Raw genomic sequence first — 57,671 nt, 5'->3', positions numbered from 1 at the left:
CAATCTGCGTGAACTCGGGCTGGCGGTCGGCGCGCAGGTCTTCGTCGCGGAAGCACTTCACAATCTGGAAGTAGCGGTCGAAGCCCGACACCATGAGCAGCTGCTTAAACGTTTGGGGCGACTGCGGCAGGGCGTAAAACTCGCCGGGGTTCATGCGCGAGGGCACCACGAAATCGCGGGCGCCTTCGGGCGTGCTTTTGATGAGCACGGGCGTTTCGACTTCAATGAAGTCCTGGCCGTCGAGGTAGCGGCGCACGGCCTGGGCCATGCGGTGGCGCAGCATCAGGTTGTTGCGCACGGGCGTGCGGCGCAGGTCGAGGTAGCGGTATTTCATGCGCAGCTCGTCGCCGCCGTCGGTCTCGTCTTCGATGAGGAAAGGCGGCAGCTTGGCAGGGTTCAGCACGTCGAGCTGCTCGACGCGGATTTCAATGTCGCCAGTCGCGATGTGTGCGTTTTTGGAGTAGCGTTCGGCCACTTTGCCAGTCACGCTGACCACGAATTCGCGACCTAGGGTCCGGGCTACTTCGCGCACGGCTTCGCTCTCCACGCCTTCTTCGAGGGCCAGCTGGGTGATGCCGTAGCGGTCGCGCAGGTCAATCCAAAGGATGCCGCCTTTGTCGCGGGTGCGCTGCACCCAGCCCACTAGCGTAACGGTTTGACCGACATTTTCTTGGCGAAGCTCGCCGTTGGTGTGACTTCTCAACATGGACCGCAGATTTAACGGATTTAACGGATTACGCAGATACGCCTGCTAAAGCAGGCTGGCTATGCGTTGCTGGGCGGGCCCTTTTGGGAACCAGGCCAAATTGGGACAAAGTTAGTTCTGGTTAGCAGGCCGAAACTGCTTGGTTTGGTATGAAGTATGTAAAAGAAGGATTAGCGCCACCGATGCGCCACATCTTTTTTCTTCCTTTCGACATGAAATTTCTCTCTTCGCTGGCCCTGGCGGCCGCTTTGCTTACGGCCGGCGCGGCTCAGGCTCAGACCAAGGTCAAGACCAAAAACAAGTACGAGAACGGGGCCGAGATTAAAACTAAAGGCCAAGCGCCGGGCGTAACGCTCGACGGCCCCATCAAACGCGTAGAGACGCTCTCGGGCATTGACATCTTCCCCAAGCCTAACTCTAACAGCGTGATGCTGAGCTTCACGCAGCAGTTTACCAAGCCCGGCACGCTGGTGATGACCGACTACAAGAACAAGGTCGTGTATCAGGAAGCCCTCGACCCGCAGAACAATACCGGCGAGCCAGTGGACCTAGGACACATTCAGGCGGGTACGTACCTGGTAGAGGCCAAAACGGGCAACTACGTGTACTGGAAGAAGGTCCGGATTAAGTACCCCACGCGCCAGCAGTAGTCCGCGTACTACGCTTTGTCTGTCATGCTGCACGAAGTGAAGCCTCCTGGCAGAGTACGTTAGATACAGCTAGCGTACCCTGCCAGGAGGCTTCACTTCGTGCAGCATGACAGCCTTTTTTAGTGCATATCCGAACCCAAATCCGTCTGCCCTATTTTTGCCCCACTTATGAAAGTTCTCGTTCTCCTTTGCTCGCTGCTCGCCCTCACCAGCTTCGCTCCCAAGCCCAAGCTCACGTCGGTAAAGGTGGTGCCGGGCCTCTCGGTGGGCGTGCCACAGGGCTTCACGCCGCTGCCCGATGAAGGCATTGCGGTCAAGTTTCCGTCGCCGCGCAAGCCGCTGGCCGTGTACAGCAGCCCCAATGGCCGGGTAGATTACAGCGTGGCCGTGCGGCCTACCATGTTCGGGCCTGACTATACTGTACTACTAGCCATGTATAAAGCCAGCATTCAGCGCCTGTATACGAAGGTGGAATTCTTGACTCAGGAAGTGCGCAAAGTGAACGGCCGCGAGTTTGTAGCCCTGGAGTTTATTTCGACGCTCAGCGACAACCGCCGCAGCAACGCCATGTCGGCGCTCAAGAAGTACGAGTACATTCAGTACACCGTGCAGGGCGAGCAACTGTACATCTTCTCGTTTTCAGCCCCGGCCGAGGAACAGAACCAGTGGCGGCCCGTGGCGCAAGCCGTGCAGAGCGATATCAGTCTGAAGTAGTGCTCACCGACGAATACTTCATGCGCCAGGCACTCGCCGAAGCCCGCCAGGCTTTGGCAGAGGGCGAAATTCCCATCGGCGCGGTGGTGGTGCTCGACAACACGATTATCGGCCGGGGCCACAACCAGACCGAGCGTCTGCGCGACGTAACGGCCCACGCCGAAATGCTGGCCTTGTCGGCCGCCGCCAATTTTGTGGGCAATAAGTACCTAGGGGCGTGCTCACTATACGTCACCATTGAGCCATGCGTGATGTGCGCAGGCGCCAGCGCCTGGGCGCAGGTGCGCCAGCTTATTTACGGGGCCGACGAGCCTAAGGTGGGCTACCGGCGGCACAGCCCCAGCCTGCTGCACCCGCGCACGCAGGTGCGCGGCGGGCTGCTGGCCGAAGAGTGCGCCGCGCTCATGCAGGCGTTTTTTAAAGAGAAGCGGGGCTAGGCTACTTTTGGGAGCCCAGCGGGCAGCCGTAACCCCGGCGGCCCGTTGGGGGTTATACCTGTGCCACCCCATTTTTTCACTTTAAAACACCAGTATCATGGCTTTTGAACTGCCCAAGTTGCCTTACGGCTACGACGCGCTCGAACCTACGTTTGACGCCCAGACCCAGGAAATCCACCACACTAAGCACCACCAGGCCTACGTCACCAACCTCAACGCCGCCGTTGCGGGCACCGAGTTTGAAGGCCAGAGCCTGGAGGACATCATGCAGAATATCGCCAAGGCCACGCCGGCCATCCGTAACAACGGCGGTGGCCATTGGAACCACTCGCTGTGGTGGACCATCCTTTCGCCCAACGGCGGTGGCCAGCCCACCGGCGAAGTAGCTACTAAAATCACCGAGGCGTTCGGCTCGTTCGATAAGTTCAAGGAGGAGTTCACCAAAGCCGCCACCACGCGCTTTGGCTCGGGCTGGGCGTGGCTGTGCAAGCAGGCCGATGGCTCGCTGCAAATCTGCTCGACCCCGAACCAAGACAACCCGCTGATGCCCGACTCGGGCTGCAAAGGCACGCCCATCCTGGGCCTCGACGTGTGGGAGCACGCCTACTACCTCAAGTACCAAAACAAGCGCCCCGACTACATCGCGGCCTTCTTCAACCTCATCAACTGGGAAGAGGTGAACAAGCGCTACGCCGCCGCCTAGGCTGCTGCGCCCCGCTTTTTAGAAGCCCACCGGCCCCGCGCCGGTGGGCTTTTTGCTGGCCCCTAGGTAGCAAAAAGCTTCATACAGAGCCCACAGGCACTTTGGGCGCGGGCCGGGGCGTAGTGTTTCTGATAGGTTAACTTGTATCTTTAACACTAAAAGCTACTTCCTACCCTTTTACTTGTGCCCGCATGAGCATCAAGCTGCGTCTTACTATTCTGAGCTTCCTCCAGTTTTTTATCTGGGGCGCGTGGCTGATTACGATTGGGGCCTACTGGTTTCAGACCAAGCAGTGGTCGGGCGCCCAGTTTGGCGCCATTTTCTCGACCATGGGCATCGCGTCCATCTTCATGCCCTCGCTCATGGGCATCGTGGCCGATAAGTGGGTGAACGCCGAAAAACTCTACGGCGTGCTGCACCTACTGGGTGGTATTACGCTCTGCACCATCCCTTTCGTCACGGACCCCGGCGTGTTCTTCTGGGTCATCCTGCTGAACATGATTTTTTACATGCCTACGCTGGCGCTCTCCATTGCCGTGTCGTACTCGGCCCTGAAAAGCCAGGGCCTCGACGTGGTGAAAGACTACCCTCCTATCCGGGTCTGGGGCACTATCGGCTTCATCGCGGCCATGTGGACAGTCACGTTCCTAGGTTTCGAAAAGTCGGCCAACCAGTTCTACGTGGCCGCCGCCGCCGCACTGCTGCTGGGTTTCTATTCCTTCACGCTGCCCGCCTGCCCCCCGCCCTCCAAAGGCTCGTCGAGCCGCTCGCTGGTCGATGCGCTGGGCCTCAAGTCATTCGCCCTGCTACGCGACCGTAAGCTGGCCACGTTTTTTGTGTTCGCGCTGCTCCTAGGGGCTGCTTTGCAGCTCACCAATGCCTACGGCGACACCTTCCTGCACGATTTTGACAAAGTGCCCGCTTATCGCGACACGCTGTCGGTGCAGCACCCGGCCTTTATTATGTCGATTTCGCAGATTTCGGAAACGCTCTTCATTCTGGCCATTCCGTTCTTTTTGCGGCGCTTCGGCATCAAACAGGTGATGCTGTTTAGCATGATTGCCTGGGTGCTACGCTTCGGCCTGCTGGCCTACAGCAACCCTTCCGATGGCTTGTGGATGATTGTTATGTCGTGCATCGTGTACGGCATGGCCTTCGACTTTTTCAATATCTCGGGCTCGCTGTTTGTCGAAACCCAGACCCAGCCCAGCATCCGGGCCAGCGCCCAGGGCTTGTTTATGATGATGACCAATGGCTTCGGCGCCGTCCTAGGTAGCTCTATCAGCGGCCTGGTCATTCAGAACTACTTTACCGATGCCGCTGGCAACAAGGACTGGCAGGGCATCTGGCTAGCTTTCGCGGCCTACGCGCTCGTCATCGCGGTGCTGTTCGTATTCATTTTCAAGCACAAGCACGAGCCGCAGGAGCTGGAAAGCAAGTATTCCGAGCCGGCCGTAGCCGCGTAGCCAGGCGCCCTTTTTAGTTATTATGACGCCTACCCTGCCCCCGCTGGTCAAGCCCGACTTATCAAAATGCTTTGGCCCCAATGGCGCCTTCCAGCCAACTAGCTGGTTTTACGCGGTGTTCGGCGAATTGCCGCGCCGCGAAATATACCAGTTGTCTACGGCCGAATCGCGCAAAGCCGTCCTGCAATCATTAGCCGAGAGCTATGATATCGAGCAAATAACGATTTATCAATCCGTATTCATCGAGGAAGTAGGCAAGGAACCCGAATGGCAGTACTACGCGCTGTCGCCCGCGGCCCACACGTTGCTCGCGTTCAACATTGCCGGTAGTTACGGCGACCAGGGCGCCGTGCTTTACTTCTCGCCTAACACCGACGTGGCGGTGCTGACGCAGTTGCGGGCCGCGCTCACGGCGCAGCTCGAGAACGGGCAGGCCGAGCGCCAGCGCATTCAGGTGCTGCGCTTGATGGGAAGCGACCTCGCTTTCTCGCCCCTGCCCCTCAAAATCCCAGAAATCGACCTAGGCACTAACTACAACGACGACCTGCTGCCCGTGCACGAGGCCATCGTGAAGCGCCTGCAAAAGCCCGACGACAAGGGCCTAGTAATCTTGCACGGCCCGCCCGGCACCGGCAAAACCAGCTACATCCGCCACCTCTGCGGCCTCACGGATAAGCCCAAGCTCTTCATTCCGCCCAACCTAGCGCTACGCATCGCTGACCCCGACTTCATTAATCTGCTTCACGATAACACCAACTCCATCCTGCTCATCGAGGATGCCGAGGAGCTACTAACCAAGCGCGATGCCACTGGCAGCAACGCCGTGAGCAACCTGCTCAACCTGAGCGACGGCCTGCTATCGGACGGGTTCCACATTCAGATTATTTGTACCTTCAACGCTGACCTAGCCCGCATCGACAAGGCGCTACTGCGTAAAGGTCGCCTTATCGCCTCCTACGCCTTTGAGACGCTGGCGCAGCCCAAGGCGCAAGCCCTAGCCACTTCCCTAGGTCAAGCTACGCCTATCACCGAAGCTATGACGCTGGCCGACATCTACAACCGCGAAGATGCAGCCTTCGTGAGCGAGCCCAAGGGGCCAGGCCGCATCGGCTTCGGCCGGACCTAAAGAACTCATCAAGTACAAAATCAGCACAAAAAAAGTCTGCTTCCAGTCCAAAGAAAAAGCCGCTCTGCACAACGCAGAGCGGCTTTTCTCATGAAAAAACGAAGACCATACAGTAGTCAGCCTGCCGTAGGCAGGCGTATCTGCGCAATCCGTTACATCAGTTAAATCTGCGATTTAAAGTAGAACTCGCCTTCGATTTGGGCGTTCTCGTCCGAGTCCGAGCCGTGCACGGCGTTGGCTTCGATGCTCTTGGCGTACTTCTTCCGGATGGTGCCTTCCTCGGCGTTGGCCGGGTTGGTGGCACCAATGAGGGTGCGGAAGTCGGCTACGGCGTTGTCTTTCTCCAGGATGGCAGCCACGATGGGGCCGCTCGACATGTACTTAACAAGGTCGTTGTAGAAAGGACGCTCTTTGTGCACGGCGTAAAATTCACCGGCGCGCTCGGGCGTCAGGGTCACTTTTTGAAGCTCCACGATGCGGAAGCCACCTTGCTCAATCATGCTCAGGATGCCACCGATGTGGTTGTCGGCCACGGCATCGGGCTTAATCATGGTGAAGGTGCGGTTGGTTGCCATTATTTTTTTCGGGGGAAATAGGGGGTTGGGGCCGCAAAGGTAGCCGGAGGAGGCCGCTTATTTGCTTCGGCGAGAACCTTACGGCGGGCGCTGCTTGTTGAAAGCCAATTCGTGCCGACCTTTGTCGCCCCATTTTGCGCTGCATACATCCAATCCGCTTTTTAGTACTTGTCAGGCTGTTCACCTAGTCGATGTCCACTTCCGTATCCGAATTAAAGGCCTTGCTGGCTGAGCCCAAGCAGGTGTTCATCACGACCCACCACAAGCCTGACGCCGATGCCCTGGGCTCGTCGCTGGCCTGGGCCAGCTACCTCAAGAAAAAAGGCCACTCCGTGACGGTGGTTACGCCCTCCGATTACCCCGCTTTCCTCAACTGGATGCAGGGCAACGACGAGGTAGTCGTGTACGAGCCGCGCCACAACGACCGCCAAGTGCGCGACCTTGTGAATCGTGCCGAGGTTATTTTTTGCCTCGACTTCAACTGCCTGGGCCGCATCAATGAGCTGGGTACTTACGTGGGCCAGGCCGCGGGCACCAAGGTGCTCATCGACCACCACCAGCGCCCCGAGAACTTCGCCGACATCAGCTTCTCGAACCCCAAGGCGGCCGCCACGGCCGAGCAGATTTTCGAGATTATCCGCGACCTAGGCGACCAGGAGCTGGTGGACCAAGGCATGGGCGAGGCGCTTTACGCGGGCATCATGACCGATACGGGCTCGTTTCGGCACCCCAGCACCTCGCGCAACGTGCACCTCATCATTGCCGAATTGCTGAATGCGCACATCGACCTGGCCTCGGTGCACCGCCGCATCTACGACTCGCACTCCGAGATTCGGCTGCGCTTCCTAGGGTACATCCTGAAGGACAAGCTAATGGTGAACCGCGAGTTTAATACCGCTTACATCGCCGTGACGCAACAGGAACTGCGCGATTACGACAGCAAAACCGGCGACACCGAAGGGTTGGTCAATTATGCACTCAGCATCGAGGGCATCGTGTTTGCGGCGATTTTTATCGACCGGGGCTCGGCGGTAAAGATTTCCTTCCGCTCGGTGGGCGATTTTTCGGCGGCCGAGTTTTCGCGCAATCATTTCGACGGCGGCGGGCACCACAACGCCTCGGGCGGCGTGAGCTACGTCTCGCTCGATGCTACCGTAGAGCGCTTTCTGGGGCTGCTGCCCCAGTACCAAGCCCAACTGGCGAGCACGCCGGCCGTGCCCGTGGCGGTTGCGCCGCCTGTGGCCTAACTTTGGCCTCGTATCTGTCTTCCTAATAATTTTCTGTTTTCATGCAGTTTTCTTTCCAGCCCCGCGGGGCCCGGCAGTTGGCCCTGGCGGCCGGCGCGCTCAGCCTGGCCTCTTTCCTTGCCTCGTGCGATAAAAGCGGGGGCGACTTCGACAAGACCAAGTCGGGCATTGAGTACAAGATTTTCAAGAACGTAGGCGGTAAGTACGAGCGCCGCACCGACGTGAAGGGCGAAGACCCCACGTACAAGGACCGGGTAGGCAAGTTCATGACGGCCTACCTCTACTACCGCACCGGCAAGGACTCGGTACTCGAAGACACGCGCAAGAAGTTTGCGGGCTCGGCCGTGCCCATGCCCATGATGGAAGTGAAGCGCAAAGGCATGCCGGACGAGGCATTCGCCCTCTTGCAGCCCGGCGACAGCGCCGTGTTCCGCTTCAATGCCGACTCGCTGTTCAAGCCCCAGGGCCGCCCGGTACCCGGCTTCCTCAAGAAGAGCGGTAACGTGATTGTGATTAACGTGAAGACCGACAAGCTCATCAGCCGCGAGGAAGAGCAGGCGCTGGAGCAGACCTTGCAACAGAAGATGATGGCCGAGCAGCAGAAGCAAATGCAGGCCTACGCCGAGACGCAGAACAAGAAAGACGAGGTAACCCTGCAGGACTATCTCAAGAAAAACAACCTGACCAACGCCAAGAAAACAGCGGGTGGCGTGTACTACGTCATTACGCAGCCTGGCACGGGCCCGGTGCCCAAGCCCGGCCAGCTGGTGAGCGTGCAGTACCGCGGCACGCTGCTCGACGGCAAAGAGTTTGACTCGTCGCTCAAGAACGGCGGCAAGCCTTTCGTGTACCCGGTGGGTCGCGGCCAGGTTATTCCGGGTTGGGATGAGGGCGTGGCCCTGCTCAACAAGGGCGCCAAGGCTACGCTGCTCATTCCATCGTCGCTGGCCTATGGCGAGCGCGGCTCGGGCCCGGCCATTCCGGCCAACTCGCCCCTGCGCTTCGACGTGGAGCTGGTGGACGTGAAGGACGCCCCCGCGGCTCCGGCTGGCGGCATGGCGCCCACCGGCCCGCCCCAGTAAGCCTTAGCTAAGTAGTATCTGCCGCCGCGCCCCACGGGGTGCGGCGGTTTTGTTTTCCCTTCTTACCAATGGGGTTGCGAGTGGTGCCTGGGCGTTGCGCCGGGGCACCACTTTTGCTGAACGGCCGCAGCGCCTAGGTAGTCATTTTCCCTTATCCTTCTTATGCAGCGTTACCTTTTATTGCTGGGCGCCGTGCTGCTAGCCCAGTTTGCCACGGCCCAAACTACGCCGGCTCCCGGCTTTGCGACCCTGCCGGGCAGCACCACGCAATACCAGTTATTTCGGCGCGATGCGGCGGGCCGCTACGCCCCTAGGGCGCTGGCGCCGGCCGGCGATGCGCCCTACGCCAGCCGCGCCGGGCAGGTGCTGCTAGGCTACATAGAGTACCGCACCGACCGCGACTCGGTGCTGATGTCCTCGCGCAAGCTGCGGCCCGAGCCCGTGCCCGTGGGCCTAGCGCCCACTCCCAAGCGCGGCTCGATTGAGGAGGCGATGGGCCTACTACTGCCCGGCGACAGCGCCGTATTCCGCTTCAACGCTGACACGGCCTTCGCCCAGATGCGGCAGCCGGTGCCACCCTTCATCAAGAGCGCCGGCAACGCCCTGCGCCTGACCGTAGCGGCCAAGGAGCTGGTGACGATGGAGCAGATGCAAGCCCGCCAGCAAGCCATGATGGCCGAGCAGCAGCGCACCGCCAAAACCCGCGCCGTGAAGCAAGTAGCGGAAGACGACGCCAAAATTCAGGCCTACCTCAAGGGGAAGCAGCTGACCGCGCAAGCTAAGAAAACGGCGGGTGGCACTTGGTACGTCATCACCAAGCGCGGCACGGGCGTGGTACCCAAGCCGGGCCAAACGGTGAGCGTGAAATACCGCGGCACCGTCCTGGAAACGGGCAAGGAGTTTGACTCGACGGCCAAGCACGGCGACACGCCGTTTGACTTCGTGCTGGGTCAAGGCCAGGTGATTCAGGGCTGGGACCAGGGCATCGCGGCGCTGCCCAAGGGCAGCAAGGCCACGCTCTATATTCCATCGGCCCTAGGCTACGGCGAGCGCGGCGCGGGTGGCGACATTCCGCCTAATGCCAACTTGAGCTTCGACGTGGAGCTAGTAGATGTAAAGGGCGTGGCCACGCCGCAGGCCACTCCAGCAGCGAAGGCTGCGACTAAAGCTCCGGTGAAAAAGGCGGCAACTGGCGCCAAGAAAGCACCAGCCAAAAAGGCGCCGGTGAAAAAGAAATAACGCTTGCACGGAGTTGACCCTACTCAGCATCGCACGTGGTACCTAGGGCACTAAAAAGCCGCTTCCTATTGCAGGAAGCGGCTTTTTTATTTCTAATGATTTTGATTTTAGCCGGCCAGCACTTCGCTCAGGATGTCGAGCGACTTGACCTCGCCCAGGCCCTCAACGTGGAGCTGGTAGTAGCGAATGAGCACCGTGAGCAGCTCGCGCCGCACCTGGCCGTTGGGGATGCTGGCGGTGGCCGGCGCGTGCAGCAGCTCATCGAAGTGCTGCTCGAACTCACGTAGGCGCACCGTGGCGATGCCGTGGCCCTGGCCGGGACCTAGGGCGGTACCGGCCAACACTATCTGGTCCATGAGCTCGGCGCCGGTGTGCACGCCGAAGCCCAGGTAGGTGGCCAGGTGCAGTAAGAAAAGCAGGGCGAAGTTCTCGGTGCCGACCGTCTGCTCGTCGAAGGCCAGGATGGAATCGTGCAGGAAGCGGAACAGCGGCTCGTTTTCCTCCTCCTCTCGCACCGACTTACTGAGCACTTCGCTCAGAAAGAGGGCGACGCTGCTCTTGCGCATCTCGTAGGGCAGCGTGCGGAAGGCTTCGGCGCAGCGAAACTCGGAGAGGCGGGTGAGGTCGCTGCCCTGGCGCGGCACGTAGGCCACCAGCTCGAGCAGCGTGAGGGGCTGAAACAGGGCGATGCGCCCCGGCGGCTTGGCCTTGCGCACGCCGTTCACGATGTAGTTCTGGATGCCGCGCCGCTCGGTGTAGATGCGGGCGATGATGCTGGTTTCGCGGTATTTAAGAAAGCTCAGGACGATGCCGCGGGTCTTGATTAGCATTTTTGGGTGAGGAGGCGATGGAGTGAGAAGGTGAGGAGATTGTCCTTGCGAGCGTAGCGAAGCAATCGCATCAGGACGAGCTAGTATAACGAGCCGTTCGGATACTCGTTCGGGTGCGATTGCTTCGCTACGCTCGCAAGGATAAGCGTTTCACCCTTTCGCCTCCTCACCCTATTATCCCATCACCTAGAAAGCACCACTACCTTGCTCACACAACTATTCTTACCGTCGGCGTCGGAGGTGAGCACCAGGTACACGCCCGAGCGCACGCGCCGGCCCTGGGCATCGTTAAGGTCCCAGGTGAGGGTGCCGCCGTTGGCGCGGGTGCTGTAGACGAGGTGGCCCGCTACGTCGGTTATTTTCACGAAAGCATTATTGACTAAGCCGCGGATGCCCACCTGGCCGGCAAAATCGGGCGGCACGGGGTTAGGGAACACCTCGGCGCAGCTCGGGGCCGCGTCGGTGAGCGAGGCCGAGCCCTGGTAGCTGACCACGCCACCATCGGTAGCCACGAAGACCTCGCCGGTTTTGTCATTCACGGCCACGTCCACGATGCTGTTGCTGGGCAGCGGGCTGTTGGTGGTGGTGAAGTGCAGCAGGGCTTCGTCGGCATTGGCGCTGAACAGCCAGAGGCCGCTGGGCGTGCCCAGCCACTTGCGGTTGGCCCCGTCCACGGCCACGCAGCGCACCACGGTGTTGTAGAGGGCCGGAAAACCGGTACCCGTGCCGCGCTGCACGATGGGCACCGTGAAGGTGCCGGCGCTGCCTAGGTTGCTGGTGCCGCTCAAAAAGCTGATGACCTGGCTCGGGTCGCTGAAGTACGCTACGCCGTCGCCGGTGCCAATCCAGATGCTGCCGGTGCGGTCGCGGGTCAGGCCGTACACCTGGTTGACGGTGGTGCCCGTGTTAAAGGTAATGGCCTGGCGGCTAAGCGTATCGTACACGGCCAGGCCCGCGCCCCCCTTGCGCGACTGCGCCGCCCAGGGGTTACCGTAGGCATCGACCACCAGCCGGTCGAGGTTTTGAGAGCCGAAGAAATAGGGCGCTGCCTGCCAGGTATTGGGGCCGGGGCGGAAGCGGAACAAGCCCGGCACGCCGGCCCGCTCGTGGCGGTTGGCCAGCCACAGGTAGCGGCCGCCGGGGTCGGCGGCCACGTCGGTCACGCGCACGTAGTCGAGGTTGGTCTGCTCAGGGTCGAGAGTGGTGCGCAAGGGCGAGCCCAGGGTGCCGGCGGTGTACTGCCGAAACTGCCCCGGCCCCTGCCACTGGAGCAGGCCGTTGCCGTAGCTGGCCACGTAGAGCGTGCCATCGGCCGTGCGCGTGCCGTGCGACATATCGGCCAGGTTGGGGAAGTCGGTCGCGGCATAGTTCGCCCTGGTGTAGCTGGTCCATTGGCCGGCCCGGTACTCGTAGAAGCCCTCGCGGCGGCCAAATTGCAGCCCGCTATCGCCGCTGTAGCCGCCGCTAAACACGACGACCGAGTTGGTAGCGGCATCGGCCAGCAGGCCGTAGGCCAACGCCGTAGCCGGCGCATTGGGCTTAATTAACTCGGGATTGGTAGTAGTGCCCGGTGCAAAGCGCAGCAGGCCCCGGTCGTAGCTGGCCACGTAGGTGGTGCCATCGGCCTCGCGCACCATGTCAAAGGCGTAGGTACCAATGGCGGCCTGGGGCAACACCACGCGCACGGTCCCGGCCGGGGCTGTAATGCTGCGCAGGTCGGCCCCATCAAAGGCAACTAACAAGCCCACCGGGCTGGGGCGCAGGCGGCGCGCCTCGTTGCCATAGCTGCCGGCCAGCAGCCGCCAGCCGCGGGCGGCACCCGTGCCAGCCAGGCAATACACGCCCCGCTGCGTGCCCTGCAGGTACACGTGGCCCCGGTACGTAACAATCTGAGCGAAATTATCAGTCGGCGAGCCGGGGTTGGGCAATTCCTTGGTCCAGCTGCGGTAGTCGAGCAGGTTTACGGCCGTGCTGATGCGCCCGCGCAGCAGGCCCTGGGTGGTGCTGGCAAAGAGGGTGTCGTGCACCACGGCCGTGCCGTACACCGTCACGGCCTGGCCGTTGGGCCCGATGGCGCTGTAGGTATCGCGCACCTCTAGCTTGGTGAGGTCCAGCACAATCAGCCCTAGGTTGCTGGCCAGGTAGGCCACGCCGTTATACACCTGAATCTGGGTGATGGTCTTGGCCGTTTGCACGGCTTTGCGCAGCACATCGGTGATGTTCTTCACCGTGCCGTCGGGGCGCAGCAGGTCGAGGTTGCCGTTTTGGTAGGCCACGATAACCTGGCGGCTGGCCGAGTCGTAGGCCACGGCGCGCACGCCCACGTCGCTCAGGCCGTCGCGCCGCGAGAGCGACTGCGTGGTATTGAGCACCTTATCGTAGTAGTAAAACGACGACTCGTCGGCCACGTACAGGCGGTCGCCGGCGCTGGCCAGCATCATGGGCTTGGCCGCGGGCAGGTGCAGCTGCCAGTCGCCATACGCCACGCCCTGGGCGCGGGCCAACGGCGCCAGTACCCATAAAACCAACAGCAGCGGGAAGAAGTAGCGCATAAGCAGCAAGAAAACAGAGCAGTAGGTTGGCCTTTGTGCGGTGAGGAAGTGAGGAGGTGAGAAGTTAATTGGTCTTCCGGCTCTTCTTCACCTTTTCACCTCCTCACCAAACCTAGCGCGGCCCAGGCAGCCCGGGCGGCCTCAATGGCGGGGCGGGCGGCGGGGCCTGCCAAAAAGCACGGCCGGCAGCGCGCCTCGTAGGCGTCGGTTTCACCCAGCAGCACCTGGCTTTCGCTGGCCGAGAGGCGGTAGGAATACGCCGCCAGCTCGCCGCAGCACACGCACACGGCGTGCACCTTAGTCACAAATTCGGCGGTGGCCAGCAGCGCGGGCATGGGGCCAAAGGGCCGCCCTAGGTAGTCCATGTCGAGCCCCGCCACAATGACGCGGGTGCCGGCGTCGGCCAGCTGGCGGCACACGTCTACCAGCGACTCGTCGAAGAACTGGGCCTCGTCGATGCCCACCACGTCGGTGGCGCCGCCGGCCAGCAGCAGGATTTCGGAGGGCGACTGCACCGGCGTCGAGCGGATACTGTTCTGGTTGTGGCTCACCACGTTCTGGTCGTGGTAGCGCGTGTCGAGGGCGGGCTTGAAGATTTCGACCCGCTGCCGCGCAATGCGGGCGCGGGTGAGGCGGCGAATCAGCTCTTCCGTCTTGCCCGAAAACATGGAGCCGCACACTACTTCCAGCCACCCGCGGCGGCGCAAAAAATCAATGGGGCGATGGGGCTCGGTAAACAAAGGGAGAGGGTAATAAGGGGAGGAAGTGAAACGACCTAGGTGCCATCTTCCTCAACAAAAACAAACTAATGGGCGAACGTCGCCAAAACGAATTTACGGCCTGTTAACAAAGGTAGCCCGACGGCCAGCCCTCCCCAACCTTCGTCGGCCCAGCACGGCGCTTCACCTCCTCACCGTTCACTTTATTACCCTAGGCTCACCCCACGTACTCGACGTGCGGCAGCTTGGTGGCTTCGGGCACGCGGCCGGTGGCCTCACCCTGGGGTAGGCGCACTTGGCAGGCCAGGCGCTCAGTAGCCAGTAGGCGCCCGGCGGCCAGGTAGCGTAGTTCGGGCGCGGTGCGGGGCGTGAGGTGCTCAGCCCCGGCCAACACGTCGAGGCGGCAGGTGGTGCAGCGTCCTTTGGCCCCGCAGGCGTGGCGCCAGTCGTGGCCAGCTTGCTGAACGGCCGCCAGCAGCGTGGCCCCGGCGGGCACCACCACGGGCGGGCCGGGCAGGTTCTCGATGGTCAGCAGGGGCATTTGTGGCTAACTTGGCGGCGAAAAGGCCGGACCTATCCGGCGGTTTTATGCAAGATAACTATAGCCTCGCCAAGTGCGAGCACTACGGCCGCCGGCTAGCGTCGCGGCTGTGCCAGCAGTATTTTGGCCCCCAGCCCGATGCCACCCTCGATGGCCCGGCGCTGCTTAAGCTCACGCCCGTGCGCCAGCTCAACTTACTGGTAGTGCGGCAATTGCTGGGGCGCTGGCAGCAGGAAGCGCAGCAGCTGCGGAGCCCATATTTCAACTTTGAGGCGGAAGCCGTGCGCACGGCCCTCACGCAGTTTATGAACGTGCTCTCGCGCCACATCCGCCTCGACCGGGCGGCGCTGGAGCCCCTCCTCGCCCAGGCCGCGGCCGATACGCTGCTGCTGGCCGCCGACCCGGCGCTGGCCTTCGAGCGCCTGCTGCTACCCGCCGCCAGCCCTGATGCAGAAGAGGCGGTACCGGTGGCCGAGCTGCGTGACTCGCTGCGCTACCTCGACCAGGACAAGGACTTCTACCAGGGTTTTATAGACGGCTTGCCCACCACTAATGCGCCGCTAAGCCACGATTTTTTGGTGCAGCGCTTCGCCCTCTACCAAGCCAAGCAGCCCAAATCTACCGAGGCCATGCCGCGCCTGGTGGCCGCTTTCAGCGCGCTGCTGCCCCTCACCGAAGCCGACCTGTGGGACGATGGCCCCGCCGCGCCTACCAGTGCCGCCACCCCGCGCGCCGCGCCCGTGGCAGCCCCTGCTCCGGCCAGCGCGCCCGCCCCGCGCCCGGCGCCCGCAACGCCTACCCCGGCCCCGCCAGCACCCGTAGCACCGCCAGCCACAGCAGCGGCGCCTACGCCAGCCGCGCCCACTCCGCCACCGGTTCCTAAAACCGCCACGCCGGCCGCTGCCGAAGCGCCCGCGCCCGCGGGCACCGTGCCGCTTTACGAGAAACTAAAGGCGACGCAGCCCACGGCCGCCGCCCCCCTGGCCAGCACGCTGCGCCACTCGGCCCAGGGCGGGGCTACGCCGCTGGCCGAGCGCAGCGCGCCCAAGGTGGGCAGCCTGCGCGAGGCCATTTCCATCAACCAGCGCTTTAGCTTTATCAATGAGCTGTTTAATGGGGAAAACATGGAGTACCACGCCGCCATTCAGTACCTCGATGCGCTGCCGGATGCCGATGCCGCCATGGCCTACGTGCGCCAGGACCTAGCCAACACCCACGACTGGAGCCGCAAGGAAGAGCACGTGGGCAAGCTGCTCAAGCTGATTGAGCGCAAGTTTGCCAGCGCCTAGGGTATGCGGGGGCTGGCGCAGCTGCTAGGGCCCGGCCGCGGGCGGCGCTGGCTGCTGCCGTGGGCGCTGGGCCTGAGCCTGCTGCTCAACCTGGCCTACCCCATGTACCGGCACTACGACTTCTCGCACTCGCTCGATACGCGCAGCTACTTGCGCCTGGCAGCGGGCCGCGCCGATAGCGTGAACGTGACGCGCCGCTACCGCGTGCTGGTGCCGGCGGTGGCCGGCGCCCTGGCCCAGCCCATTGCCCGGGTGTACGGCAAGATATGGCCGCAGCGCCCGGCCGGCGAGTGGCCCCGCCGCTTCGCGTTTTTTTTGGTGAACTGCGGGCTCCTAGGTGCCGCCGGAGCTACTTGGTGGCGGGCGGCCCGGCTGGCCGGCGCCGGTCCGGGCGCAGTGGCCGTGGCGCTGCTGGCGGTGCTCAGCAGCCGCTGGGCCGAATATATCGCAGGCCTACCGCTGGTCGATAGCCTGTACTTGCTGGTGTTTGGGCTGAGCTACTATGCGTATCGGCGCGGGCCGGGCGCCGGGTGGGCGGTGGCCGCCGCGCTGCTGGTGGGGCCTTTGGCGAAGGAATCGTTCGTGTTTTTGCTGCCTTGGCTGCTGTGGTTCGGGCGGCGGGCTCTCGGGTGGCGGGGGCAGCTGGCCGCCCTGGCCGTGGGGGCCGCGGCGCTTGGCGCGGTGCATTATTTCATTGATAAAGCCGCGGGCGTGCCGCACACCGCCACGATTACCAACGCGCTGGCGCACGCCGAGAACATTACCTACTCGCTGCGGCGGGCCGCCTCGCCCAAGGGCCTAGGCGAGCTGCTGAGCATTTTTGGGCTCTACACGCTGCCGGTGCTGCTGGCCCTAGCGCGGCCCGGCGGACGGCGGGTGTTGGCGCCCGTGCTCGGCGCGGCCGAGGCGTGGTTGCTGGCCGTGGTGGTGGTGCACATGCTGCTGTCGAGCGAGCTCGGGCGCATGGGCTACCTGTTTGCACCGGTATTTACGGTGGCGCTGGCGCTGGTGGCGCAGGCGGTACTGCGCGGCGTTGGGGCCAGTAGCGCGCCCGTGGCGCAGTAGCGCGAACTTGGTAGTTCGCGTTTTTATAGCTGTTACTCAACGAACGCGAACTACCAAGTTCACGCTACTGCTCCCTAAGGGGCCAATTCGAGTAGCAGCACAATGGCGTGGTTGCTAAGGGCTTCCAGCTCGATTTCTTCGACATTCCAGAGCGCCAGGGCGTCCTTTTCGTGCAGCAGGCGGCTTTCCAGCTCAAAAGCGCCCGCCAGCACAAAGGCTACCAGCTGGTTGCCTTCATGAGCCAATTTATACACCGCTTCCTGCCGCCCCATAAAGCGCCCTAGGCTAAGAACAAATGGTAATGGCTCGGTCGGTGGCTGGCTTGGCGGGCGGCTCACTAGTTCCAGCAGCTCGTTCTCGCGCAGCTCGTCGAATACCGTGTTGAGGGCAGTGGCGGGCAGGGTGAGCGGGGCGGCGGCGCGCACCCACAGATGCAGGCAGCTAATCAGCTCGTCGGCGTACGGGTTGCGGAGCCGCAGCTGCGTGCCGGCGGGGGCCGCAATGGTGAGCACCGCCCCTACCTCCACGGTGCCATGGGCCCCGCCTGCCGCGTCGTAGACCACGGTGCCCGTGATGGGCAGCACCACCACGTAAGAGTCGTGCGCTACGGGCAATGCCACCTCGTGGCCGCCGGCCAGCGTTTCTTCATTTAGCCCGTAGAGGCGGCCGAAGGGCTCCTTATGCGCGTGCTGGTAGGCGCCAAAACTGAACGTGCTCTGGCGCCGAAACTGCGGGCTCTCGACCACGCCGCGCTGCTCGGCCAGGTATATTTTGCCGGGGACCTGTATCATCTTAGCTAGCCGCGGGCGCGGCCGGGTGCAAGGCATGAATAGTAAGGTAGGGCTGCAACTGGCAAAGGTGCGTCAGTACTTCGCCGCCGGCTTCGGCGAGCACCGCGGCATCCGACACCAGCAGGTAGGGCGCGATGGTATCGTGCCAGTGGAGGGGCTCCGAGTAGAAGTTGATGGCCACCTGGTGCTTGCCCGGGTCGTGCAGGTCGGAGTTGATGAGCTCGAACTGGTAGCGCGTGAATTTCAGAAAATACCGCCCCACGTTGTTCACGATGTCGGGCACCAAGCCCTTGAGCTGCTGCACGTAGCCCCCCACGGAGCCGCCCACCAGAAAGTGCAGCCGCTCGGCCGCCGGCACATGGTGCAGCAGCTCACCGAAGGTGCGGTACTGCCCGCCGGGGTTGTAGAGCTGGGCCTGCATCCGCAGCTCGCGGTAGCTGTCGGCCAGCACCAACTTGTCCCAGGGCTTGGGCGAATTGGCGTCGATAACCTTGCGGTAAGCCAGCGTGATGGTGCGGGGCGGCATGGGTAATTTGAATAATGGGTAATGGGGCAATGGGTAATTTGAGTAATGGGCAACGCAATTTTCATTACTCAAATTACCCATTGCCTCCTTACCCATAATTACACCGCGATATTCATGGTGAGTACGAAGCCATCGGTGGTGTTGCCCGTGACGGTGGCAATCTCGATGCCCGCCGTGTCGTCGCTAAATATATTGTCCGACTTGTTGTAGGTGTAGCCGGTCAGGCCCTTGGTGTAGCCATTAACGGCGGCCAGCGCCGTGCCCGTGCCTTCGGGGAAGGCTATCTGGGTAACTTTCAGCGAGGTGCCGCTGGCGTTGTACACGTGCACGTGGATGTGGGTGGCGCGGCCCGAGTACCAGCCGGGAAAGATGCTGGTGAAGGTGACCAATCCCGCCGAGTCGGTAGTTTGGCGGCCGCGCAGAAAGTGTACGCTCGTGTAGTTGGTGCTCTGCATGCCGGTGCCGCCGTACTCCGAGTAATTGCCCGCCGCGTCGCAATGCCAGATATCGACCAGCGCCCCACCTAGGGCGGCGCAGCTGCTGGCGCTGTTGGTTATCGTGATTTTGGCGGTCAGCTTGTAGCCCGTGCGGCCGTCGGTGATGTCGCTGCGCACGTAGGACGAGGGCGTGTGCGTGGGGAAAGGCCCTTCGGTTTCGGTGGGCGCCACGGTGCAACTGGTGCTGCTGGCACCGCCCGTGGTGGTAGTTGTGGTGCCGGTAGTGGTGCTTGAGGTCGGCGTTACGTCATCCTTGCCGCAGGCCGTGAGCAGAACCGGGGCCGAGGCGGCGCCCATCAAAAGGCTCTTGAGAAAATGCTTTCTTTCCATGACGATAGGGGTGGTGATGCTGATGTTGCGATAACTACACAAAGGTGTTTCGCGGCATTCCCCTACCTAGTGGCTAGTCGACGGTTTCGGTTTTTGCTTCGACGGATGGGAAATAATAAGTAATGAGCGTAATAAATAATGGGAGTAATCAGCATTAAATCTGATTATTACCAATTACGCTCATTACCCCATTGACCATTATGCCCATCGCTCCCTACCGCAGCAAGTCCTGCTTGCGGTGGGCATCAAACGCCAGCAGCGTGAAGAGCAGGATGGTAAACGACCACAGCGACGAGCCGCCGTAGCTGAAAAACGGCAGCGGAATGCCCACCACCGGCATCAGGCCCATGGTCATGCCTAGGTTCACGGTGAAGTGCACGAACAGGATGCTGGCCACGCAGTAGCCGTAGGTGCGCCCAAATACCGATTTCTGCCGCTCGGCCACCAACAAGATGCGCCAGAGCAGCGTGAGGTAGAGCCCAATGACGACCAGGCAGCCCACCCAGCCCCACTCCTCGCCCACGGTGCAGAAGATAAAGTCGGTGCTCTGCTCGGGCACGAAGTCGAATTTGGTTTGGGTGCCATTGAGGAAGCCTTTGCCCAGCCAGCCGCCCGAGCCGAGGGCGATTTTGCTCTGGGTCACGTTCCAGCCCTTGCCCAGGGGGTCTTTGCCAGGGTCGATGAGCATCTCGATGCGCTGGCGCTGGTGGGGCTGCAGCACGTGGTTGAAGAAGAAATCGACCCCGAACACCATGCCGATAACCGCCGCCCACACGCTGATGCTCAGCGGCAAGTGGTGGCGCCACAGCTTCGAGTTCAGGCCAAACGCGGCCAGCAGCAGCACCGTGAACGCAATGACCAGCCACAGCTTGGGCACCAGCAGCGCCAGCAGCAGAATGACGCCCCCCGCCGCCAGCAGCAGCAAAATGAGCGGCGACATGCCCTCCCGAAAAAACGCCAGCAGCAGCGCCGCAAACACCAGCGCCTGCCCCGTCTCATTACTGGCCAAAATGAGCGCCACCGGCAGCAGCGTGAGGCCGGCCAGCACGGCTTGGTCGCGCCAGTTTTGCTGCCTTAGGTTGATGCCGGCCATGAAGCGCGAGGCCGCCAGCGCGGTCGTAAACTTGGCAAACTCGGCCGGCTGCAGGCGCACCGGCCCCAGTTCGAGCCACGAGCGCGACCCAGCAATGGGCCGGGCAATGAAGATGGTGAGTATCAGCAGCAGTATCATGCCGCCGTAGAGGGCGTAGGCCAGGGTGTCGTAGGCCTTGTAATCGACCACGAGCAGCACGCCGATGAGCACCACAGCGGTGCCCATCCAGATTAATTGCTTGAACCAGTTGAAGGCCATGAGCTCCGAAAAGCTCAGTTCGCGCATGGAGTGCACCGGCGCATCGGGCGCGGACGGCGTGTAGGAGGCCGCGTACACGGCCACCCACCCCAGGCCCACCAGCAGCAGGTAGAGCAGCACCGTAAGCCAATCGATGCTGCGCGACGAACGAATAGTAGTCGCCTGCATCTAGTGGTGGGCTTTTAGCGTCAGGTTGCCGTACTTAATCCAGTCCTCCATGCGGTGGTGGTAATTGGCTACTTTGCCGCGCAGGTAGCGCTCCATCATCAGGCCAGCGGCCGGGGCAGCGGCGCTGCCCCCAAAGCCGCCGTTCTCGATAAACACGGCGATGGCAATCTTGGGGTTGTTGGCCGGGGCAAAGGCGGCGAAGGCCGAGTGGTCGTAGCCGTGCGAGTTTTGCACGGTGCCGGTTTTGCCGGCCACCGAAATGCCGAACTGCCGCAGCGAGGCCAGCGGGGCGGTGCCGCCGCGCCCGTCCACCACCTCGCACATGCCGGGGATGACGTACTTGAAGAACGCGGTATCGACGGCCGTGTAGTGGCGCTGGCGGTACTCGGGCAGCGGCTGCCCGTCCTTGCCGATGCTGCGCACAAAGTGCGGCGCGTAGTAGTAGCCGCGGTTAGCGATGGTGGCCATCACGTTGGCCGTTTGCAGGCCCGTGATACCGATTTCGCCCTGCCCGATGCTGAGCGAGTACACGGTCTTGAAATTCCACTTGTGGTACCCTAGGTGCTTGTCGTAGTAGTCGGGCGAGGGGATGAGGCCGCGCTTTTCCTGGCCCATGTCCACGCCCAGCTTCTCGCCCAGGCCGAAGGTCTTGACCATTTTTTGCCACTGGCCGAGACCTAGGCGGGCATCCTCGAAGCCGTTGGGCGACTGGTGGCGCACCACGGCCGCCCGCATCACCTGGTAGAAATACGGGTTGCAGCTGTTCTTGATGGCCACGTTGAGATTGCTAGGGTACTCGTGGCGGTGCGTGCAGTGGATGAGCGACTGGTTGCAGGGAAAGCCCGTGGCCGGACCCACCACGCCCAGCTGCATGGCCACCAGCTCATTCACTATCTTGAAGACCGAGCCGGGCGGATAAGTCGCCATCAGCGGGCGGTCGAAGAGCGGGCGGTTGGGGTTTTTGAGCAGGTCCATGTAGCGGTTGCCCATGCCTTTGCCGGTCAGCATCTGAGGCTCGTAGTGCGGCGCTGACACGAAGCAAAGAATCTCGCCCGTCCGGGGGTCGATGGCCACAATGGAGCCGCGGCGCCCGGCCAGCAGCGTTTCGCCGTAAGCCTGTAGCTCGGCGTCGATGCTGAGGTGCAGGTCCTGCCCCGCCACCGAGAGCGTGTCGAACTCACCGCCGTGAAACGCGCCTTTATCAATGCCGCGCACGTTTACCAGCCGGTACTGCACGCCGCGCTGGCCCATCAGGGTCGATTCGTAGTAGGCTTCGAGGCCCGAGATGCCCACGTTTTCGCCGGGCTGATACTTAGCGTATTTCGGCTTTTCGAGGAAGGCCGGCGTGATGGCACCCACGTACCCGAGGGCGTGCGCCAGGTTTTGGGTGCGGTAGGCCCGCGCCATGCGCGCCTGCACCCGAAAGCCCGGAAAGTCAATCAGGTTGTCCTGAATGGCGGCCAGCTCGGGCGTACTCAGGTTTTGGAGCAGCGGCGAGGGCTTCACCCGCGAGTATTTTTTGGCAAAGCGCAGCCCCAGGCGCAAGTCCTCCAGGGAAAGCTGCATGACCCGGCAAAACTTGGCCGAGTCGAGGCCCTTCACCTCGCGGGGCACCACCACTAGGTCGTACACGGGCGTGTTTTGCACCAGCAGCGAGTCGTGCCGGTCATAGATGAGCCCGCGGTAGGGTATCTGCACCTGCCGCTGCAAGGTGTTGCGGTCGGCCGCTACTTTGTAGGAATCGTCTAGTACCTGAAGGTAGAACAGCCGCCCCGCGAACAGCAATCCCACCACGATAAAAATGGCCATCACCACGTAGCGCCGGCCTTCTAAATATTGCATAGCTTATGGTATAGTCTACAAAGTTACGGCCTAGAGCCGCGGCTAGGCTCCGAATTTTGCAAGCCGAACGCCGAATAAGCCCATCGCTCGGCGGTGGCACGTACTTTCAGTCTGCGCATGATGGCGCCGAGGACTCGCGGACTAAAAGTCCGCGCTACTGCTTGGTACCTTTGCGGGTACTTATGTCCATGCCCTCGCTCGCCACGCCTACTGCTAACACCGCTTTCACCGGCCTCATTTCGGTGGTGGCGCCGCTCTACAACGAAGTTGCCAACGTGGGCCAGCTCGTGAGCCGCGTGGCCGCCGTGATGAACCAGCACGGCTACGACTACGAGCTCATCCTCGTCAACGACGGCAGCCGCGACCAGAGCTGGCAGCTGATGCAGGAGCTGGCCGCCCACGACCGCCACCTGGTGGCCATCGACCTGGCCGGCAACTACGGCCAGACCATCAGCCTGCGCGTGGGCTTCGAGCGCGCCCGCGGCGAGGTCATCATTGCCATGGACGGCGACTTGCAGCACGACCCGGCCTACATTCCGCAGTTCATCAGCCTCATCAACGAGGGCTACGACATGGTGGGCGGCGCCAAGGCCAAGCGCCCCGAGGGGCCGATAGCTACGGCGCTAGCCACCACGGCGCACGGCATCATTCGGCGGTTGTCGGGGGTGCAGCTGCGCTACTTCGGGGCTACTTACAAAGCGTATCGCAGCTACCTGGTGAAGAACGTGGAGCTACTCGGCGATGCCCACCGCTTCCTGGGGGCGCTGGTGGCGCGCAAGGGCTTGCGCTACTGCGAGTTTCCGATTGAGATTCACGAGCGGCAGTTTGGCCAGAGCAACTACAAGATTAGCAAGCTCTTCTACGTCATCCTCGACCTGTTTATTCTGCGCTTTTTCATCGTGCACGGGCGCAAGCCGTTCCGGCTCTTTGGGGTGGCGGGCTTGCTGAGCCTGCTGCTGGGCGGCGGGCTGGCGGGGCAGTTTCTGGTGCGCTCGATATTCTTCAAGCTCAACATCTTCGGCACCTACCCGCTGGAGTTCATTTTTAGCCTGTTCCTGCTCCTAGGCGGCATTTTTCTGCTCTGCTTCGGCGTGCTGGCTGAAATCGGGATGTACATCTACTACTCGCGCCAATCGCGCTCGCCCTACGTGGTGCGGCAGGTAGCTTCGTCATTTATCAGTTAGCTAGTCACATTTAACAGCTTGTCAGAACATTGATCCCTAACCTGTTAAATGTTAATTGCTAACTGTTAAATGAAAAAGCTGATTATCAACTGCGACGACTATGGCTGGGATGCGCCCGCCACCCAGGCCATTCTGGAGCTGGGGGCGGCGGGGCAGGTGAGCAGCACCACGGTGATGGCCAACTTTGCCAGCGCGGCCGAGCTGCGGGCGCTGGCCCGGCTGGCCTCCCCCACCCTCTCGGTGGGCCTGCACCTGACCCTGAACGCCGGCCAGCCGCTGAGCGCGGCCTCGCAAGTGCCTTCTTTGGTGAATGCCGAGGGGCAGTTTTACCCCTCCAGCCAGCTGTGGCAGCGGTTTTTGCAAGGCAAGGTGCGCCGCACCGAGCTGCACCTGGAGGTAGCCGCGCAGCTGGCGCACCTAGCCGCGGCCGGCCTGGCCCTGACCCACGCCGACAGCCACCAGCACCTACACCAGTACCCGCTGCTGGGCCCGGCCCTACTGCGCATACTCGCCGACCTGGGCGTGCCGCGGGTGCGCCGCCTCACGGCGGCGGGCCGGCTCGATGGCCGTGGCCTGGTGCTGCAAGCGTTTGCCAAAACCAGCCAGGGCGCCCTAGGTCCGTTTCGCACGCCGCAGGCGTTGATAACTACCTTCTCTACGGAAGCGGCCAGCGCGGCCGCGTTTCAGCGGGGCGTGGCGGCGGCATTCCAGCCGGGGGTGCGGGTGGCCGAGTTTATGAGCCACCCAGGGCTGAGCGAGCGCCCCGGTTCGCCGCTCATGCGCGTGCCGGAATATGAGTTTTGGCGCAGCGGAGAGGCGCGGGAACTGCTGCGCGAGTTGGGCGGCGAGTTGGTGAGCTACGCGGCCATCTAGTCCTACGGCTCGCTAACGGGTTCCTCAGCACCTAAGCGCACAAACGCTCCTACCAGCGACACGACGGCCGTGATGACGTAGAATAGCACGCTTACGCTCACGGCCACGCCCGGGGCCAGCCCAAACAGCTTGGCGCCGTAGAGAAACGTGAGCTCACGCGCGCCCAGCCCGCCCACCGTGAACGGCAGCACCGCCGCCACCGACGAGGCCAGGAACACCAGCAAGTAGGGCAGCACCGGGCCGTGAGCCGCCCCTAGGGCCGCCAGCAGCGCCCACGCGCACAGCACCTGCGCCCCCTGCACCCCCAACGCCTGCCACGAAGTGCGCCCAAAGGCCGGCCGGAAAGGACCAAACAGCCAGCGCCCCAGGCCATAGCTCAGCCCCAGGCCCAGCGGCACCAGCGCCAGCGCCCCCCCTCGCCACCAACCGGAGTAGCTAGTGCCAGCAAACAAGAGCAGCAACAGCACCAGCAGCGCCACCATACCGCTGAGCCTATCGAGCAGCAGCGCCCGAAAAATGACGGCCCGCCGCCCCGGAAACTGCCGCCCCAGCAGGTACACCTTGTAGCCGTCGCCCCCAATACCGCCCGGTAAAAACAGGTTGTAGTACATACCCAGCCAGTACAGCCGCAAGTTATAGCCCTCGGGCAAGCGGATGTCCACGGCCCGAAAAAAGTGGTTGAGCCGTATCGATGAAATCAATTTTGAGACGATGAACAAGCCCGTAGCCACGGCCAGCCAGCCCGGCCGGGCGCCGCGCAGCGTGCGCCCCAGAGCGGGCAAATCGAGGTGGCGGGCCACCAGCCAAAGCGCCCCGGCCATAAAGGCGAGCTTGGCCAGCAGCAACGCGTGGCGGCGCCAGGCCGGCGCGGGTGCGGTTTCGGCTGGTAAGCTGGCGGGTGCTTGTAATTTGTCTGTCATCGCAAGGTGCTACGGCTCGATTTCTACCAGGCGGAAGCGCTGATTACCGTCAATCACAAACTCGTCGAGCGTGCGGTAGTGCAGGCCGCGCAGCTGCTTCACCTGCCCTAGGTAGAGGTAGCCGGGTCGAGCCGGCAAGGAGTCTTGTTGTAAGGTTTGCCCCCGCTCGCGGGTGATGTAGAAGGCCTCCACATCATCGAGACGCGAGTGGCGCAGCAAAATCAGGGGCCGGCCGCGCGTTTCGCGGCCCACGCGCAGTGCCGCCGTGCGGTACGCTACTTCGGCCGATGTTTGCAGGCGGGCCGGAAACACGAACACATCGAACGCCAGCCGCAGCACCAGCAGAAAGTACCCTAGAAGCAGCAGCCGATAGTCAATCAGCTTCCAGAATAAGTACACCAGGCCGAGCAGCACCACTCCTAGCCCCAGGCTCCAGGTCCAAGCGCCGGGCACCAGGCGGGCCAGCACGACTTGGGGCGCGCCCGCCAGCGCCGGAGTCAGGCGCGCCAGCGGCGCACCCAGCACCAACAGGCTACTCAGCAACAGCGTGCCTAGCAGCAGCCCGTCGAGCCAGCGCGTGGGCCAGGCCCGCGTGGGTTGCAACTGGTAGTATAGTGGAACAACAACCGTGAGCAGCAGCGGCACCAGCATAAACAGGTAGCGCGGAATGGTGGCCGGCGACAGCCAGTACACCGGCAAAATGGCCACGAACAGCAGCGCATTGTAGCGCAAAAAGGGCTCGCGCCACACCGCCGCCCGCAATTCGCGCCGCGCTAGGCACAGCACGAGCAAGGTCCAGGGCAGAAAGTGCTTGATGAAGTCGAACGGAAACAGCAGCACGTAGCGCACCGACTCGGCCAGAGGCTGGGCCGCCACCGTGCGCTGGCTCGACTGCGACCACAACGTTTTCAGGGCCACATCGAGCGAGTTGTGGCGGCTATAAATCAAAAAATAGGTGCCCACCACTGCCAGCAGCATCAGCCCGCCCAGCACGTGCTGCCAGCCAAAAAGCCGCCGCCACTGCCGGGTATCGATACAATAAACCAACAAGGCAATGCCCTGAAATACCACCGACGGCAGCCCTTTCAGCAGAAAGCCCACCGCCGTGAGCAGGTAGGTAACCACAAACAGCCGCACCCACTGCCCGCGCCCGCCATAGTGCCAAATGGCCATAAAGCCCAGCCACGTCAGCCCCGCGTGCCACATATCAATCAGCCCAAAGAAGGAGTCGTAGAACAGCACCCGCCCGGTGGTGGCAAACGCCAGCGCTACCGTGAAGGCCGTTTTGCCACCTAGGCGCGGCCGCAGTACCCGCCAGATGGCCGCGCAGTACAGTAGCAGCGCCGCCACCGTGGGCAGGCGCAGAATCAACTCATCCTGCCGCCCCGTGAGGCGAAACAGCGCAATCAGCAGCCAGTTGAACAGCGGCGGCTTGTTGTAATAGGGCAGCCCTTGCAAGGTAGGCTGGAAGAAGTGCCCCGAGTAGTGCATTTCCAGCGCCACCAGCGCCCGAATGGGCTCATCGACCAGCAGCGGCATGCGGCCGATATTGAGGAGCAGCACGGGCAGGGCGAGCGCCAGCGTGAGCACTGCCAGCAGCCCCGGCCGCCGGCCCAGCGCCGCTAGTAGTCGGTGGGCAACAGATTCTATCACTGCGTAAGCTTAGGAGTAGGGCGGTGCCCCCAGGTAGCGGCACCGCCCCGCAAAGGTACTGGCCCTGCGAACCCTGGGCCGGCCGCTGGTGTTTAAAGAAGCTGTATTGCTCCTACATTTGACGTATGCCCGCCCCCGCTACTGCCACCCCGCCGCCCGCCGCCCACGACCGCCTTACCCAAACGCTGCTGCGCCACGGCCTGCGCCAAACGCCCGTGCGCCGCGCCGTGCTGGCCGCCGTGTCGGGCAAGGGCTACGCCCTCACTGGGGCCGAGATTGAGCAGGAAATCGGCGGCGCTACCGACCGCATCACGCTCTACCGCACTCTCAAAAGCTTCGAGCAGAACGGTCTTATCCATCGCGTCATCGACGATACCGATGTGCTGCGCTACGCGGCCTGCTCCATCGAGTGCAGCGCCCAGGCCCACTTCGACAACCACGTACATTTCAAATGCGGCACCTGCCACCACACCTACTGCCTCAGCCAGGTCGCCATTCCGGTGGTGCAGCTACCCGGCGGCTTCCAGGCCGAGCGGCGCGATTTCCTGCTATCGGGCGTGTGCCAGTTCTGCCAGCCCATCTGATACCCTAGGGAACTAAAAACAAAAAAGGCACCTCGCAGGAGGTGCCTTTTTTATAAAAGGGAGTGGAGAATATCGGAGTCGAACCGATGACCTCTTGCATGCCATGCAAGCGCTCTAGCCAGCTGAGCTAATCCCCCTTTTTTGATAACCGCAGCGCCATTTGCGTTTTGGTTGTGCAAAAGTACGGCAATAATCTACTCCTGCAAACATAGGCAGCATGATTCTTCGTAACTCGCCCGCAATCAGGCGCAAAAAAAATGGGCGGGGAATATCCCCACCCATTTTTGCTTACTTATTAGGGTAACTTAGTTAAACGAGTAGCGCAAGCCAATCTGCATGTAGTAAGTCGATGACAGAGTTACTGCATCGCGGAACGTGGTGCTCAATAGCTGGTTAGTCACGTTATCACGGGTCATGCGGAAAGTTGGCCGCGCACCGGTAGCACTGGTGTTAGGGGCAGATACTGGCTCCAGAATAGCCGTGTTGTTGAACGTGAGCTGCTGAATGCGACCCCAGTTATTGTTGAGCAGGTTACCTAGGTTGAAAATGTCTAGGCTTAGTTGCAGCGAGTTACGCTTGCCGCCAATATTCGTGAAAATATCTTGCAGAACTTTCACGTCAATCTGGTTGCGCCAGGGTAATTTCGCCCCGTTGCGCTCGGCGTACTGGCCCTTGTGCTTGCTCAGGTAAGGGTCTTGGTCGATGAAGGCGAAGAAGGCATCGCTCTGCTGCTGAACCGTGAACAGCGGGGTTGCGTTAGTCGCGCTCGTGGGGATATTCACGAAGGTGATTTCCGAAGGATTATTCGGGATGTAAATCAGGTCCGCGTTGGCACCGTCACGGTTAAAGTCGGACGAGTACAGGTAGGAGTAGCGGCCCTGCGAGACACCCTCGTAGAAGAACGAAAACGTAGTGCCCAGGTGGCCTAGGTATTCGGCGCGATACGAAAGCGAAGCGATTACGCGGTGGGGCAGCGTGTTACCGTTGTAGCCCAGGCCAAGATTGTTGGCCCCGTTTACGGTAGCCGTGCTCTGCCAAGCCGACAGCGGCTGGTCGCCGCCACCGTCGAAGAGGTTTTTCGAATCGGTATACGTGTAAGCCAGCGAACCAAACAGGTTGCGGTTAAACTGCTTGTCTAGCTTACCAGTCAAGGAGAAGTAGTAACCGCGCGAAGCATTGTCGAGCACAATGGCATTGTACGCTCCCGTGCCCGTAGTCGTGCCGGTAGGCACAGGCTGCCCAGCAGGGGTTAGGGCATTCACGTACTTGGTGGAATTGGTGCCAGGGTAAATCAGACGGGCATCTGGATAGGTTCCGCTAGCAGTATTACCATTGAGTGCCGTCGGGGCCACCAGGTTCGCATTGCGGAAGATAGCCGCGTTGATTTCGCGGTTTACAATCGCCTCTACCGTACCTACAACGCCGCCGGGCAGTTTAGCATCTACCGCTAGGCTGCTCTTCCAGGTTTGGGGGAAGCGGAAGTTTTGGGCCAGCGAGGAGGTGGTGCTCGGAATGACGGTGCCAGGGGTCGGTGCCGTAGCCGGGCGGTAGGCCGTAGGGTCGGGGTTGAAAGGACCTGGCACAGTAGGGTTGCTGCTGCCAGTTGAAGCACCATACGTCTGCGTGATTTGCAGCGTGCCAGCGTCGCCAGCTTGGCTCACAATCCAGACGTAGGGCACGCGGCCCGTGAAGATGCCCGTACCACCACGCAGTTGCAGGGTGCGGTCACCCAGCACGTCAAGGTTGAACCCTATGCGAGGCGAGTACAAGACTTGATTGCTCGGGAGAGCAGCTACGTCAATCTTCTCGTTGTTGGCATAGGTTAGGCCGGCTACCAGCGGGAAAGCACGCAAGGTGTTGGCATAGTGCGTCAGGTCAACCCGGATGCCGGGCGTAATACGCAGGCGGTCCGATACGGCAATCTCATCCTGCAAGTACAGGGCGTGCTGCTGGTACTTAAAAGTCGGGAACGCCTGAGCATACCCGGGAGTCAGCGAATAGGTAATACCGAAGTCAACGGGGAGGCCGTTATTGAGGAAGTCGTTTACGGAAGCGAACGTGTAGTAACCCGTGCCGAAGCGCTGGAAACCGTTTTTGGTTTCGCTGAAGTCACCCTGGTAGCCCGCCGTGAAGTTGTTACGGCCTAGCACCCAGTTAAAATCATCCTTAACAGAATAAATCTTTACATCGCGCAGGTTGCCGTAGGTAAAGGGCTCGGTGCCGAATGAAGTAAAGGGGGTACCTCCTTCCAGGATGTCCACGAAGGGGAACAACTGGCTGTTGGGCGAGCTACGGGGGTCGTTCTGGCGGGTATAAGTGCCGCGCAAGGTGTTGGTGGTGCTGCCTTTTTTACCGAAGGTCGAGTTCAGTTCAGCTGCCAGTGAGTAGAAGTTTGCCTCTTGGAAGTAGTTAGAGTTCTGGAAGAACAGCGCCGTATTATTCTGGCGGTTGCCGCTACCATTCTGGAAGCCACCCGACCCGTTAGGGAATACGTAGTTGCCGTAGGGGCTGCGCGAGGTGCTGGGGAAGCTGGGGCTCTGGCCTTCTACCTGGCTGTAGCGCACGTTGAAGTGGTGATTCTGGGCGATGTTCCAGTCAATACGACCCAGGATTTTGGTACGCGGGGCCAGGAAGCTGTAGCCTTGGTAAGCACCGGGGTCATAGCCATATTTGGTACGCAGCACATTCGCAATATTATCCAACTGAGTAGCAGTAGGACGGGCTATGTTGATGTTGCCACTACCGAAGGGGGCCGCATCGGTAGCCGCTACGCGCTGCTGGCCGGGAGTGCGGTTTTCTTCTTTCTCGAAGTTGACGAAGAAGAACAGCTTATTCTTGATAATGGGGCCACCTAGGCGAGCACCATACTGGTAAAAACGCTGGTCTTGCAGAACCACATTTTGCGAACCCACGCGGTCGCCCCGGAACTTCTGATTGTTGAAGTAGCCATATGCCGAGCCCGAAAAATCGTTGGTGCCCGCCCGCGTCACGGCATTGATAGCGGCTCCCGTGAAGCCCGACTGGCGCACGTCGAAGGGAGTGACGTTGATGGAAATTTCCTCGATAGCGTCCAGCGAGATGGGCGAGCCACCGGCCGGTAGGTTGCCCCCAATGCCAAAGTTGTTGTTGAAGTCTGAGCCATCCACGCTGAAGTAGTTAGAGCGGTTGCTTCCTCCACCAACGGCCCCGTTGGGACCAGCCTGCGGCGTGAGGCGCGTGAAGTCGTTGAGGCTACGCGTAATAGAGGGCAGGCGTTGTAATGCCGTGCGGTCAACCGTCGTGATGGCGCCCGTTTTATCCGAGTTCAAAATCGAGCGCGGGCTTGTGGCCGTTACCGTAACCTCTTGCAATTCAGAAACTGAGGCCAGCAATGTTACATTAAGTACATAGGGCTGGCCTAGTTGAAGGACAATGCCGTCGCGCTTTTGATTGTTATAACCAACATAGGATATTTCTACCGTATAAGGTCCGCCAATTCGCATGTTTGCAATTGTGAAGCGCCCCTCGCCATTCGTTGCGACGCCATATGTAGTCCCGCTAGGCGTGTGAACTGCCCGAACCGTGGCCCCAATGGAAGCTTCGCCTTTCTCATCCTTGATGATGCCGGTCAAGCTACTGGTGGTCACCTGGCCCCATCCCAAATGAGCTGTGAACAGCAACATCACCAACAGAGTAAAGTGTCGTAGATGTAGTTTTTTCATAAAATAGGTAAAAAGGTAAAAAGCGCGCATTTATCAATACACGCACAAAGGTACATGATGCCCCCAAGCCACTGGCTTTAGGAAGCTTTCATAAAAGCAAAAAAAGCCTGGCTTCAATTATAGCCCGGCATTAACGTGTCAGCAACGTACACATAATCCAGCGATTAGCTCCTATCCATTCCAATGTTACGCGTTTGTTACTTATCGCTACCCTAGGCCATAAAAAGAGCCAGCGAAACTCTTAGTTCGCTGGCTCTTTTAAAAAGGCAGTTCTAAACTGCCCGGTCAAATAGAATTATTAGTTGAATATGTAGCGCACACCCAGCTGCATCTGCCAGCGCGAGGCCAGGCCCGTTACGTCGTCGCGGTAGGTGGTCGAGAGCGGGGTGCCGGCGGCCGAAATCACGCCGGGCGTGGAGCCGCTGCCGCGCGTCACGGTGGGAGCTACCAGGTAGGGAAACGTGAATACGGGCTGGCCGGCTGCGTTGTAGCCCTGGTAGGAGAGCAGCGCCGTGCGGTTGGCAAACTGCGCGCGGCCCCAGTTCTTGTTCACTAGGTTGCCCACGTTGAAGATGTCCACTGTTAGCTGCAGGGTATTGCGGTCCTTGCCGATGTTGGTGAAGATGTCTTGCAGCAGCTTGATGTCTACCTGGTGCTGCCAGGGGTTTTGGGCACCGTTGCGCTCCATGTATTCGCCGCGGTGCTTGCTCAGGTAAGGGTCCTGGCTGATGTAGGCGTCGAGGTCGGCATACTGCTGGGCAGCGGTGTAGGTACCGATGCGGGCCGCCGCGCCGCCGCCTGCCGCGCGGGTGTCGTTGATGGCAATATCAAGCAGGTTGATGTCGCTGGCGCTGCGCGGAATGTACACGAGGTCGTTCACGGTCTGGCCGTCGCCGTTCATGTCGCCGGCGTAGGTGTAGCTAAAGCGGCTCGAGCCGTTGGCAAAGGCCGGCGCGCCCACGTAGAAGGCCGACAGCGTGGTACCTAGGTGCTTGAGATACTCGCGGCGGTACGACACAGCGGCCACAATGCGGTGCTGCTGCAGGTAGCTCGAGTAGCTGAGCGCCTCGGCGTTGGGGTCGCCGCTCACGAAGCGGTCGCGCCAGATGTTGGTCGGGGTCGAGCCACCGTCGTTTACCGAGCGCGAGTCGGTGTAGGTGTAGGCCAGGCTGGCAAACAGGCCGTTGCTGAAGCTCTTTTGGAGCTGGCCGGTGAGCGAGTACGAGTAGCCTTTGTTGGTGTTGCGCATCAGGATGGCATCCGTGATGTTGGGGCTGGTAGCGGTGTTGGTGGGCGCCGAAGCGGTACCTAGGAGGCCGTAGATGCGGTTGTAGGGCGTGCTCGTGACGAGGCCGTTGGCGTTGGGCGTGCCGCTGAAGCTGTAAAAAATCGGGCGGGTATCGCCGCCCTGGGCATTGCCCGCCGCGTTGCGCACGGGGTTAGGCAAGTTCACGTTCTCAAACATCAAGGCGTTTATATCCTTGGTATACAACGCCTCTACCGTGCCAATCAGGCCACCGAACAGCTCCTTGTCCACGGCCAGGTTCGAGCGCCACACCTGCGGAAACTGGAAGTTGCGGTCGGTCACGGCCAGGTTGTAGCCGGTGGGGGCCGCCGCGGCCGTGGTGGGCCGGTACTGGTTCACGTTGGGGCTGAAGGGGTAAGCCACCGTGGGGCTGGCGTTTTGGCCCGTCAGGATGTTGGGGTTGCCGCTGGCCGTGGCGTCGAGCGCGCCAAACAGGATGCCGTTGTTGCTGGCCTGGTTGGAAATCAGCACGTAGGGTACGCGGCCCGTGAAGATGCCCGTACCGCCGCGCACCTGCGTTTTGCGGTCGTCCTTCACGTCCCAGTTAAAGCCGATGCGGGGCGAGTAGAGCACCGTGCGCTTCGGAATCTGGCCCGTATTCAGCTGCAAGCCATTGCGGAAGCTGAGGGCAGCCGACGTGCCGCCGGCCTCGGGGCCGCCCACGTAGGGGTTCTGGGGCAGGTTGTTGGCAATCACGGGCAGGTCGGCCCGGATGCCCACCGTCACCTTCAGGTTCGGAATCGGCGTGTACTCATCCTGCAAATACAGGCCGTACTGCTGGGCGTTCACGTAGGCAAACGGAATCTGGCCGCTGCCATCGGCCGAGTACTGCAAGCGGTATACCGACGCGTTTTCGCGGCCGGGGCTGGGGTTGGTAGCCGAGTAGGCGCTGTACTGGCCGTTGCTGCGGTCGTAGGCGTAGCCGCTTGCGTTGTAGAAGTCCTCCAGCGAGTTGTAGCGATACAAGCCGTTGTAGTTGGGCGCAAAGCCGTTCTTGAACTTGTAAAACTCGTTGTATGTGCCCACCGTCACGTTGTGCTTACCTAGGTAGGCCGTGAAGTTGTCGCCAATCTGGTACACGTCGGTGTTCAGCACGTTACCGGCTGTGAATGGCTCGTAGCCAAACGAGGTGAGCGTGGCCGTGGGCGCCGAGTACGCTGGGTTGGGGTTAGCGGCCGTGGGGAAGGCCGTGAGGCCCACGTTGGTGCCGATGTCAACCAGCGGAAACTCCGAGGAAAGCGTCGAGCGGAAGTCGCGGAAGGCTGAGTAACCCGCCGTCAGGTTGTTCGAAAACTTGCCGTGCCCTAGGGTCGAGTTCAACTCGGCGATAATCGAGTTCAGGTTGTTGTTAATCGTGTAGTAGGCCGACTGGAAGGGCAAGCCAAACTGGCTCTGGGCCCGCACGCCCACCGCGCCGCTGGAGCTGGGTGAGATGTCAGCGTACGACTTCAGGTAGTTGTACTTGATGTTGAAGCGGTTGTTGGGGCTGATGTTCCAGTCGAGGCGCGCCGTAATCTTGTCGCTGTTCTGGCGCAGCTGGTAGTCTTGGTAGGCGCCGGTGGCGTAGCCGTAGCGCTCCTGCAAGAAGCGCGACAGGGCGGCGAGGTCCTGGTTGGTGGCGGCCGATGTGGTAGCCGTGATGGCTTCGCCGGGATTTGAGGCGCGGAAGTTGCCGGCGGGCGGCGCATTACGCAGCTCGCGCTCAGCGTTCACGAAGAAGAACAGCTTGTCCTTCACGATGGGCCCGCCGATGCGGAAGCCAAAGTTTTTGAGGTCGAAGTTGGGGTAGGCCGACGATACGTTGCCGACTTTTTTACCCACCAGGCTCTGGTCGCGGTAAAAGCCGTAGACCGAGGCCGACACGCGGTTGCTGCCGCTGCGCGTGACGGCGTTGATGCCCGCGCCCGTGAAGGAGCCCTGGCGCACGTCGAAGGGCGCGATGCTCACCTGAATCTGGTCAATGGCGTCAATCGAGATGGGCTGCGCACCCGCTTGGCCGCCCACCGTGGACGACAAGCCGAAGGAGTTATTGAAAATAGCCCCGTCGATGGTGATGTTATTGAAGCCCGTGTTGCGGCCCCCGAAGCTCTGGCCGCTGGCCTGCGGCGTGAGACGGGTGAAGTCGTTGAACGAGCGGTTCAGCGTAGGCAGGCGCTCGATGGCTTCGCGCTGCACCGTGGTGGCGGCACCGGTGTGGTCGGCGTTCATCACCACGTCGCGGCGGCCGGTCACGGTGAGCTCGGTTAGCTCGGTGCTGGCCTCGCCCAGCTTGGCATCGAGGCGGAAGTTTTCGGCCAGCGTGAGGCTGATGCCGGTGCGGGTGTAGTCCTGAAAGCCTACGAAGGTGACCTTCACGGTGTAAGGCCCACCCACGCGCATGTTCTGGATGTTGAAGCGGCCGTCGGCGTTGGTCGGGGCCACGTACTGCGTGTTGGTGGGCGTGTGCACGGCAACAACCGTGGCGCCGGGCAGCTTCTCGCCCTTGCTGTCGGTGATGGTGCCGCTCATCGCGGCCGTAGTAGCGCCCTGGCCCCAGCCTAGGTGGGCCGTGAGCAGCAAGAGCAGCAACAGGGTGTGTCGCAGGTATAGTAACTTCATAGGGGGCTGAAAAGAGGTAAAAAAAGCGGAACTAATAGCACTACAAAGGTACCAGCCCCGCCCACCCCCTACTATTACCCCAATGTTAACAATCTAACCAGCAACCATTTGCCCACTCACTACTTCATCTAATCTTCATAGTCTGGGTCGTACAGCCCGGATGAATCGGCTCAAATAATAGTCCAGCTCAAAGCTGTTTTCGGTGACGCCCAGCGACGTAGAGGCGTGGATGAATTCGACGCCCTCGGCGTCTACCACCGTCACCATGCCCACGTGCGTGATGATGGGTGAGCCCGGCGAGGCCCCAAAAAATAAAAAATCGCCGGGCCGCAGCTCCGTCGGCTTAATAGGCTCGCCCCAGGCCGCTTGCTCATTAGACGAGCGCGGAATATCGACGCCCGCATCGGCAAACGACAGCTGGAGCAGCGCCGAGCAGTCTATGCCCAGCCGGGTGGTGCCCCCGAAGAGGTAGGGCACGCCGTAATAAGAGCGGGCATTTTCGATGGCGCTGCCTAGGGTGCCGGTGGCGTTACCCGCGCGTGCGGGGCGCCTGGTCACGGTTTTGGCTACTACCGTACCTGCGCCGCTGCCGCTGGGCATGGTTGTTTTTACTTTGCTTTTGGTCAGGGCCGGGCGGCTGGCGGGCCGGCTACCGGGGCGGGTGGCTACGCGCTCGCCGCGCTTCACGCGCACCATGTCGCGGGCCGAGTAGTAGCGGCCGTTGCGCTGATTGAGCTGACGCTGGCAGCTGGCGCTCAGCATCAACACCACTATTCCTACTAAATAAAGCGCCGTGGTGGCCGGCAAACGCCGCGTGGCGAGGTGCTCTATAATCATCCGCTGTACCTTCGTTACTTCACTGTGCATTAAAGCAAATATACTTTTCGGCCCCTACACCGGCATTTTCATCCCATGACCTTTTCTCCGCTTACCCCTGAGCTCGTGGTCGCCTTTGAGGGCATCGTGAGCCCGGCGCACGTGCTCACTGCCCAGCGCACCGAGGCGCTGCAATACGAAGCCTACGGCCGCGACCACACCGAGGACTTCCATTTCGCGCCCGATGTGGTGCTGCGCCCCGGCACCACCGAAGAGGTCAGCCAGATTATGCGGCTGTGCCACGAGCACCGCGTGCCGGTCACGGCGCGGGGCGCGGGCACGGGCCTGAGCGGCGGCGCACTGCCCATTCATAATGGCGTGGTGCTGAGCATGGAGCGCTTCAACAAGATTTTGCACATCGACGAGCGCAACCTACAAGTGACTTCCGAGCCCGGCGTAGTGACCGAGGCGCTGCAAAACGCGGTGAAGGAAGTGGGCCTGTTTTACCCGCCCGACCCGGCCAGCAAGGGCTCGTGCTTCCTGGGTGGCAACCTGAGCCAGAGCAGCGGCGGCCCCAAGGCCGTGAAATACGGCACCACCCGCGACTACGTGCTTAACCTACAGGTAGTACTGCCTAACGGCGACGTTATTTGGACCGGCGCCAACACCCTCAAGTACGCCACCGGCTACAACCTTACCCAGCTCATGGTAGGCTCGGAGGGCACCCTAGGGATTATCACGCAGGTGGTGTTCCGGCTCCTCCCCTACCCCCAGCACAACATCCTGATGCTGGTGCCTTTCCGGCAGGAGGCGCAGGCGGCCGAGGCGGTTTCGGCGGTATTCCGGGCGGGCATTATCCCGTCGGGCATGGAGTTTATGGAGCGCGAGGCCATCGCCTGGTCGTCGGATTATTTGAAAATTCCGCTCACGCTGCCCGAGGACATCACGGCGCACTTGCTCATCGAGCTCGACGGCCAGGACATTGAGCAGCTTTACAAAGAAGCCGAGCAGGTGTACGAAGTGCTGGAGAAGTACGACGTGGGTGAAATCTTGCTGGCCGACACGGCCGGCCAAAAGGACGACCTCTGGAAAATCCGCCGCAACATCGGCAACTCGGTGCGCTACAACTCGGTGTATAAGGAAGAAGACACCGTGGTGCCCCGCGCCGAGCTGCCCACCCTGCTCAAGGGCGTGAAGGAAATCGGCCAGCGCTACGGCTTCAAGAGCGTGTGCTACGGCCACGCCGGCGATGGCAACCTACACGTTAACATCATCCGCGGCACCCTCACCGACGAGGAGTGGAACGTGGGCCTGCGCGAGCCCATCTCCGAAATCTTCCAACTTTGCGTGAAGCTCGGCGGCACCATCTCGGGCGAGCACGGCATCGGGCTAGTGCAGAAGCCCTACATGCACATCGCCCTCAAAGAAGCCAACCTGCACCTGATGCGCGGCATTAAGCAAGTGTTTGACCCACACGGCATTCTGAACCCCGGCAAGATATTTTAGTCATCTAACAGTTCCGTTTGTCATTGCGAGCGCAACGAAGTGAAGCGCGGCAATCTTTCCTTTTTCGTTAGAGTTAGTAACCCTGGCGTGAAGGAAAGATTGCCGCGCTTCACTTCGTTGCGCTCGCAATGACAAACGGAACTGTTACCCTATCACCGCCTGAAACGCCGGCGCCTTGCGGTGTTTGGTAGCTTGCTCATACGCATACCCGAGGCCCAGAATCTCCGCCTCTTTATATGGTCCGCCCACGAAAGACAGTCCGATGGGCAGGCCGTGCGTGTTGCCCATCGGCACGGTGAGGTGCGGGTAGCCAGCCATGGCGGCGGGGCCCGCGAAGCCGGGACCGGTGCCGTACTCGCCATTTACGAGGTCGATGCAGGCGGCCGGGCCGGTGGTGATGCCGACAATGGCCGCCAGGCCGCCGTCCGTTTTCAGGGCAGCATCGAGCGCGGCGCGCGAAGTGTCGACCACCTTGCGCAGGGCGGTTTTATATTTCTCGGCCCCTAGGCCCTCCGTTTTGTCGGCCTGCTCCAGCGTCTCCTGCTGGAAGAACGGCATGGCCTTGGCCGCGTTGGCTTTGTTGAAGGCAATGACGTCGGCCAGGGTTTTAACGGGCGCGTTGGTCTGCCCTAGGTACTTGTTTACCCCGTCCTTGAACTCATAGAGCAGCACGTCAAACTCGGCCTCGCCGATGGGCGCTACGGCGGTGCGCACGTCTACCTCGACCACCGTGGCGCCCTGCGCCTTGAGCACGGCCACGGCCTGGCGCAGCAGCTCGCCGGCGGCAGTTTGGCTGGCGAGGTGGCCTTTTTCGACGCCCAGCTTCTGGCCTTTTAAGGCGTCGGGGCGCAGCAGGCGGGTGTAGTCCAGGGGCTTTTTAGGCGCAGCGGGCGCCTGGGTAACGCTGTCGGCCGGGTCGGCGCCCACCATCCCACCTAGGAGCAGGGCGGCATCGCGCACGGTGCGGGCCATGGGGCCGGCCGTATCCTGGGTGGCCGAGATGGGGATGATGCCCGTGCGGCTTACCAGGCCCACGGTGGGCTTGAGGCCAACCAGGCCGTTTACCGACGAAGGCGACACAATGGAGCCGTTAGTTTCGGTGCCCACGGCCACGGCGCAGAGGCTGGCGGCCACCGCCGCGCCCGAGCCGGCGCTGCTGCCGCTGGGCGTGCGGTCGAGCACGTAGGGGTTGTGGGTTTGGCCGCCGCGGCTGCTCCAGCCGCTGGCCGAGTGCGACGAGCGGAAATTGGCCCACTCGCTGAGGTTAGTTTTGCCCAGAATCACGGCGCCCGCCGCCCGCAGCTGCTTGGCCACGAACGAGTCTTGGGCGGCGTGGTGCCCACCCAGGGCCAGCGCGCCGGCCGTGGTCTGCATCTTATCGCCGGTGTCGATATTGTCCTTCAGCAGCACCGGAATGCCGTGCAGCGGGCCGCGCAGCTTGCCGGCCTTGCGCTCCTTGTCCAGCGCATCGGCGATGCTCAGCGCGTCGGGGTTCAGCTCAATCACGGCATTAATGGCCGGGCCTTTGGCGTTGAGCGCCGCAATGCGGTCGAGGTAGAGCTGGCACAGGCGGCGGCTACTACCCTGGCTGCCTTGCAGATACGCCTGCAAGTCGGCAATGGTACGCTCGCTTAGGTCGAGGTCTTTGTCCTGCGGCTGCACGGTGGGGCTGCTGAGGGCGGCGGGCAACGTGGTGGGCATTGCGCTGGCCGCCAGCGGCAGCAGGCTCGAAGCAAGGGTGGCTTGGGTACTCTGGCGTAAAAATTGGCGGCGCTTCATAAAGGGAGGTAGGGGTTCAGATTTTCAAATGTAAGCCCGGCGGCCATTTGCCAGAACCCCGCCGCAGCCCCCTAATCGGCTACTGCGGCGCCTGGGCGTCAACCCCGTTTCGGGCGGCGGCGTATAGCCTGGGCAGACTTGCCCCTCCCACCATCCCCAGCGCTTTTTTATGCCTAGCCTCGAAGAACAAACCGGCCCCGACACCATCGCCGGTAACGCCGGTGCCCAATCAGTTGCCAATACTAAAATGGGTATTGATGCCCAGAACACCCTGGCCAACAACCCCAATCAGCCCGCCACCGACTCGCCGCCCTCGAGCCAGGAGCTGGTAGACAGCGAGATGGAGGCCGGCCAGGGCGCTGTAGAAGAAGGCGGCGAGCAGGAAAACAAAGAAGCCAACCCCGACGACCTAGGGGCCGCCGCCGCCCCGCCCACCAACAACACCCAGCCCAACGTGTACGGCGGTAACTTCGGCAACAGCGTGCAGCCCAGCTACAACGATGATAACCGCGCCAGCAACCAGCGAGCCGATGCCAACCGCGGCGAGCTGGGCCAGCAGGAGTACAATCAGGGCGCCACCCACGGCGGCTACGGCAACCAGTACCGCGAAACCAACCCCGCCGCCGAGCACCCTGCGGCCGAGGCGACCGAAGAAAAATACTACGGCGAAGGCGCCGCTCAGCCCGGCCCCCAGCACAACGCCTACCGCGCCTACGATGGCCGCGACCTGGTGCCCGACCAGCAGGGCCACGCCGTGCGCGACACGCCCGCGCCCCAAACGCGCGCCGCCGACCAGCCCACCGCCACGCCCACCGATGGCCGCGGCAACACCCAGGACACCCGCAACCTGCCCGACAAAACCGGCCCCGACGCCGCATTTCAAAACGATAACGGCGCCCCCACGGTGGGCCCCGCCTACGCCGATGACTACGGCCACACCAGCGGCGTGAGCCTACCGGCCGGCACCTCCGACCGCCACCTGCCCCTCGGCCCCAACGGCCACGGCGACGTAGAGGACCAGCGCTCCTCGCGCGGCGGCTACGACAACCAGGGCAGCCAGGGCGGCCGCAGCCACGAACAGCAGCCTGGCGGCGCCCCCGCCGCAGGCGATGGGGCAGCCCCCGCGCCCGTCAACTCGCCCGACGCGCCCCAAACCGAGGGCTATGGCTATGGCCACGAGCGCAGCGAGCAGGAAAAAGCCGGCAACCCCGATACCGGCGATTCGCGCAGCGGCTTCGGGCCGGGCGGCTCCAAAGAGGGCAATACAAGCCAAGGCCACGGCTCGGAGGGCGGCTCGTATGACGACGAAAACCCCGGCGCCCGTGGCCCCGGCTACGACAATTTTACGCAGCAGGACAAGGCCCAGAACTACGGCCAGGGCCAGCGCGAAGGCTTTCGCCCCGAAGGCGGCGACAAGCCCGCCGATGCCGACGACACCGCCCCCCGCCGCAACGCCGGCCGCGACGAGCCGGGTCAATAATAGACGATAAACGCAAAAAGGCTGCCTCACCAGGCAGCCTTTTTTTATGCTTGAAACTGGCTAACCCACGTTTCCCTAGGTCACTTGCTGGGGCCACTGGCCGTGGCAGCTAGCGGCGAGGAAGAAGCGAGTATTCCGGGAAGTAAACGCGGCACTTACTTTCTAACGGCCGCGAGTTTCTGCGGAAAGGCCGACTCGCCCGTCAGGCCTGCCGCCTGCAGCCCCACCACGCCGTGGCTTTCCAGGGCGTGGGCGTAGTAGGCGGGCCGGTTGGGACCCCAGCGCACCGAGCTGTTGCGCACAAGGATGTCGGTGGCATTATCCAGGTAAAAGCCGGAGGTGCGGCCTTGCACGAAGCCCTCGGCCTGGCTGGGGCGCCGGTCGTAGATGCCGCCCGCGATGGCCGTGGTTTTGTTGAGCTGCACATCGACCTGGTCAAAGAAAATACCGGCGACCTTATCGGGCGTTTCACCACTCACGTAGATGCCGTTCTCACTCTGGCACTTAATGTTGCTAAAGGAAATATTGGTCACCGCACCCACCCGGCCTTCGGTCTGGCCCTTGGGGAAGCGCCAGCCGGCGTCTTTGTGGTTGCCGGGCGCGCGGCGGTAGGCCGTCACGTAAATGGGCTCGGCCTTGCCCCACCACACGTCCGAAAACAGGTGCGACTCGATGAGCATATTCGAAAACAGCACGTCCGACACGGTGCCTTCGTCGCGGTTCTGAATCCCTACCCCCCGGTTGCTGGCCCGCACGATGCAGTTGTCGAATACCACGTGGCTGATACGGTCCATGTTTTCGGAGCCGATTTTGATGGCGCAGGAGCGCGACGTCATGGTGCAGCCCGTGACGGTGATGTTCTCGCAGGCGCCAAACTCCTCGTACTCACGCCGGTTTTTGAGGCAGATGCAGTCGTCGCCCGACTCAATGTAGCAATTCGTAATGCGCACGTTCTTGCTGTGGTCCAGGTCGATGCCGTCGCTGTTGCGCACTTTCAGGCTATTGAGCAGCGAGATATCCGAAATAGCCACGTCGCTGCAGCCCACCAAATGCAGCGTCCAGTAGGCCGAGTTGCGCACGTTGATATCGCGGATGCGCAGCCCGCGCACGCCCACCAGCGTCAGTAGGTGCGGGCGCGGGTCCACCCCGCTGAAAGGCTTCAGCTCATACGAATCGGCTAGCTCGGCACCCATGAAGGAAACGCCGTTGCCGTCGAGCGTGCCGCCCCCGCAAATGGTGACCTGCTCCAGGTTTTCGCCGCCCATCCAAATAGTGCCTTCGCCTAGGTTGGCCCGGAAAGCACTTTTCTGGTACACCCGCGGGTCGGGGTTGGCCAGCACCGTGGCCCCGCTTTCCACGCAAAATTCCACGTGCGATTTCAAATCGAACGGCCCCGCCAAATACGTGCCGCCCGCCGGCACCAGCACGCGCCCGCCCCCCGCCGCCGCGCAGGCAGCAATGGCTTGCTTCAAGGCGCGGGCGTCGTCGGTTTTGCCATCGCCCAGGGCCCCGTAATCGCGCACGTTGAATAGTCGTTGTGGCGTGGGCTGAGGGATGGTGCTGGCGTTGGGCTGTTCGACCCGGCAGGCCAGCAGGGCCCAGAGCAGGCCAAGGCACCAGAAGAAGGTGGATGAACGCATGGAAGAAGTAGTCAAAAAGCAGCGGTTTAGAAAGTCTGAATTCGTCATGCTGAGCGCAGCGCAGCGGAGTCGAAGCATCTCTGCCGCTTCATCTGGGCCGTTCAATGAGGCGATAGAGATGCTTCGACTCCGCTGCGCTGCGCTCAGCATGACCGCCTTTTTGTCGGCTGTATAGAGGTTCTAATTAGGTGACAGGCCCGACGGCCAGCTCGGCGGGTCGCTCGCCCACTGCTTGGCGGGGGTGGCTTGCAAGTCCAGCTCCAGCTTGCCACCGCCCATGAGGTCGGCGTACCGGACAAAGTTGCGTGGGTAGGGCTGGCCGTTCCACCGCACGGCGGCAATGTAGCTGGCGCCCGCAGTAGCCCTGTGGCTGCTGATTTCCAGCTTTTTCCCGCCCGGCAGCTGCACGCTGATGCGCTCGAACAGCGGCGAGCACAGCAGGTACTCGTCCGACACGGGGTTGAGGGGGTAGAAACCCAGCGACGCAAACACGTACCAGGCCGACATCTGCCCGGCGTCGTCGTTGCCGCTGAGGCCGCCGGGGCCGTCGCTGTATTCCTCGGCCAGAATGCGGCGCACCTGCTGCTGCGTTTTCCAAGGTGCAGCGGTGTAGTTGTACATAAACGGTATCTGGTGGCCGGGCTCGTTGCCGTGCCAATACTCGTTTTTGTGAAACAGGCTGTCGAGGGCGGCCTCCAGGCGGGCGGGGCCACCCATGAGCCGGGCCAGGCCGGGCACGTCGTGCGGCACGTAAAACGTGTACTGCCGCGGCGTGCCCTCCGTGATGTAGGACTCGCGCACATCGGGCCGAAACGGCGTGACCCAGCGGCCATCAGCGTGGCGGCCGCGCACCAGGCCCACGGCCGGGTCAAACACCCGCCGGAAGCCCTGCGAGCGTTTGAGTAGCGTGTCGTAATCCGCGGTTTTACCCAGGCCCTTCGCCACTTGGGCCAGGGCGTAGTCGTCGTAGCCGTATTCGAGGGTGCGGCTCACCTGCTCTTTTTTGTGGAAAGCATCCTGCACGCTGTCTTCCAGAGGCACGAAGCCGTAGCGCAAGTACGAGGGCAGGGCGCGGCGGCCTTTACCGTTTACGTAGTCGGCGCGGCTGGCCTGGTCGAAGGCGTTTTGGCGCATGAGGCCATACGCGGCGGCCACGTCGTAGCCGCGGATGCCTTTGGTGTAGGCCGAGGCGATAAATGCCGTGCCGTGGTCGCCAATCATAGCCGAAGTGTAGCTGTTCCAGCACGGGAAAATGGGCAGCCAGCCGCCCTGCTGCCCTTTCAGCACCATCGACTGCGCTAGGTCGTTGACCAGCGCCGGCCGCAGCAGCTCGTAGAGCGGCAGCTCGGCCCGGTAGATGTCCCACATCGAAAAGTCGTCGTAGTAGTTGCCCTTAGCCAGCTTTTTCGTCTGGTAGTTGCCCGCAAATACCGGGTAGGTGCCGTCCACGTCGTTGAACAGCCGGGGCTGCTGCATGGTGTGGTACAGGGCGGTGTAGAAGATGCGCTTGTCCTGCTCCTTCGCCGTTTCCACCTGAATCTGGCCGAGCGCTTTTTGCCAAACGGCCTTGTTTTGCGCGGCCAGGGCGGCAAAATCCCAGCCCGGAATTTCGGCGCCTAGGTTGCGGCGCGCGCCTTCGAGGCTACTAAACGAGGTGCCCACCCGCAGGCGTAGCGTCTCGCCCTTGGCCACCTTAAACCCTAGGAAAGCGCCGATATCCTTCTGGTCTTTTATGCTCATCGCGGCCAGCACTTGCCCGCCGCGGTAGGTGCCACCGCGCGCGCCGCGCCGCGCCACCTGCACCACAAAGTAGCCGCTGAAGCCCGCCGGCTGCCCCCAGCCCTGGTAGATGCGGTGCGCCGGGTTGTAGCCCCAGATTTCGCCTTTCTGCGCATCTACCCGCACGAAGCCCTGGCCCTGGTCGCTATTTGGCGCTACTAATACATACAGGCTATCGGCCTTACTGGCCGTGACTTGCAGCATCCCGCAGCGCGGGGTGGCCGTCATTTCTACCCGCAGCTGGTACCTAGGCAGGCTGACCTGGTAGTACGCCGGCGTGGCCGTTTCGGACTGGTGCGAAAACCGGGTGGCGTAGGCCGCCCCCTGCGTCCGCAGCCGGCCCGTGATGGGCATAATCGTGACGCTGCCGTAGTCCTGGGTGCAGGAGCCGCTGAGCCAGTGGCTGGCCCGGAAACCCGTCAGCAAGCTGTCGCGGAAGTAGTACGGCGCCTGGCACTTGGTTTCCGACTGCCGGGTCTGGGGCGTCCACTGCGTCATGCCGAAGGGCGCGCCCACGGCCGGAATGGTATTGGCCAGGTGCTCGGTGCCCTCGCCGTGCTTGAGGGCCGCCACCGTGGTGCTGGCCGCCGTGCCCGCGAGCGGCTGCACCAGGCGCACGAGGTCGGGCGCCTGGGCCCGGGCGGGTGGGGGCAGCAGACCTAGGCAGAGGAAGAGAGTACGCGCTTTCAGAAGTGGTAGGGATTTAGAAAGAGTTGTCGTTTTGGCGGGTTGCCTCACAGCGCCCGGCGGACCTTAGCCGGCAGCACCAGTAGCGCCTGCTGCTTGCTGGCTGGCGTAGTCAATTTCTTGACAGACAAATCTGTTACGCCCTGCAAGGCCACCACCGGCAGGGCGGGTGCGCTTGGCACTGCCACCTCTTGCAAAGCTAACTTTTTGACGTCATCGAATACGAAAGCGGGCCGGTAGTCGGCGCCCTTCATGGTGATGCGCACGTTTTTCAGCGTTATGCCTTCGGCGTGCCGCACGTAGAAGCCGTAGGCCGGTAGCTCGCCAAACATCGAAAACTCGGGGTAGTTGGGGGCGCGCTCGGGCACGGCGGCCAGCGAATCGAGGGGGGCGTAGGCCACTTGCTTCGAGGCGCCGCCTTCGTAGGTGAAGTCGATATTTTCGAGCATCACATCTTGCACCGGGTGGCCGGGTAGGCCCGCGATGGACGACGGATTAACGTTGTGCGGCTCCTTATACACGGGGCCCTCCATCTCGTAGCCTTTGTCGGGCTTGCCGGCCGGAATCGTGGCCTTCACGTCGCCGATGTACACCCGCCGCACCGTGCCCGCGGGCCGGCCCGCCTTGCGCTGGCCCAGCCGAATGAAGATGGCATTGCCAGTGTTGGTGGCCGTTACATTCCGAATATCAATGTCTTCCAGCACGGCGCCGTCCACCGCTTCCAGCGCAATGGCCGAGCGAAAAGTATCGTACACGGTCAGGCCGCGCACCTTGATGCGGCGAAACGCGCCCTCCGAGCCCGTGCCCAGCTTAAAGGCGCTGGCACTAGCGCGCACCTGGCAGTTGGCCACGTAGATGTTGTCGCAGCTGCTTTTTGGGTCTTCCGATTTCAGGCAAATACCATCGTCGGCCGAGTTGAAAAAGCTGTTGGTCAGCTTCACATTCTGGCAGTCTACCAGGTCGATGCCATCGTTGTTCCAATAGGCCGTGCTCTCGACGCGGATGCTGTCGAACACCAAGTCGCGGCACTGCTGGTACGACTGCACCCAGCTCGACGCATCCTTGAGCGTAACGCCCGTTACGCGCACGCCGGTGCAGCGGGTGAACGCGATAAGGTGCGTGCGATTTTGCTCAGTGGGCCGCTTTACTTTCCACTCCGGGTCGTCAAGCACGCCGGCCCGCAGCAGCTCCAGCACGTTCTGAATCAGCGCGCGGCCTTGCCCATCCAGCGTGCCGGGGCCCGTAATGGCCACGTTCCGCTGGTCTTTCGCAACCAAGATGGCCATCCCCTGCTTATCGGTATAATCCAGGCGCTTGGCGCTGCCGAGCAGGGTGGCGCCGCGGCTCAGATGCAGCTCTACTCCCGACTTCAGGTACAGCGGCCCGGTCACGAACCGGCCGGCCGGCACCACCACGCGCCCGCCGCTTTTAGCCGCCGCGTCGATGGCCCGCTGGATGGCCACCGCGTTGTTGGTTTGCCCATCAGCCTTGGCGCCGTAAGCCGTGATGGCAAACTCGCGGCCCTGCCCGGCTACCCGGCCCGCAAGCCAGCACAGGCTCAGGATGATTAGTAGCTGCTTCATGTGCAAAGGAAGGGGGAGGAAAGGGCGACGCAAGTAGGCGGCCATGCTTCCGAGGCGATTGCCTGCCTAGGCGTGCATGGCCGCCTAGCGGCCCCGTTGGGCAGCGCGCCCCAAGGCCGTTGCCTAATAGCCCGGGTTTTGCGTGAAGTCGGCGCGGTTCAGGTCAATCTGGGTTTGCGGAATGGGCCGCAGCAGGTTGAAGCTCTGCAGGCGGTTGTACTTCGCCAGCTCCTTGTTGTAGAGCTTGCCGCGCTCCAGCAGCTTACCCGTGCGCTTCAGCTCATACCACCGAAGCTCCTCGCCAAACAGCTCGCGGGCGCGCTCATCCAAGATGTTGTCGATGGTGATGCTGGTGGCTTTCAGCTCGTCTTTGTAAGGCAGGTTGGTGGCCGGGTTGGTGCCGGTTTTGCCGGCCCGGGTACGGATTACGTTGTAGTACTGCACGGCCTTCGCCATGTCGCCGGCCTTCAGATACGCCTCCGATGCAATGAGGTAGGTTTCGGCAAGCCGGAACACGTAGGTATCGCGGATACCTAGGTTGTTGTCGCTGTAGGGCACGTTCACTTCCCGGAACTTCTGGGCGTAGGGCAGCGAGCGGGGCGAGAAGCTGGTCTTGTTCTCGTACTCGTCGAAATTATAGACGTTGTACTTCTTAGTCGCTTTGCGCGCCGCCGAAAAAGGCACGTCGGGAAAGTAAATTACCGTGTCGCCTACCGCGAAGCCCGCCGTGGCTACCTGGGCGTAAATGGCCGTGGCAAACGTGCTTTGGTAGCGGGCATCGCGCGTTTTGTCAAACAGCGTGTACAGGTACGAGGTCGGCGCGATGTAGAGCGTCGACTTACCGTAGTAGGCGCTGCGGCCAATGGTGGGGTACGTCTGAAACTCCATGTTGAACAAGTTGTGGAGGCCATTACCCGTAATCAGCAGCGAAGGGTTGTTGATGTAGTAGTAGCGGCTGCTCTCGACGTTGGCATTGTACTGCACCGAAAAAATAACCTCTGAGTTCACCTGAAAGCCCGCATTGCTGGGGTCGAAGAGGCTCGCGAAGTTGCTGCTCAGCGCGTAGGGCCCCGAAGTGATAAGCGTCTCGGCCAGCTGGCCCGCCTTGGTGAAGTCTGCCTGGCCGGCCCCGTAGCTTTTGTAGCCGCGGGTCAGGTACACCTTGGCTAGCAGGTGCTGGGCCATGCCCTTCGTAACGCGGCCGAAGTTGGCGGTAGTGGCCGGCAGCCCATCGATGGCCTCGGTCAGGTCCTTGATAACCTGGGTGTACACGTCCTTCTCGGGGGTGCGGGCGAAGCCAAACGTGGGCTGGGTGGCCGGCGCCAGCACCAGCGGCACGTCACCAAAGGTTTCGGCCAGCAAAAAGTAGTGATACGCCCGCAGCGCCTTGGTTTCGGCCACGCGGGTGGCCACGGTGGCGGCGTCCAGGCCCGTCACTTGCGTCGACCAGAACTGAACCGTGTTGGTGAGCTGAATGGCGTAGTACGCCTCCTTCCAGTACGAGTCGAGGTCGGGGTTACTCGAATTCAGGTTGTTGTCGTAGCTATTAAAAGCGTTGGTCGAGCCTACCTCCGTCACGGTGAAGATGTCGGTTCCCAGAAAGAACATGCCCGTGTAGCTGAGCAGGGGCCGCAGGGGCGAGTAGGTCGATTTTACCAGGTCCTCGAAGCCCTGGGCGGTACCGTAGTAGGTTTCGGCGGTGCGGCCACCTAGGTTTTCTTCGACCAGGTAGTCCTTGCAGCCGGTTAGCGACAGCAGGGCCAGGCAGCCTGCTGCGCACAGGCCATTGATAAAGCGTTTCATAAAAGATAGCTAGGCTTGGAGAAAAAGTGGGTTACAGCGACACATTCACTCCGAAGAGGAAGGTGCGGGTCCGGAAGCTTTGCGACCCGAACGTGTCGAGGCTGGCCGACTCGGGGTCCCAGCCCACGTAGTTGGTGAACACGAAGGGGTTGTAGGCGGTGGCGTACACCCGCACGCCGCCCACCCCGAAGCGGCCCGACATGGCTTTCGGCACGTTGTAGCCGAGCGTAATGTTGCTGATTTTGGTGTAGGAGGCGTTGGTATAGAGCGAAGCCCGGCGCCGGTTGGCGTCCTGCTCAATGGCGGCGTTTGCCCACTTGTTGCTCGGGTTGGTCGTGGTCCAGTAATCGCGGCTCAGGGCGTTGAAGCGCGCCCGCCCCTGGTCGCTGAACTCAAACTGCGACAGAAACTGGTTGAACTCCGTCACACCCTGGCGGGTATACACCGTCACGTTCAAGTCAAAGTTGGCAAAATTGACGGTGTTCGATATGCCACCAAACCACTTGGGCGAGTTGCTGCCCAGCACCACCCGGTCGTCGCTGTTAATCTTTTTGTCGCCGTTGGTATCCTGTACCTTCCACTGGCCGGGCTTCTGCCCGTACTCGGCGGCCTGCGCGGCCTCGTCGGTTTGCCACACGCCCACGACTTTGTAGTCGTAGTACACCCGCACATTCTGGCCGATAAACCAGTTGTTACCTACGTCGTTTTTGCCGTTGCCGTAGAGGTCCAGAATCTCGTTGTGGTTGCGGGCAAAGTTGATGTTCGTCTTCCAGGTAAACTTGCTGTTAGTTACGTTCACCGTGTTCAGGTTCAGCTCAACGCCTTCATTGCGCACGCGGCCCACGTTGGAAAGCACCGAGTTAAAGCCGTTCTCGGCCGGAATCTGCTGCACCAGAATGGAGCCGCGCGACGTCTTGTTGTAGTAGTCCGCATCGAGCGAAATCCGACCCTTGAAGAATGAGATTTCCAGGCCGGCGTTGTACTCGCGGGTTTTCTCCCAGGTCAGGTCTTTGTTGCCCAGGCCCGAGGGCGAAAAGCCGTTGGCCGTCACGCCGTTGAAGTCGTAGTACGAGGGCGTCACCGTCACCTGCGTGGCGTAGGGATTGAGGCCCAGCGGGTTGTTGCTCGAAATGGCCGCATTGCCCGATTCGCCGTAGCTCACCCGCGCTTTCAGCAGGTTCAGAAATTCGTATTGCTTCAGGAAATCCTCGTCGCTGGCCACCCAGGCAAAGCCCGCCGACGGAAAGAAGTCCCACTTCTTACCTTCCGCCAGAATGGAATTACCATCGTAGCGGCCGGTTAGCGTCACCAGGTATCGGTTGCGGAACGAGTAGTTGGCCCGCGCCAGGTACGACATAGTCGTTTGCTTGGCGTAGTTGCTGGTGGCCACCGTGGAAGGAGGGGTAGTAGTGCCCGCAATGGTCACGGCCGTGCTCGTGCCTAGGTTGTACCACAGCGAGTTGTAAGGCAGGCCCGATACCGTGGTCGAGTTGGCATCGTTCTGATAATAGTTGGCCGTGGTGCCCGCTAAAATGCTCAGGTTATGGGCACCAAACTCGGTGGCGTAGCTCAGAAAATTCTCCTGGTCGTAGTTGAATACGTGGTAGGTGCTGTAGTTGGCATTGCTGGGCTGGGTGCCGGCGCGGGCCTTAGTGTAGGTGTCCTGGTACCACCCTAGGCGCTGGTAAGTGATATCGGTGGTGAACGTGGACCGGAATTTCAGGCCCTTCAGGATGGTCCACTCGCCGTACACGTTGGGCAGGATGCGGATGTACTGCGTGCGCCGAATCTCGTTGCGGTAGTCGTAGAGCGGGTTGGTAATCTGCGCCTCGGTTTCGTAGGTGAAAAAGCGCTCGCTGCCGTCGTCGTTGTAGGCGCTGCCAGTGGGCCGCAGGCGGTAGGCACTCCGAAACGTTTCGAGGGCGCCGGGCTTGCTATCCACGAAGGCCGCGTAGGCCGAAGCCCCCACTTTAAACTTGTCGCTGAGGGTTTTATCAATCCCCAGCTTCATGGTGTACTTCTTCAGGTCCACTATTTTCTCGGCACCGTGGTAGTCCTGGTAGCCGAGTGACAAGAAAGTATTGGTCTTACCATCGCCGCCATTCAGCGACAGTAAGTGGCTGGTTTGCAGGCCCCGCTGCTTGATGAGGTCTATCCAGTTGGTGTAGGTGTTGTTCTTGATGTTGCGCAGCTCGGTGGCCGAAAACACTTTTTCGTCGGTGGCCACCACATCGGGGTTCTGGCCCTGGTCGATGGCGCGGGTGCGGCTGTATTCGCGGGCGTAGTTCACAAACTCGGGCCCGCTCATCATAGGCGGCAGGTTGTAGGCTTCCACAAAGCCCACGTAGCCGTCGTAGGTGATGCGCGAGCCGCCGGCCGAGCCCTTTTTCGTGGTCACGATTACCACCCCGTTGGCGCCGCGCGAGCCGTAAATGGCCGTCGAAGAAGCATCCTTAAGCACGTCGATGCGCTCAATGTCAGCTGGATTAATATCGTTGATATTCGACACCGGAATACCGTCCAGCACGTACAGCGGCTGGGTATTACCCCCAATGGAGTTGGCCCCCCGAATCTCAATGGTAAGGTCGGCACCCGGCTTGCCCGAGGCGCGTTTCACGTCTACCCCCGACAGGCGGCCCTGCAGCGCCTCCTGGGCATTGGGAGCTCTAGAGCTCACAATTTCCTTGCTGTCGAGCGACACAACCGTGCCGGTTAGGTCGCGCTTTTTCTGGGTGCCGTAGCCCACTACCACTACCTCATCCAGCGACTTCGAATCGGCTTTCAGGGTAATCTTGATTTCCAGGTTGTTACTTATTGGTACTTCCGTGGTTTGGTAGCCGACGAATGACACAATGAGCACCCCCTGCGCGGTGGGTACCGTTAGCTTAAAGCGGCCCTCCGCGTCGGTACCGACGCCGTTGGCAGTGCCTTTTAGCACTATGCTAGCACCGGGCAGGGCTTCGCCTTTTTCATCCACCACCTGCCCGCTGATGGTGACCGGGGCGGGCAGCAACGCTTTGGTGGCGGCAGTAGGGCGAGGGGCGATACTTACCGCTGGCTTAGTGGGGGCGTCGGCCTTGGCCAGGCTCGGCAAATAGATGCAACACAGCGCGGCCGTGGCCACAATACTCCTCGTTGACAACTGGGTAAGAGTTGCTTGCATAGGAAAGCAGGTTTGGGTGGGAAATGGAGAGAAGCTGTTTGGATTGAGTAGAAAATGAATTTCTGACCCATCCAGACGTCTCAAAGGAAGGCACCCAACCCAACTATATGACTATGAACGCAGTCTTAAATTTACGCAAGCGGTTGCGTAAATTTAAGACTGCGTTCATTCGCTAACGTATTTTTTAGTAGCTATTTAGGTACCATACTATCGTTTTGCGCCCTGCCTACACGCGGCAAGTTTCGGCCAGCGCTACCAGGCGGCTCGCTACCCCCCGGTAGATTGGCGCACCACGAGCTTGGAGGGCAAAACCTGGCTGTCGCTGGCGCTCACAGCGTTCTTATTTTTCAGGCTTTTGAACAGCAGCCGGGCAGCGGCCTGGCCGGTTTCAAAAGCGGGCTGCACCACGGTAGTGAGCGGCGGGTTGAGGATGGCCGCCGACCGCGAATTGGAAAAGCAAACGACTTTGATGTCGGCCGGAATACCCAGGTGCAGCTCGCTGCAGGCTTGGTACACGCTCAGGGTCAAGCCTTCCGCCGTTGCTATGATGCCGTTGGTGTGCGCCTGTTTTTGCAGCACTTCCCGAATGAGCTGCAAGTTGCTTTCATCGTCGAGGCCGCAGTCGACCACTAGCTCGGGCTGAAAGGGCAGGCCGGCCTCCTGCAGCGCCTGGCGGTAGCCCGCCAGCCGCGCCTGCCCAATGGACAAGTTACGGAAGTAGCTCAGAAAGAGAATAGTAGTGCAGCCCCGCTCAATGAGGTGCCAGGTCGCCTGCGCGCTACTCTCTAGGTCGTTGGTAAGTACCGTAGGCGTCTGCACCTGCTCAATGGCCCGGTCGAACAGAATAAGCGGCACCTGCTGCGCCAAGAGCCCCCGCATGTGCACCGAGCTAGTCGTTTCGGCCGATATGGACATGATAACCCCATCGACGCGCCCACCCTGGAACTCCTTCAAAATCTCCTGTTCTTGCTGCAGCCGCTCGTGGGTGAGATAGATAAGCACGTGGTAACCCCGCTCCTGCGCTACGGCCTCAATGCCGTTGATTGCCTGCGCAAAATAGCTGTCAGTTACTTCCGGAATCACGACCGAAATCGTCTTGCTGCGGCGGCTGCCCAGGCTGCTGGCGTGCGGATTGGGCACGTAGCTAAGCCTGCGCGCCAGCTGTAGCACGCGGCTTTTTGTTTCAGCCCCAATCTGGTAGCTATCTTGTAGCGCGCGCGATACAGTTGAGGTTGATAGATTAAGCTCGGCGGCGAGTTGCTTGAGGGTTACTTTTTCCATACGCTAGGTGCAGCAAGCTAACCAGCGGCCGGAAAAAGCGGGTCTTCACGCCCCGGCTTCCGCAACTAAATTCGACCTTTCCTAAACCACCAGTGCAGAATAATACTATTTTTACTTCTGTATTCAGATAGTAGCGCGGCGCGAGGCTTCGCGTTTAGTTACTAAGGCTAACCAGGCACCACGCGAAGCCGAGCTTCGCGCTACTGCCCCCGCGGCCTACTTCCTAGGTCCGAAAAACCCGGGTTTCTCCATCAAAGGCCCCTCCCCTACCTAGCGGTGAATTTTCATGTCAACATCGTACTTGTAGCGCGGCGGGCCACCGATGGGCACCGCGAAGAAGGGCAGCGCCGTATCGTACTGGTCGGTCACGTAGAAGACCATGTCGTTGGGCGTTTTGGTGGTGCTGGTCAGGCGAAAATCCAGCGAAAGGCCGCGCTCCTGGTCGGTGATGGGAATAACGTTGCTGCTCCACTCCTTGTCGCCGCTCACCACACCCAGGTGGCCGTTTTTGGAAACGCTGAATACCTTGAGCGTGGCCGACTTATCTACGTCATAGTTGCTCTGCTTCATGCTCACTACCTTATCGTTTACGAAGGGGTAGAGGTGCACCGTGGCCTGCCGCAGGGCGGGCGGCAGCCGGAAGCAATACTCGTAGGTGAAGGCATTACCGCCGGGCACGGCATTGTTGGCGGCGCGCTCGGTGCTGAAAAAAAAGCGGTACACGTTGCCGTCGTTGCCGCTCAGACCCCGCACTATTACTTTAAATACGTAGCCCTTGAACTCCTCCACCAGCTCGCCCTCCAGCGGGTTGAGCGGGCCAAAAGTGTAGTACTTCTCATCGTACTGGGCCTCGCCGCCGAAGGTTTTTTCCTGGAGCAGGCGGCCCGTCACGGGCTGAGGTTTGAGGGCGGGGCGGGGGTCGCGGGCGCCGGCCCCCGAGTGCGCGCCTGGCCCGCCGTAGATGCTGAAGCTGGTGCGCGTGTCGTAGCTACCCTTCTGAGAATCAAGCTGGTCGCCGCAATCGGGGTCGTACACGCGCAGGTACACGGGCTGGCGCTGGCCCTGGGGAACCAGAAAAAAGAACGTCTGCGTGAAATCGTCGTCGCCCCAGGCGGGGTCGGCCTGGGCGCCAAACGTGATGAGGTACTGAATATTTTCGCCGGGGTTGGGCACGGCCTGCGCCCGGGCCCCTAGGGTGGTGGCCAGCAGCCACGGTAGCCACGCCACCAGCTGCCCCAACCGGCACCTGGAGAATACTGTTGATAACATATATGGACGCTGTATAGTAGCTAGCAGCTGACCCGATTCCGGCCGGCGCCGTAATATTACAACCCTAATGTTTTCTTAAGCTGGACTGCTGCCCACTGCATGAGTGCTTCTTCGCGCGATACCAACGACTTTTTTGACCTGCTGACTAACCAGGTGCTGGCCCTGCGCGTGGCCACTCACCAGCGTCTACGCCCGCTCAATAGTGAGCAGCTCAACCGCCGCCCGGGCTACGACAAATGGAGCGTAGGCCAGTGCCTTGAGCACCTCAACATCCTGAGCGGCTACTACTTGCCCCTGGTAAAAGCAAGCTTGAAAGCGGCGCAGGCTCGCGGCTCGGTGGCCCGCGGCTCGGTGCGCAGCGGCTGGCTAGGCCGGCGCTTTGCCAGCGCCGCCCGGCAGGATGACGACTCGGAAGACACTTTCCGGGTGCCTAAGCAATACGCCCCCACGGGCGTGCGCCTCTCGGGCACGGTAGTCGAAGCGTTTAACCGCCAGCTCGATGAGCTGTTGCGGCTGCTGCTGCTGGCCCGCCAGGTAGATGCCGGCACCATCCGCGTGCCCAATCCTTTGCACCCCTGGCTCAAGCTCCGCCTCACCGACGTGCTGGAGATACTGGTGGCCAACTACAAGCGCTACGTGCACCAGGCCGAGCAGGCGCGGGCTACCATCGCCACCAAGCACGCCTAGGTAGTGCTTAGTGCTTAACGAATAGTGGGTAGTGATTAGTGGACCACTCAGCCACTAATCACTACCCACTATTCGTTAAGCACTAACCTACTCGTTGTACAGCACTTGCAGCACCGTCTGGCCCACGGCCTTCATCGTTTTGCGGTCGATGATGCTCATGTTGTCGGCCGTGGTGTGGTGGTAGGCCGGAAAATATTCCTCGCCGTAGGCCGGATGGTCGTAAATGTCCACCGTCGGAATACCAGCCTGGTTGATGTACACGTGGTCGTCGGTGATGGCGCCCGTGTCTTTGAAAAGGAAATAATCGGAGTAGCCAATCTTGGCCGCCGTGTTCCAGATTTTATCAACCACGGTGCGGGCCTTGTCCAGCGACGTGCCCTCGCGGGTGAAGTGGCCGTCCTTGGCGCCCACCATGTCGAGCAAGATGCCGTACTCGGCCTTGTAGTTGGGGGGCACCATGTTTTTGGCCCAGTACTGCGAGCCTAGGCACCAGCCGTCGCCGTTGCCTTCAAGCAGGTTTTTCTGGCCTTCGATAGCCCCCACTTCGAAGCCCCAGTCTTCGGCATCAACCAGAATAACGTCGACGCCCACGTTGGGCGCCAGCTTCTCGGGCTGCTGGCTCAGGGTGCGTACTATTTCCAGGGCCACGGCCACGGCGCTGGCGCCATCGCTGGCCCCATCCATGGGCAGCTTGCGCTTGGCTTTGTCTTTTTCGGCATCGGCAAAGGGCCGAGTATCCCAGTGGGCAAACAGGGCCACCCGCCGCGCCGCCTGCGGCTGGTACTGGGCAATGATGTTGCGCCCCTTAATCTGGGTGCCATCGAAGGTCATGGCCGTAAACGGCTGCTCGCGCACCGTCAGGCCAAAGCCTTTGAGCTTAGCCACCAGGTAGTTGCCGCAAGCTACGTGCGCGGGCGTATTGGGCACACGAGGACCGAAGGCCACCTGCCTAGCCGTGAACGCGTAGGCCGAGTCGGCGCTAAAGACCGGGGCCTTGGCAAGCGCAGCGTCGCCCTTCTCGGGCTGGCTAGCGGTGTCAGCGGGCTTTTCGGCGGGGCAGGCCGTGAGCAGGAAAGAAGCGACGGCCAAAAGCGTCAGCCGGGGCAAGAAATTTTTCACGCAGTAGGTGGCTCGCGCCGTCTTTCAGTTCGCAGTAGTAGTCGCGGGTTTTGCAGTGAACTTACGCAAGGACAGTTGCCTATTCCTCGCTGTAGACCCATTCCACGCCGGTTTTGGTGTCTTTAATGACGATGCCCTGGTTTTTGAGCGCCGCCCGAATCTGGTCGACTTTGTCGTAGGCTTTGGCCTCTTTAGCCTCCTGGTAAAAGCCTAGGGTCAGGCCCAGCAGGTCTTCGGTGCTGGTGCGGGGCTCGTCGCGCAGGCCCAGCACGTCTTGCACCAGCGTGCGGTACGCGGCGGCGGCTTCGCGCAGGGCGGCCGGCCCTACTTCGGCCAGCGCGGCCGGGTTGGTAGCCAGGGTATTGAGGCGCTTAAGCAGGTCAAACACCGCCGCTACGGCCCTAGGGGTGTTCAGGTCGTCGTCGAGGAAGGTGAAGGGCTTGGCCGCCAGGTTCCGCAGCTGCTGGGCCGGCGAGGGCGGGCCGGGCTGGGCGGGTGCCGCATCTATTTTCACTTCTTCACCGCTCACCTCCTCCCCTAGGTCACTCACCAGCTTATCGAGCAGGCGCAGGCCGTTGAGGAGCTTGCGGTAGCCTTTGCGGGCGGCTTGCAGAGCGTCGTCGCTGAGGTCGATGGGCGAGCGGTAGTGCGCTTGCAGAAAGAAGAAGCGCAGCGTCATGGGCGAGTACGACTGCGAGAGCGCACTGGTATCACCACTAAACATCTGGGGCAAGGTAATGAAATTACCCAGCGACTTGCTCATCTTCTGACCGTTGACGGTCAGCATGTTATTGTGCAGCCAGAAGCGGGCGCCGGGGCTAGGCGTGTGCGAACCTTCGTTTTGGGCAATCTCGCACTCGTGGTGCGGAAACATCAAGTCGAGGCCGCCGCCGTGGATGTCGAACTCGGCGCCTAGGTACTTGCGGCTCATGGCCGAGCACTCGAGGTGCCAGCCCGGGAACCCCTCGCCCCAGGGCGAGGGCCAGCGCATAATGTGCTGCGGCGAAGCGTTTTTCCAGAGGGCAAAGTCGGTGGGCGAGCGCTTTTCTTCCTGCCCGGCCAGCGCGGTGCGGGTGCCGGCCAGCAGTTCCTCCACCACGCGGCCCGACAGGCGGCCGTAGTTGCCGCCCTCGGCGTTGTACTTGGGCACATCGAAATATACCGAGCCATTGGCCTCGTAGGCCAGGCCGCGCTCCAGGATTTCCTGAATTAGGGTAATCTGCTCGGTAATGTGGCCGCTGGCCTGGGGCTCGATATCGGGCGGCAGGCACCCTAGGGCGGCCATGGCCTGGCGGTAGCTATTAGTATAATGCTGAGCTACTTGCATGGGCTCCAGCTGCTTGGCCTTGGCGGCTTTGGCCATCTTGTCCTCGCCGGTGTCGGCGTCGCTTTCGAGGTGGCCCACGTCGGTGATGTTGCGCACGTAGCGCACCTGGTACCCTAGGTGGCGCAGGTAGCGCGTGAGCACGTCGAACACGATGGGCCCGCGGGCATTGCCCAGGTGGGCATCGTTGTACACGGTAGGTCCGCAGAGGTACAAGCCCACCTGGGGCGGGTGCAGCGGCTCGAAGGTTTCCTTTTGGCGGGTAAGCGTATTATACAGCGTCAGCGACATGACAAGTAATTAACAATGAGCAATCAGCAAAGCCAGATTGCTTTTCGAAAGTCAGGAAAAAGGCAGTTTTGAAGGCCAAAACCAAGTAGTACCCAACGCCGAGCGAGCCGCAAAGTTCAGGATTAATTAGCAAGGAAGTAGCACTCCGCCTGTCGTTGCGAGGAGGAACGACGAAGCAATCGCATCAGAACGAGCCGTT

General features: G+C 61.6%; 43 protein-coding genes and 1 tRNA gene (1 of these 44 cut by a window edge). 17 read left to right on the top strand and 27 right to left on the bottom strand.

All coding sequences use genetic code 11. The features are described from left to right. Positions 1–706, bottom strand: partial view of an aspartate--tRNA ligase gene (gene aspS / locus ACFSDX_RS05630; RefSeq protein ID WP_382312227.1) — the 5' end (the start) only. Its footprint begins 1,058 nt before the window's first position; the window shows 706 of its 1,764 coding nt (coding positions 1–706); the start codon lies at positions 704–706; the stop codon falls past the left edge of the window. A gap of 212 nt (positions 707–918) precedes the next feature. On the opposite strand from aspS, the gene ACFSDX_RS05625 reads away from it, so the two are divergent. The 6 genes from ACFSDX_RS05625 (at position 919) to ACFSDX_RS05600 (ending at position 5,802) form a co-directional block, all read left to right on the top strand. Further along, positions 919–1,356 (top strand): T9SS type A sorting domain-containing protein, encoded by a 438-nt coding sequence (locus ACFSDX_RS05625; RefSeq protein ID WP_382312226.1) that lies wholly within the window; start codon positions 919–921, stop codon positions 1,354–1,356. A gap of 168 nt (positions 1,357–1,524) precedes the next feature. Continuing rightward, positions 1,525–2,070 carry a hypothetical protein gene (locus tag ACFSDX_RS05620; protein WP_382312225.1) on the top strand — a complete coding sequence of 182 codons (546 nt, stop codon included), beginning with the start codon at positions 1,525–1,527 and terminating at the stop codon, positions 2,068–2,070. Further along, positions 2,070–2,507, top strand: coding sequence for a nucleoside deaminase (locus tag ACFSDX_RS05615; RefSeq protein ID WP_382312224.1), 438 nt, complete (start codon positions 2,070–2,072; stop codon positions 2,505–2,507). The genes ACFSDX_RS05620 and ACFSDX_RS05615 overlap by 1 nt, the downstream gene beginning before the upstream one ends. A gap of 97 nt (positions 2,508–2,604) precedes the next feature. Then, entirely contained in the window at positions 2,605–3,210 is a 606-nt protein-coding gene (locus ACFSDX_RS05610) for a superoxide dismutase (RefSeq protein ID WP_382312223.1), read from the top strand. A 191-nt stretch (positions 3,211–3,401) separates the two neighbouring features. Then, the gene (locus tag ACFSDX_RS05605; RefSeq protein ID WP_382312222.1) at positions 3,402–4,676 is read left to right on the top strand and encodes a nucleoside permease; all 1,275 of its coding nucleotides are present in this window, start codon (positions 3,402–3,404) and stop codon (positions 4,674–4,676) included. A gap of 22 nt (positions 4,677–4,698) precedes the next feature. Next, positions 4,699–5,802, top strand: a complete 1,104-nt coding sequence (locus ACFSDX_RS05600; protein WP_382312221.1) for an AAA family ATPase — start codon at positions 4,699–4,701, stop codon at positions 5,800–5,802. 161 nt (positions 5,803–5,963) lie between these two features. Here ACFSDX_RS05600 and ACFSDX_RS05595 read toward each other — a convergent pair whose 3' ends face one another. After that, positions 5,964–6,377, bottom strand: coding sequence for a nucleoside-diphosphate kinase (locus ACFSDX_RS05595; RefSeq protein WP_382312220.1), 414 nt, complete (start codon positions 6,375–6,377; stop codon positions 5,964–5,966). 191 nt (positions 6,378–6,568) lie between these two features. On the opposite strand from ACFSDX_RS05595, the gene ACFSDX_RS05590 reads away from it, so the two are divergent. The 3 genes from ACFSDX_RS05590 (at position 6,569) to ACFSDX_RS05580 (ending at position 9,945) form a co-directional block, all read left to right on the top strand. Then, on the top strand, positions 6,569–7,624 hold the full coding sequence (locus tag ACFSDX_RS05590; RefSeq protein ID WP_382312219.1) for a DHH family phosphoesterase: 1,056 nt from the start codon (positions 6,569–6,571) through the stop codon (positions 7,622–7,624). 41 nt (positions 7,625–7,665) lie between these two features. Further along, the gene (locus ACFSDX_RS05585; protein ID WP_382312218.1) at positions 7,666–8,706 is read left to right on the top strand and encodes an FKBP-type peptidyl-prolyl cis-trans isomerase; all 1,041 of its coding nucleotides are present in this window, start codon (positions 7,666–7,668) and stop codon (positions 8,704–8,706) included. A gap of 162 nt (positions 8,707–8,868) precedes the next feature. Continuing rightward, a complete protein-coding gene (locus tag ACFSDX_RS05580; protein WP_382312217.1) occupies positions 8,869–9,945 on the top strand; it encodes an FKBP-type peptidyl-prolyl cis-trans isomerase in 1,077 nt (358 codons plus the stop codon). 107 nt (positions 9,946–10,052) lie between these two features. On the opposite strand, the gene recO is transcribed toward ACFSDX_RS05580, so the two are convergent. The 4 genes from recO to ACFSDX_RS05560 form a co-directional block, all read right to left on the bottom strand. Next, positions 10,053–10,775, bottom strand: coding sequence for a DNA repair protein RecO (recO, locus tag ACFSDX_RS05575; protein ID WP_382312216.1), 723 nt, complete (start codon positions 10,773–10,775; stop codon positions 10,053–10,055). A gap of 182 nt (positions 10,776–10,957) precedes the next feature. Further along, the gene (gene porZ, locus ACFSDX_RS05570; RefSeq protein WP_382312215.1) at positions 10,958–13,327 is read right to left on the bottom strand and encodes a type IX secretion system anionic LPS delivery protein PorZ; all 2,370 of its coding nucleotides are present in this window, start codon (positions 13,325–13,327) and stop codon (positions 10,958–10,960) included. 95 nt (positions 13,328–13,422) lie between these two features. Beyond that, positions 13,423–14,067, bottom strand: a complete 645-nt coding sequence (locus tag ACFSDX_RS05565; RefSeq protein WP_382312214.1) for a thymidine kinase — start codon at positions 14,065–14,067, stop codon at positions 13,423–13,425. A gap of 196 nt (positions 14,068–14,263) precedes the next feature. Further along, positions 14,264–14,587 carry a 2Fe-2S iron-sulfur cluster-binding protein gene (locus tag ACFSDX_RS05560; protein WP_382312213.1) on the bottom strand — a complete coding sequence of 108 codons (324 nt, stop codon included), beginning with the start codon at positions 14,585–14,587 and terminating at the stop codon, positions 14,264–14,266. Positions 14,588–14,634: 47 nt separating this feature from the next. Between ACFSDX_RS05560 and ACFSDX_RS05555 the strand changes: the two genes are divergently transcribed. Next, a complete protein-coding gene (locus ACFSDX_RS05555; protein ID WP_382312212.1) occupies positions 14,635–15,876 on the top strand; it encodes a hypothetical protein in 1,242 nt (413 codons plus the stop codon). Between the two features lie 3 nt (positions 15,877–15,879). Next, positions 15,880–16,941, top strand: a complete 1,062-nt coding sequence (locus ACFSDX_RS05550; protein WP_382312211.1) for a hypothetical protein — start codon at positions 15,880–15,882, stop codon at positions 16,939–16,941. A 74-nt stretch (positions 16,942–17,015) separates the two neighbouring features. On the opposite strand, the gene ACFSDX_RS05545 is transcribed toward ACFSDX_RS05550, so the two are convergent. From ACFSDX_RS05545 to mrdA, 5 genes are all read right to left on the bottom strand, one after another. Continuing rightward, positions 17,016–17,732 (bottom strand): pirin family protein, encoded by a 717-nt coding sequence (locus tag ACFSDX_RS05545; protein WP_382312210.1) that lies wholly within the window; start codon positions 17,730–17,732, stop codon positions 17,016–17,018. Position 17,733: 1 nt separating this feature from the next. Beyond that, complete coding sequence (locus ACFSDX_RS05540) at positions 17,734–18,258, bottom strand: hypothetical protein (RefSeq protein ID WP_382312209.1); 525 nt, start codon at positions 18,256–18,258, stop codon at positions 17,734–17,736. 98 nt (positions 18,259–18,356) lie between these two features. Next, positions 18,357–19,085, bottom strand: a complete 729-nt coding sequence (locus ACFSDX_RS05535; RefSeq protein ID WP_382312208.1) for a dioxygenase family protein — start codon at positions 19,083–19,085, stop codon at positions 18,357–18,359. Between the two features lie 214 nt (positions 19,086–19,299). Next, positions 19,300–20,604 carry a rod shape-determining protein RodA gene (gene rodA, locus ACFSDX_RS05530; RefSeq protein WP_382312207.1) on the bottom strand — a complete coding sequence of 435 codons (1,305 nt, stop codon included), beginning with the start codon at positions 20,602–20,604 and terminating at the stop codon, positions 19,300–19,302. Then, entirely contained in the window at positions 20,605–22,446 is a 1,842-nt protein-coding gene (gene mrdA, locus ACFSDX_RS05525; RefSeq protein ID WP_382312206.1) for a penicillin-binding protein 2, read from the bottom strand. A gap of 182 nt (positions 22,447–22,628) precedes the next feature. On the opposite strand from mrdA, the gene ACFSDX_RS05520 reads away from it, so the two are divergent. After that, on the top strand, positions 22,629–23,630 hold the full coding sequence (locus tag ACFSDX_RS05520; protein WP_382312205.1) for a glycosyltransferase family 2 protein: 1,002 nt from the start codon (positions 22,629–22,631) through the stop codon (positions 23,628–23,630). 69 nt (positions 23,631–23,699) lie between these two features. Then, positions 23,700–24,503, top strand: a complete 804-nt coding sequence (locus ACFSDX_RS05515) for a carbohydrate deacetylase (RefSeq protein ID WP_382312204.1) — start codon at positions 23,700–23,702, stop codon at positions 24,501–24,503. Between the two features lie 2 nt (positions 24,504–24,505). Here ACFSDX_RS05515 and ACFSDX_RS05510 read toward each other — a convergent pair whose 3' ends face one another. Together ACFSDX_RS05510 and ACFSDX_RS05505 are read right to left on the bottom strand one after the other, a co-directional pair. Then, a complete protein-coding gene (locus ACFSDX_RS05510) occupies positions 24,506–25,423 on the bottom strand; it encodes a lysylphosphatidylglycerol synthase transmembrane domain-containing protein (RefSeq protein ID WP_382312203.1) in 918 nt (305 codons plus the stop codon). Between the two features lie 9 nt (positions 25,424–25,432). After that, positions 25,433–27,076: an ArnT family glycosyltransferase gene (locus tag ACFSDX_RS05505; RefSeq protein WP_382312202.1), complete on the bottom strand. Its 1,644-nt coding sequence runs from the start codon at positions 27,074–27,076 to the stop codon at positions 25,433–25,435. A 125-nt stretch (positions 27,077–27,201) separates the two neighbouring features. Here ACFSDX_RS05505 and ACFSDX_RS05500 point away from each other — a divergent pair, with 125 nt between their 5' ends. Then, positions 27,202–27,660, top strand: coding sequence for a Fur family transcriptional regulator (locus ACFSDX_RS05500; protein ID WP_382312201.1), 459 nt, complete (start codon positions 27,202–27,204; stop codon positions 27,658–27,660). Between the two features lie 63 nt (positions 27,661–27,723). Here ACFSDX_RS05500 and ACFSDX_RS05495 read toward each other — a convergent pair. From ACFSDX_RS05495 to ACFSDX_RS05480, 4 genes are all read right to left on the bottom strand, one after another. After that, a tRNA-Ala gene (locus ACFSDX_RS05495) sits at positions 27,724–27,797 on the bottom strand. 168 nt (positions 27,798–27,965) lie between these two features. Then, positions 27,966–31,322, bottom strand: coding sequence for a TonB-dependent receptor (locus ACFSDX_RS05490; RefSeq protein WP_382312323.1), 3,357 nt, complete (start codon positions 31,320–31,322; stop codon positions 27,966–27,968). A gap of 337 nt (positions 31,323–31,659) precedes the next feature. After that, complete coding sequence (locus tag ACFSDX_RS05485; RefSeq protein ID WP_382312199.1) at positions 31,660–35,265, bottom strand: outer membrane beta-barrel protein; 3,606 nt, start codon at positions 35,263–35,265, stop codon at positions 31,660–31,662. A gap of 135 nt (positions 35,266–35,400) precedes the next feature. Further along, on the bottom strand, positions 35,401–36,132 hold the full coding sequence (locus tag ACFSDX_RS05480; RefSeq protein WP_382312198.1) for a C40 family peptidase: 732 nt from the start codon (positions 36,130–36,132) through the stop codon (positions 35,401–35,403). Between the two features lie 45 nt (positions 36,133–36,177). On the opposite strand from ACFSDX_RS05480, the gene ACFSDX_RS05475 reads away from it, so the two are divergent. Next, the gene (locus ACFSDX_RS05475) at positions 36,178–37,587 is read left to right on the top strand and encodes an FAD-binding oxidoreductase (RefSeq protein WP_382312197.1); all 1,410 of its coding nucleotides are present in this window, start codon (positions 36,178–36,180) and stop codon (positions 37,585–37,587) included. Positions 37,588–37,731: 144 nt separating this feature from the next. On the opposite strand, the gene ACFSDX_RS05470 is transcribed toward ACFSDX_RS05475, so the two are convergent. Next, positions 37,732–39,366, bottom strand: a complete 1,635-nt coding sequence (locus tag ACFSDX_RS05470; RefSeq protein ID WP_382312196.1) for an amidase — start codon at positions 39,364–39,366, stop codon at positions 37,732–37,734. A 169-nt stretch (positions 39,367–39,535) separates the two neighbouring features. Between ACFSDX_RS05470 and ACFSDX_RS05465 the strand changes: the two genes are divergently transcribed. Beyond that, positions 39,536–40,846 carry a hypothetical protein gene (locus ACFSDX_RS05465; protein WP_382312195.1) on the top strand — a complete coding sequence of 437 codons (1,311 nt, stop codon included), beginning with the start codon at positions 39,536–39,538 and terminating at the stop codon, positions 40,844–40,846. Positions 40,847–41,001: 155 nt separating this feature from the next. Here the strand turns inward: ACFSDX_RS05465 and ACFSDX_RS05460 are convergent, their stop codons facing one another. From ACFSDX_RS05460 to ACFSDX_RS05430, 7 genes are all read right to left on the bottom strand, one after another. After that, positions 41,002–42,486 carry a glycoside hydrolase family 28 protein gene (locus ACFSDX_RS05460; protein ID WP_382312194.1) on the bottom strand — a complete coding sequence of 495 codons (1,485 nt, stop codon included), beginning with the start codon at positions 42,484–42,486 and terminating at the stop codon, positions 41,002–41,004. A 180-nt stretch (positions 42,487–42,666) separates the two neighbouring features. Next, positions 42,667–45,003, bottom strand: a complete 2,337-nt coding sequence (locus ACFSDX_RS05455) for a GH92 family glycosyl hydrolase (protein WP_382312193.1) — start codon at positions 45,001–45,003, stop codon at positions 42,667–42,669. Beyond that, complete coding sequence (locus tag ACFSDX_RS05450; protein ID WP_382312192.1) at positions 45,000–46,535, bottom strand: glycoside hydrolase family 28 protein; 1,536 nt, start codon at positions 46,533–46,535, stop codon at positions 45,000–45,002. Before ACFSDX_RS05450 ends, ACFSDX_RS05455 begins: the two co-directional genes overlap by 4 nt. 123 nt (positions 46,536–46,658) lie before the next feature. Next, positions 46,659–48,338, bottom strand: a complete 1,680-nt coding sequence (locus tag ACFSDX_RS05445) for a RagB/SusD family nutrient uptake outer membrane protein (protein ID WP_382312190.1) — start codon at positions 48,336–48,338, stop codon at positions 46,659–46,661. Positions 48,339–48,369: 31 nt separating this feature from the next. Next, positions 48,370–51,501, bottom strand: a complete 3,132-nt coding sequence (locus ACFSDX_RS05440) for a SusC/RagA family TonB-linked outer membrane protein (RefSeq protein WP_382312189.1) — start codon at positions 51,499–51,501, stop codon at positions 48,370–48,372. A 267-nt stretch (positions 51,502–51,768) separates the two neighbouring features. Continuing rightward, the gene (locus ACFSDX_RS05435) at positions 51,769–52,782 is read right to left on the bottom strand and encodes a LacI family DNA-binding transcriptional regulator (RefSeq protein WP_382312187.1); all 1,014 of its coding nucleotides are present in this window, start codon (positions 52,780–52,782) and stop codon (positions 51,769–51,771) included. Positions 52,783–53,052: 270 nt separating this feature from the next. Then, on the bottom strand, positions 53,053–54,051 hold the full coding sequence (locus ACFSDX_RS05430; protein WP_382312186.1) for a hypothetical protein: 999 nt from the start codon (positions 54,049–54,051) through the stop codon (positions 53,053–53,055). A gap of 99 nt (positions 54,052–54,150) precedes the next feature. Here ACFSDX_RS05430 and ACFSDX_RS05425 point away from each other — a divergent pair, with 99 nt between their 5' ends. After that, positions 54,151–54,738, top strand: a complete 588-nt coding sequence (locus ACFSDX_RS05425; protein WP_382312185.1) for a DinB family protein — start codon at positions 54,151–54,153, stop codon at positions 54,736–54,738. Positions 54,739–54,825: 87 nt separating this feature from the next. On the opposite strand, the gene ACFSDX_RS05420 is transcribed toward ACFSDX_RS05425, so the two are convergent. Together ACFSDX_RS05420 and cysS are read right to left on the bottom strand one after the other, a co-directional pair. After that, the gene (locus tag ACFSDX_RS05420) at positions 54,826–55,827 is read right to left on the bottom strand and encodes a M28 family peptidase (protein ID WP_382312184.1); all 1,002 of its coding nucleotides are present in this window, start codon (positions 55,825–55,827) and stop codon (positions 54,826–54,828) included. Between the two features lie 109 nt (positions 55,828–55,936). Beyond that, entirely contained in the window at positions 55,937–57,472 is a 1,536-nt protein-coding gene (gene cysS, locus ACFSDX_RS05415; protein WP_382312182.1) for a cysteine--tRNA ligase, read from the bottom strand. Between the last annotated feature and the right edge of the window lie 199 nt (positions 57,473–57,671).

Origin of the sequence: Hymenobacter bucti (assembly GCF_042681145.1) — a bacterium.
GTDB classification, from domain to species: domain Bacteria; phylum Bacteroidota; class Bacteroidia; order Cytophagales; family Hymenobacteraceae; genus Hymenobacter; species Hymenobacter bucti.
Note: the sequence above shows the minus strand (reverse complement) of the source record. Positions and strands in the feature narration are given on the sequence as shown.

Coding starts and splice junctions, on each gene's coding strand:
- ACFSDX_RS05625 (WP_382312226.1), top strand. CDS start 919: ATGAAATTTCTCTCTTCGCTGGCCCTGGCGGCCGCTTTGCTTACGGCC.
- ACFSDX_RS05620 (WP_382312225.1), top strand. CDS start 1,525: ATGAAAGTTCTCGTTCTCCTTTGCTCGCTGCTCGCCCTCACCAGCTTC.
- ACFSDX_RS05610 (WP_382312223.1), top strand. CDS start 2,605: ATGGCTTTTGAACTGCCCAAGTTGCCTTACGGCTACGACGCGCTCGAA.
- ACFSDX_RS05605 (WP_382312222.1), top strand. CDS start 3,402: ATGAGCATCAAGCTGCGTCTTACTATTCTGAGCTTCCTCCAGTTTTTT.
- ACFSDX_RS05600 (WP_382312221.1), top strand. CDS start 4,699: ATGACGCCTACCCTGCCCCCGCTGGTCAAGCCCGACTTATCAAAATGC.
- ACFSDX_RS05595 (WP_382312220.1), bottom strand. CDS start 6,377: ATGGCAACCAACCGCACCTTCACCATGATTAAGCCCGATGCCGTGGCC.
- ACFSDX_RS05590 (WP_382312219.1), top strand. CDS start 6,569: ATGTCCACTTCCGTATCCGAATTAAAGGCCTTGCTGGCTGAGCCCAAG.
- ACFSDX_RS05585 (WP_382312218.1), top strand. CDS start 7,666: ATGCAGTTTTCTTTCCAGCCCCGCGGGGCCCGGCAGTTGGCCCTGGCG.
- ACFSDX_RS05580 (WP_382312217.1), top strand. CDS start 8,869: ATGCAGCGTTACCTTTTATTGCTGGGCGCCGTGCTGCTAGCCCAGTTT.
- recO (WP_382312216.1), bottom strand. CDS start 10,775: ATGCTAATCAAGACCCGCGGCATCGTCCTGAGCTTTCTTAAATACCGC.
- porZ (WP_382312215.1), bottom strand. CDS start 13,327: ATGCGCTACTTCTTCCCGCTGCTGTTGGTTTTATGGGTACTGGCGCCG.
- ACFSDX_RS05560 (WP_382312213.1), bottom strand. CDS start 14,587: ATGCCCCTGCTGACCATCGAGAACCTGCCCGGCCCGCCCGTGGTGGTG.
- ACFSDX_RS05555 (WP_382312212.1), top strand. CDS start 14,635: ATGCAAGATAACTATAGCCTCGCCAAGTGCGAGCACTACGGCCGCCGG.
- ACFSDX_RS05550 (WP_382312211.1), top strand. CDS start 15,880: ATGCGGGGGCTGGCGCAGCTGCTAGGGCCCGGCCGCGGGCGGCGCTGG.
- ACFSDX_RS05545 (WP_382312210.1), bottom strand. CDS start 17,732: ATGATACAGGTCCCCGGCAAAATATACCTGGCCGAGCAGCGCGGCGTG.
- ACFSDX_RS05540 (WP_382312209.1), bottom strand. CDS start 18,258: ATGCCGCCCCGCACCATCACGCTGGCTTACCGCAAGGTTATCGACGCC.
- ACFSDX_RS05535 (WP_382312208.1), bottom strand. CDS start 19,085: ATGGAAAGAAAGCATTTTCTCAAGAGCCTTTTGATGGGCGCCGCCTCG.
- rodA (WP_382312207.1), bottom strand. CDS start 20,604: ATGCAGGCGACTACTATTCGTTCGTCGCGCAGCATCGATTGGCTTACG.
- mrdA (WP_382312206.1), bottom strand. CDS start 22,446: ATGCAATATTTAGAAGGCCGGCGCTACGTGGTGATGGCCATTTTTATC.
- ACFSDX_RS05520 (WP_382312205.1), top strand. CDS start 22,629: ATGTCCATGCCCTCGCTCGCCACGCCTACTGCTAACACCGCTTTCACC.
- ACFSDX_RS05515 (WP_382312204.1), top strand. CDS start 23,700: ATGAAAAAGCTGATTATCAACTGCGACGACTATGGCTGGGATGCGCCC.
- ACFSDX_RS05510 (WP_382312203.1), bottom strand. CDS start 25,423: ATGACAGACAAATTACAAGCACCCGCCAGCTTACCAGCCGAAACCGCA.
- ACFSDX_RS05500 (WP_382312201.1), top strand. CDS start 27,202: ATGCCCGCCCCCGCTACTGCCACCCCGCCGCCCGCCGCCCACGACCGC.
- ACFSDX_RS05490 (WP_382312323.1), bottom strand. CDS start 31,322: ATGTTGCTGTTCACAGCTCATTTGGGATGGGGCCAGGTGACCACCAGT.
- ACFSDX_RS05485 (WP_382312199.1), bottom strand. CDS start 35,265: ATGAAGTTACTATACCTGCGACACACCCTGTTGCTGCTCTTGCTGCTC.
- ACFSDX_RS05480 (WP_382312198.1), bottom strand. CDS start 36,132: ATGCACAGTGAAGTAACGAAGGTACAGCGGATGATTATAGAGCACCTC.
- ACFSDX_RS05475 (WP_382312197.1), top strand. CDS start 36,178: ATGACCTTTTCTCCGCTTACCCCTGAGCTCGTGGTCGCCTTTGAGGGC.
- ACFSDX_RS05470 (WP_382312196.1), bottom strand. CDS start 39,366: ATGAAGCGCCGCCAATTTTTACGCCAGAGTACCCAAGCCACCCTTGCT.
- ACFSDX_RS05465 (WP_382312195.1), top strand. CDS start 39,536: ATGCCTAGCCTCGAAGAACAAACCGGCCCCGACACCATCGCCGGTAAC.
- ACFSDX_RS05460 (WP_382312194.1), bottom strand. CDS start 42,486: ATGCGTTCATCCACCTTCTTCTGGTGCCTTGGCCTGCTCTGGGCCCTG.
- ACFSDX_RS05450 (WP_382312192.1), bottom strand. CDS start 46,535: ATGAAGCAGCTACTAATCATCCTGAGCCTGTGCTGGCTTGCGGGCCGG.
- ACFSDX_RS05445 (WP_382312190.1), bottom strand. CDS start 48,338: ATGAAACGCTTTATCAATGGCCTGTGCGCAGCAGGCTGCCTGGCCCTG.
- ACFSDX_RS05440 (WP_382312189.1), bottom strand. CDS start 51,501: ATGCAAGCAACTCTTACCCAGTTGTCAACGAGGAGTATTGTGGCCACG.
- ACFSDX_RS05435 (WP_382312187.1), bottom strand. CDS start 52,782: ATGGAAAAAGTAACCCTCAAGCAACTCGCCGCCGAGCTTAATCTATCA.
- ACFSDX_RS05430 (WP_382312186.1), bottom strand. CDS start 54,051: ATGTTATCAACAGTATTCTCCAGGTGCCGGTTGGGGCAGCTGGTGGCG.
- ACFSDX_RS05425 (WP_382312185.1), top strand. CDS start 54,151: ATGAGTGCTTCTTCGCGCGATACCAACGACTTTTTTGACCTGCTGACT.
- cysS (WP_382312182.1), bottom strand. CDS start 57,472: ATGTCGCTGACGCTGTATAATACGCTTACCCGCCAAAAGGAAACCTTC.